General features: G+C 68.3%; 47 protein-coding genes, 1 tRNA gene and 4 pseudogenes (1 of these 52 running past the window's edge). 21 read left to right on the forward strand and 31 right to left on the reverse strand.

All coding sequences use genetic code 11. The features are described 5' to 3' along the window. From NQ152_RS11355 to NQ152_RS11365, 3 genes are all read right to left on the reverse strand, one after another. The coding region (locus NQ152_RS11355; RefSeq protein WP_257524100.1) for an ATP-dependent helicase at window positions 1-1,793 on the reverse strand (1,793 nt) is incomplete at its 3' end. A gap of 168 nt (window positions 1,794-1,961) precedes the next feature. Then, a complete protein-coding gene (locus NQ152_RS11360) occupies window positions 1,962-2,636 on the reverse strand; it encodes a response regulator transcription factor (RefSeq protein WP_257524044.1) in 675 nt (224 codons plus the stop codon). After that, window positions 2,629-3,822: an ATP-binding protein gene (locus tag NQ152_RS11365; RefSeq protein WP_257524045.1), complete on the reverse strand. Its 1,194-nt coding sequence runs from the start codon at window positions 3,820-3,822 to the stop codon at window positions 2,629-2,631. Before NQ152_RS11365 ends, NQ152_RS11360 begins: the two co-directional genes overlap by 8 nt. 114 nt (window positions 3,823-3,936) lie before the next feature. Here NQ152_RS11365 and NQ152_RS11370 point away from each other — a divergent pair, with 114 nt between their 5' ends. From NQ152_RS11370 to NQ152_RS11380, 3 genes are read left to right on the forward strand one after another with little or no spacing between them, the layout of a single operon-like run. Further along, entirely contained in the window at window positions 3,937-5,514 is a 1,578-nt protein-coding gene (locus tag NQ152_RS11370) for a PspC domain-containing protein (RefSeq protein ID WP_257524046.1), read from the forward strand. Between the two features lie 11 nt (window positions 5,515-5,525). Next, window positions 5,526-5,897, forward strand: coding sequence for a hypothetical protein (locus NQ152_RS11375; protein ID WP_257524047.1), 372 nt, complete (start codon window positions 5,526-5,528; stop codon window positions 5,895-5,897). Then, complete coding sequence (locus NQ152_RS11380; RefSeq protein ID WP_257524048.1) at window positions 5,882-6,292, forward strand: YccF domain-containing protein; 411 nt, start codon at window positions 5,882-5,884, stop codon at window positions 6,290-6,292. Before NQ152_RS11375 ends, NQ152_RS11380 begins: the two co-directional genes overlap by 16 nt. Here NQ152_RS11380 and NQ152_RS11385 read toward each other — a convergent pair. From NQ152_RS11385 to NQ152_RS11395, 3 genes are all read right to left on the reverse strand, one after another. Then, entirely contained in the window at window positions 6,289-7,284 is a 996-nt protein-coding gene (locus NQ152_RS11385) for a hypothetical protein (RefSeq protein WP_257524049.1), read from the reverse strand. The genes NQ152_RS11380 and NQ152_RS11385 overlap by 4 nt on opposite strands. Window positions 7,285-7,345: 61 nt before the next feature. Beyond that, entirely contained in the window at window positions 7,346-8,149 is an 804-nt protein-coding gene (locus tag NQ152_RS11390) for an ABC transporter permease (RefSeq protein ID WP_257524050.1), read from the reverse strand. Further along, on the reverse strand, window positions 8,146-9,219 hold the full coding sequence (locus NQ152_RS11395; protein WP_257524051.1) for an ATP-binding cassette domain-containing protein: 1,074 nt from the start codon (window positions 9,217-9,219) through the stop codon (window positions 8,146-8,148). Before NQ152_RS11395 ends, NQ152_RS11390 begins: the two co-directional genes overlap by 4 nt. A gap of 61 nt (window positions 9,220-9,280) precedes the next feature. On the opposite strand from NQ152_RS11395, the gene NQ152_RS11400 reads away from it, so the two are divergent. Together NQ152_RS11400 and NQ152_RS11405 are read left to right on the forward strand one after the other, a co-directional pair. After that, window positions 9,281-10,267, forward strand: a complete 987-nt coding sequence (locus NQ152_RS11400) for a YafY family protein (protein ID WP_257524052.1) — start codon at window positions 9,281-9,283, stop codon at window positions 10,265-10,267. Between the two features lie 125 nt (window positions 10,268-10,392). Then, a tRNA-Met gene (locus NQ152_RS11405) sits at window positions 10,393-10,468 on the forward strand. Here NQ152_RS11405 and NQ152_RS17365 read toward each other — a convergent pair. From NQ152_RS17365 to NQ152_RS11445, 8 genes are all read right to left on the reverse strand, one after another. Next, window positions 10,424-11,080 (reverse strand): asparaginase domain-containing protein, encoded by a 657-nt coding sequence (locus tag NQ152_RS17365; RefSeq protein WP_374113590.1) that lies wholly within the window; start codon window positions 11,078-11,080, stop codon window positions 10,424-10,426. The two genes, NQ152_RS11405 and NQ152_RS17365, sit on opposite strands and share 45 nt — an antisense overlap. Before the next feature lie 67 nt (window positions 11,081-11,147). Beyond that, the gene (locus NQ152_RS11415; protein WP_257524054.1) at window positions 11,148-11,822 is read right to left on the reverse strand and encodes a response regulator; all 675 of its coding nucleotides are present in this window, start codon (window positions 11,820-11,822) and stop codon (window positions 11,148-11,150) included. Then, entirely contained in the window at window positions 11,819-14,359 is a 2,541-nt protein-coding gene (locus tag NQ152_RS11420) for an ATP-binding protein (RefSeq protein ID WP_257524055.1), read from the reverse strand. Before NQ152_RS11420 ends, NQ152_RS11415 begins: the two co-directional genes overlap by 4 nt. Window positions 14,360-14,415: 56 nt before the next feature. After that, window positions 14,416-15,033, reverse strand: coding sequence for a potassium-transporting ATPase subunit KdpC (kdpC, locus tag NQ152_RS11425; protein WP_257524056.1), 618 nt, complete (start codon window positions 15,031-15,033; stop codon window positions 14,416-14,418). 24 nt (window positions 15,034-15,057) lie between these two features. Beyond that, on the reverse strand, window positions 15,058-17,214 hold the full coding sequence (gene kdpB, locus NQ152_RS11430; RefSeq protein WP_257524057.1) for a potassium-transporting ATPase subunit KdpB: 2,157 nt from the start codon (window positions 17,212-17,214) through the stop codon (window positions 15,058-15,060). A gap of 2 nt (window positions 17,215-17,216) precedes the next feature. Continuing rightward, on the reverse strand, window positions 17,217-18,899 hold the full coding sequence (kdpA, locus tag NQ152_RS11435) for a potassium-transporting ATPase subunit KdpA (protein ID WP_257524058.1): 1,683 nt from the start codon (window positions 18,897-18,899) through the stop codon (window positions 17,217-17,219). Between the two features lies 1 nt (window position 18,900). After that, entirely contained in the window at window positions 18,901-18,990 is a 90-nt protein-coding gene (locus tag NQ152_RS11440; protein WP_257524059.1) for a potassium-transporting ATPase subunit F, read from the reverse strand. Further along, a complete protein-coding gene (locus NQ152_RS11445) occupies window positions 18,987-19,136 on the reverse strand; it encodes a hypothetical protein (RefSeq protein ID WP_257524060.1) in 150 nt (49 codons plus the stop codon). Before NQ152_RS11445 ends, NQ152_RS11440 begins: the two co-directional genes overlap by 4 nt. A gap of 460 nt (window positions 19,137-19,596) precedes the next feature. Here NQ152_RS11445 and NQ152_RS11450 point away from each other — a divergent pair, with 460 nt between their 5' ends. Together NQ152_RS11450 and NQ152_RS11455 are read left to right on the forward strand one after the other, a co-directional pair. Beyond that, window positions 19,597-20,097, forward strand: coding sequence for a DUF6611 family protein (locus tag NQ152_RS11450; RefSeq protein ID WP_306815896.1), 501 nt, complete (start codon window positions 19,597-19,599; stop codon window positions 20,095-20,097). 169 nt (window positions 20,098-20,266) lie between these two features. Beyond that, on the forward strand, window positions 20,267-20,524 hold the full coding sequence (locus NQ152_RS11455) for a hypothetical protein (protein ID WP_257524062.1): 258 nt from the start codon (window positions 20,267-20,269) through the stop codon (window positions 20,522-20,524). 166 nt (window positions 20,525-20,690) lie between these two features. On the opposite strand, the gene NQ152_RS11460 is transcribed toward NQ152_RS11455, so the two are convergent. The 3 genes from NQ152_RS11460 to NQ152_RS11470 all read right to left on the reverse strand — a co-directional run bounded on the left by NQ152_RS11460 (window position 20,691) and on the right by NQ152_RS11470 (window position 23,452). Further along, window positions 20,691-21,269, reverse strand: a complete 579-nt coding sequence (locus tag NQ152_RS11460; protein ID WP_257524063.1) for a hypothetical protein — start codon at window positions 21,267-21,269, stop codon at window positions 20,691-20,693. A 122-nt stretch (window positions 21,270-21,391) separates the two neighbouring features. Further along, the gene (locus NQ152_RS11465) at window positions 21,392-22,981 is read right to left on the reverse strand and encodes an ATP-binding protein (protein ID WP_257524064.1); all 1,590 of its coding nucleotides are present in this window, start codon (window positions 22,979-22,981) and stop codon (window positions 21,392-21,394) included. A 177-nt stretch (window positions 22,982-23,158) separates the two neighbouring features. Further along, window positions 23,159-23,452 carry a hypothetical protein gene (locus tag NQ152_RS11470; protein WP_257524065.1) on the reverse strand — a complete coding sequence of 98 codons (294 nt, stop codon included), beginning with the start codon at window positions 23,450-23,452 and terminating at the stop codon, window positions 23,159-23,161. A gap of 142 nt (window positions 23,453-23,594) precedes the next feature. On the opposite strand from NQ152_RS11470, the pseudogene NQ152_RS11475 reads away from it, so the two are divergent. After that, a pseudogene (locus NQ152_RS11475) lies at window positions 23,595-24,616 on the forward strand (IS256 family transposase). Between the two features lie 83 nt (window positions 24,617-24,699). Here the strand turns inward: NQ152_RS11475 and NQ152_RS11480 are convergent. Next, a complete protein-coding gene (locus NQ152_RS11480; protein WP_257524101.1) occupies window positions 24,700-26,628 on the reverse strand; it encodes an amino acid transporter in 1,929 nt (642 codons plus the stop codon). Window positions 26,629-27,906: 1,278 nt separating this feature from the next. On the opposite strand from NQ152_RS11480, the gene NQ152_RS11485 reads away from it, so the two are divergent. Beyond that, on the forward strand, window positions 27,907-28,902 hold the full coding sequence (locus NQ152_RS11485; protein WP_257524066.1) for a magnesium and cobalt transport protein CorA: 996 nt from the start codon (window positions 27,907-27,909) through the stop codon (window positions 28,900-28,902). Between the two features lie 753 nt (window positions 28,903-29,655). Further along, window positions 29,656-29,973, forward strand: a pseudogene (locus NQ152_RS11490) (hypothetical protein); the annotation flags it as partial. A 382-nt stretch (window positions 29,974-30,355) separates the two neighbouring features. On the opposite strand, the gene NQ152_RS11495 reads toward NQ152_RS11490, so the two are convergent. Then, window positions 30,356-31,072, reverse strand: coding sequence for a TetR/AcrR family transcriptional regulator C-terminal domain-containing protein (locus tag NQ152_RS11495; RefSeq protein WP_257501652.1), 717 nt, complete (start codon window positions 31,070-31,072; stop codon window positions 30,356-30,358). 130 nt (window positions 31,073-31,202) lie between these two features. On the opposite strand from NQ152_RS11495, the gene NQ152_RS11500 reads away from it, so the two are divergent. Then, on the forward strand, window positions 31,203-31,898 hold the full coding sequence (locus NQ152_RS11500; RefSeq protein ID WP_257501651.1) for a hypothetical protein: 696 nt from the start codon (window positions 31,203-31,205) through the stop codon (window positions 31,896-31,898). A 72-nt stretch (window positions 31,899-31,970) separates the two neighbouring features. Beyond that, the gene (locus NQ152_RS11505) at window positions 31,971-32,759 is read left to right on the forward strand and encodes a PRC and DUF2382 domain-containing protein (protein ID WP_257524067.1); all 789 of its coding nucleotides are present in this window, start codon (window positions 31,971-31,973) and stop codon (window positions 32,757-32,759) included. A 145-nt stretch (window positions 32,760-32,904) separates the two neighbouring features. On the opposite strand, the gene NQ152_RS11510 is transcribed toward NQ152_RS11505, so the two are convergent. Then, the gene (locus tag NQ152_RS11510; RefSeq protein WP_257501649.1) at window positions 32,905-33,363 is read right to left on the reverse strand and encodes a VOC family protein; all 459 of its coding nucleotides are present in this window, start codon (window positions 33,361-33,363) and stop codon (window positions 32,905-32,907) included. Between the two features lie 99 nt (window positions 33,364-33,462). Between NQ152_RS11510 and NQ152_RS11515 the strand changes: the two genes are divergently transcribed. Further along, complete coding sequence (locus NQ152_RS11515) at window positions 33,463-34,434, forward strand: YafY family protein (RefSeq protein ID WP_257524068.1); 972 nt, start codon at window positions 33,463-33,465, stop codon at window positions 34,432-34,434. Between the two features lie 435 nt (window positions 34,435-34,869). After that, window positions 34,870-35,946, forward strand: a complete 1,077-nt coding sequence (locus NQ152_RS11520) for a ScyD/ScyE family protein (protein ID WP_257501647.1) — start codon at window positions 34,870-34,872, stop codon at window positions 35,944-35,946. A gap of 80 nt (window positions 35,947-36,026) precedes the next feature. On the opposite strand, the gene NQ152_RS17370 is transcribed toward NQ152_RS11520, so the two are convergent. Beyond that, a complete protein-coding gene (locus tag NQ152_RS17370; RefSeq protein ID WP_350338525.1) occupies window positions 36,027-36,146 on the reverse strand; it encodes an SDR family oxidoreductase in 120 nt (39 codons plus the stop codon). A 201-nt stretch (window positions 36,147-36,347) separates the two neighbouring features. Between NQ152_RS17370 and NQ152_RS17375 the strand changes: the two are divergent. Beyond that, window positions 36,348-36,893 (forward strand): annotated as a pseudogene (locus tag NQ152_RS17375) (phosphotransferase family protein); the annotation flags it as partial. Between the two features lie 293 nt (window positions 36,894-37,186). Here the strand turns inward: NQ152_RS17375 and ctaD are convergent. Continuing rightward, window positions 37,187-38,947 (reverse strand): cytochrome c oxidase subunit I, encoded by a 1,761-nt coding sequence (ctaD, locus tag NQ152_RS11530; RefSeq protein ID WP_257524070.1) that lies wholly within the window; start codon window positions 38,945-38,947, stop codon window positions 37,187-37,189. Window positions 38,948-39,154: 207 nt separating this feature from the next. On the opposite strand from ctaD, the gene NQ152_RS11535 reads away from it, so the two are divergent. After that, window positions 39,155-41,662 carry a phosphoketolase gene (locus NQ152_RS11535; protein ID WP_257524071.1) on the forward strand — a complete coding sequence of 836 codons (2,508 nt, stop codon included), beginning with the start codon at window positions 39,155-39,157 and terminating at the stop codon, window positions 41,660-41,662. A gap of 21 nt (window positions 41,663-41,683) precedes the next feature. Here NQ152_RS11535 and NQ152_RS11540 read toward each other — a convergent pair whose 3' ends face one another. Then, window positions 41,684-42,331 (reverse strand): hypothetical protein, encoded by a 648-nt coding sequence (locus tag NQ152_RS11540; RefSeq protein ID WP_257524072.1) that lies wholly within the window; start codon window positions 42,329-42,331, stop codon window positions 41,684-41,686. Between the two features lie 82 nt (window positions 42,332-42,413). On the opposite strand from NQ152_RS11540, the gene NQ152_RS11545 reads away from it, so the two are divergent. Next, window positions 42,414-44,168, forward strand: a complete 1,755-nt coding sequence (locus tag NQ152_RS11545; RefSeq protein ID WP_257524073.1) for an alkaline phosphatase family protein — start codon at window positions 42,414-42,416, stop codon at window positions 44,166-44,168. 22 nt (window positions 44,169-44,190) lie between these two features. On the opposite strand, the gene NQ152_RS11550 is transcribed toward NQ152_RS11545, so the two are convergent. Then, the gene (locus NQ152_RS11550; protein ID WP_257524074.1) at window positions 44,191-45,201 is read right to left on the reverse strand and encodes a glycerophosphodiester phosphodiesterase family protein; all 1,011 of its coding nucleotides are present in this window, start codon (window positions 45,199-45,201) and stop codon (window positions 44,191-44,193) included. A gap of 154 nt (window positions 45,202-45,355) precedes the next feature. Here NQ152_RS11550 and NQ152_RS11555 point away from each other — a divergent pair, with 154 nt between their 5' ends. The 4 genes from NQ152_RS11555 (at window position 45,356) to ligD (ending at window position 50,280) form a co-directional block, all read left to right on the forward strand. Beyond that, complete coding sequence (locus NQ152_RS11555) at window positions 45,356-46,273, forward strand: Bax inhibitor-1/YccA family protein (protein WP_257501684.1); 918 nt, start codon at window positions 45,356-45,358, stop codon at window positions 46,271-46,273. 159 nt (window positions 46,274-46,432) lie between these two features. Beyond that, entirely contained in the window at window positions 46,433-48,553 is a 2,121-nt protein-coding gene (locus NQ152_RS11560) for an alpha/beta hydrolase (protein ID WP_257524075.1), read from the forward strand. 72 nt (window positions 48,554-48,625) lie between these two features. Beyond that, window positions 48,626-48,958, forward strand: a complete 333-nt coding sequence (locus tag NQ152_RS11565; RefSeq protein ID WP_257524076.1) for a helix-turn-helix domain-containing protein — start codon at window positions 48,626-48,628, stop codon at window positions 48,956-48,958. Window positions 48,959-49,062: 104 nt separating this feature from the next. Beyond that, window positions 49,063-50,280 carry a non-homologous end-joining DNA ligase gene (gene ligD / locus NQ152_RS11570; protein WP_306815904.1) on the forward strand — a complete coding sequence of 406 codons (1,218 nt, stop codon included), beginning with the start codon at window positions 49,063-49,065 and terminating at the stop codon, window positions 50,278-50,280. Between the two features lie 564 nt (window positions 50,281-50,844). Here ligD and NQ152_RS11575 read toward each other — a convergent pair. The 7 genes and pseudogenes from NQ152_RS11575 to NQ152_RS11605 form a co-directional block, all read right to left on the reverse strand. Next, a pseudogene (locus NQ152_RS11575) lies at window positions 50,845-51,368 on the reverse strand (ClpP family protease). Between the two features lie 59 nt (window positions 51,369-51,427). Next, window positions 51,428-52,057: a ClpP family protease gene (locus tag NQ152_RS11580; protein ID WP_257524078.1), complete on the reverse strand. Its 630-nt coding sequence runs from the start codon at window positions 52,055-52,057 to the stop codon at window positions 51,428-51,430. Between the two features lie 258 nt (window positions 52,058-52,315). After that, a complete protein-coding gene (locus tag NQ152_RS11585; protein ID WP_257524079.1) occupies window positions 52,316-53,761 on the reverse strand; it encodes a glycosyltransferase in 1,446 nt (481 codons plus the stop codon). 135 nt (window positions 53,762-53,896) lie between these two features. Continuing rightward, window positions 53,897-55,504 (reverse strand): glutamine-hydrolyzing GMP synthase, encoded by a 1,608-nt coding sequence (gene guaA / locus NQ152_RS11590; RefSeq protein ID WP_306815897.1) that lies wholly within the window; start codon window positions 55,502-55,504, stop codon window positions 53,897-53,899. Then, entirely contained in the window at window positions 55,501-56,028 is a 528-nt protein-coding gene (locus tag NQ152_RS11595) for a DUF3817 domain-containing protein (RefSeq protein WP_257524080.1), read from the reverse strand. Before NQ152_RS11595 ends, guaA begins: the two co-directional genes overlap by 4 nt. 10 nt (window positions 56,029-56,038) lie before the next feature. Beyond that, a complete protein-coding gene (locus NQ152_RS11600; protein WP_257501635.1) occupies window positions 56,039-56,905 on the reverse strand; it encodes an SURF1 family protein in 867 nt (288 codons plus the stop codon). Further along, on the reverse strand, window positions 56,902-57,671 hold the 3' portion of the coding sequence (locus tag NQ152_RS11605) for a GuaB3 family IMP dehydrogenase-related protein (protein WP_257501682.1). The gene runs 349 nt beyond the window's last position; the window shows 770 of its 1,119 coding nt (coding positions 350-1,119); its start codon lies off the right edge, out of view; its stop codon occupies window positions 56,902-56,904. The genes NQ152_RS11600 and NQ152_RS11605 overlap by 4 nt, the downstream gene beginning before the upstream one ends.

Below are 57,671 nucleotides of genomic sequence, written 5' to 3' on the forward strand. Positions count from 1 at the left end.
CGGCGCCGCCCGCGCCCCCCCCCCCGGGCGCGCCCGCCCCCCCGCGGGGGGGGGGGGGCCCCCCCCCCCCCCCCCCCCACGGCCACCAGCTCGTCGAGGTTCTCGACCCGCGCCTCGTCCTGCGGGTCCCGGCTCGCGCGCAGGGCGTCGGTGTATCCGGTCTTGGCCAGCAGCAGCTGCAGTCCATCGGCGACCGCCGTGGGTGGCGCGAGCTCACCGGATGCGGGGAGCATCAGGGCCGTCGCCTCGGCCAACACGGCGTCCAGGTGTGCGATCGCGGCCTGGATCTTGGGACCGACGCCCAGTGCGGACGAGTTCGCCAGGGCATCGCGGAAGGTGATCTGCTCGTTCGCGGCGTACCGCGAGATCGCCTCCACCGTCACATCGCCGATCCCCCGCCGTGGGCGGTTGATGATGCGACGCAGCGCCATCTCGTCAGCCGGATTGGAGACCGCGACCAGATAGGCCAGCGCGTCCTTGATCTCGGCGCGCTCGTAGAACTTGGTGCCGCCCATGATCTTGTACGGCACGGCGGAGCGGATGAAGATCTCCTCCAGCGCCCGGCTCTGCGAGTTCGTCCGGTAGAACACGGCGATCTGCGAGTAGTCGATGCCGCCGCGGCGGAGTGCCTCGATCTCGTCGGCGACGAACTGCGCCTCGTCGTGCTGCGAGTAGCCGGTGAAGCCGACGATCTTCTCGCCGGCTCCGACGTCGGTCCACAGCTTCTTGTCCTTGCGGTCGAAGTTGTTGCCGATGACCGCGTTCGCAGCGGTCAGAATGTTCTGCGTGGACCGGTAGTTCTGCTCGAGCAGCACGACCTTGGCACCCGGGTAGTCGCGCTCGAATTCGCTGATGTTGCGGATGTCCGCGCCGCGGAACGCGTAGATGGACTGGTCGGAGTCGCCCACGACGGTGAGGGATGCCGGTGCCCGGTCGGGGTCCTGCGCCGGGTCCGGTTCGAAGATCATCATGCCGCCGGCGGCGGCGACGGGCGGCGCGTCGGAGCCGATCGGGCGGGTCAGCTCGTGGATCAGCGCGTACTGCGCGTGGTTGGTGTCCTGGTACTCGTCGACGAGGATGTGCCGGAAGCGGCGCCGGTAGGTGTCCGCGACGTGCGGGAAGGCCCGGAACAGATACACCGTCTGGCCGATCAGATCGTCGAAGTCGAACGCGTTGGCACGCTGCAGCGCGCGCTGATAGTCGGAGAAGACGTCGACGAACTTGCGTTCGGCCGGATCGCTCATGTTCGCCGAGCGCGCGTAGGACTCGGCATCCGACAGCTCGTTCTTGAGCTTGGAGATGCGACTCTGCGTGCCGGCGGGGGTCAGTCCGAAAGCATCCGCTTCGTGTTCCTTGACGAGCCGTTTGATCAGAGCCCGCGAATCGCCGGAGTCGTAGATGGTGAACGATTTGGTGAACCCGAACTGTTCGGCTTCACGACGAAGGATCCGCACGCAGGCGGAGTGGAACGTGGAGATCCACATCCCCTGGGCGCGGTCGCCGACCAGCTGAGCCACGCGCTCCCGCATCTCGCCCGCGGCTTTGTTCGTGAAGGTGATCGCGAGGATCTGGCTCGGCCATGCCTCTTTGGTGCGCAGCAGGCTCGCGACCCGGCGCGTGAGCACACTGGTCTTGCCCGAGCCGGCACCGGCGATGATCAGCAGAGCGGGACCGCGGTAGATGACCGCTTCGCGCTGCGGCGCGTTCAAACCGACCAGCAGGTCCTCGTCGGGACGGGCACCGGCCTGAGCAGCGCCCGCCTGCGGGCCGCGTTCGCCGCCGACGATGATCATGGGAGCGGATGCCGCGCCGGGCGCGGTGGAGGTGGCGTCGGTCATGTCCCACCAAGTCTAGTTCGCCGAGGCGACACCGGCCGAGATCCCCCGGTCCCGGAGCGGTCGCGGAGCCTCGGCGCGCGACCGCTCCGGCTTGCCGCACCGGAGGCTCCGAGACCGCGAGCGCTACAGCAGCCGACGCTCCGACGCCCACGCCGTCAGCTCGTACCGCGAGGACAGCTGCAGCTTGCGCAGCACGGCCGAAACGTGCGTCTCGACGGTCTTGGTGGAGATGAACAGCTCGGAAGCGACCTCTTTGTAGGCGTAGCCGCGGGCGATCAGGCGCATGACCTCCTGTTCGCGCGAGGAGAGCCGATCCAGCTCGTCGTCGGGGGCGGCCGTCTCGCCGGCGACGGCGCCGAAGGCATCCAGCACGAAGCCGGCCAGGCGCGGGGAGAAGACCGCGTCGCCACCCGCGACGGCGTGCACCGCCCGACTCACCTCGATGCCCGAAGAGCCCTTCGTGATGTAGCCGCGGGCCCCGGCGCGGATCACGCGTACGACGTCTTCGGCGGCATCCGAGACGCTGAGCGCGATGAAGCGCGTCTGCGGCGCGAGCGGCGCCGCACGGCGCAGCACCGCCTCGCCGCCGCTGGCATCGGGGATGCCGGCGTCGGCCGCACCGGGAAGGTGCACGTCGAGCAGCACGACGTCGGGCTGCAGCTCCGCGATCGCCTGCACCGCGGTCGCGACGTCCGCCGCCTCGCCGACCACTTCGACGGACGGGTCGAGGTCGGCGCGCAGGCCGGAGCGGAAGATGGAATGGTCGTCGACGATCACGACGCGCAGCGGTTCACCCACGTCGGGCCTCCTCATGGACGGAATGCAGATGCACCTCGGTGCCCACGCCGCCCGCGCCCGGCTTCACGGTCGCCGAGCCGCCGGTGCGGCGGAGCCGGCCGATGATGGACTCGCGCACGCCGAGCCGGTCGCCGGGCACCGCGGCGAGCGAGAAGCCCGGCCCGCGATCGCGCACGTACACGTCCACGCCTGACGCGGAGCCCTCGATGTAGACCGAGACCTCGCCGCCGGCGTGGCGCGCCGCGTTCAGCATCGCCTCACGGGCCGCAGCGGCGACGTCGCCGCTGGCCCGCTCCGTGGACAGGCCGGCCGAGACGACCTCGATGCGCACGGGATAGTCCAGTTCGAGCGCGGCCGCGTAGTCGCGCAGATCGGTGGGCAGGTCGCTGTCGGCCGGGCTGTCGCCGTCGTACAGCCACGACCGCAGCTCGCGCTCCTGGGCGCGGGCGAGCCGGGCGACCTCGCTCGAAGCCCCGGAACGGTTCTGGATCAGCGCGAGGGTCTGCAGCACCGAGTCGTGCAGGTGAGCGGCCATCTCGGCGCGCTGCTCCTCGCGGATGCGTCGAACCCGCTCACCGGACAGCTCCCGCCACTTCGCGATGAGCGTCGAGGAGTAGACGATCGCCACGCCCGCGAGGATCGCGACGGCGAGCAGGAACGATGCCAGGCCGGTCTGCTGCATGATCGATGCCTGCATCATGACGAGGGCGACCAGGATCCCCGTCACCACAACCCGCACCGCCAGCTCATGACGGGGACCGCGCGCGGGGTCCGCGCGATCGGCGAAGGTCGCCCAGAGTCCCCCGGCGACGGCGAGCACCGCAGTGACGGCGACCCATGCGAACCAGCCCCGCGCCGACGACATCGAAACGCCGCCGGAGAGGTGACCGGCCAGGACGGCGAGGGTGCCGATCAGCCCCAGCCCGGAAAGGGCGGTGAGGATCCACGCGACCGGAACGCTCCGCGACGGCGCGGCATCCCCCTCGTCCCACGGAGTGAGCACCCAGATCCACGCGTACAGCAGGGCTCCCGCTCCCCACAGCAGCGTGAGGAGCACGAAGATCGCGCGGACAGCCGGCGCGGACCAGCCGAGGTGCGCCGCAAGACCGGCGGACGTACCGGACACGGCGCACTCTCGCGGCCGGCGCAGCGCCGGGCGCGTGGCGGTCGCGCGCACCGAGGACATGCCGCCATCCAATCATCCCCGGGCGCGCGTCCTCCTCCCCGGACGCGAAGATCAGGGTCCGCTCAGGGGATCACCCCATGGCGGCCGTGGGGCGCGGCATCCGAGGATCGATGCATGACCGATTCTTCCGCTGCGCCGGATGCCGCGCCCCTCGCCGACCCCGGACCCCCGCCGCCTGCTCCGGGCGGACGTTCGGGCGCAGGGGACCGTTTCTTCTCTTGGGTGAGCGGACTCGGCCTCGCCCGTGCCGACGGCTGGATCGGCGGCGTCTGCGCCGGGATCGCGGCGCGACTGGGCATCGACCCGGTCATCGTGCGCGGCATATTCGTCATCGCCGCCCTGTTCGGGCTGCCGGTCTTCCTCGTCTACGCTGCCGCGTGGGCGCTCCTGCCCGATGTCCTCGGCCGTATCCACCTGCGTGAACTGCTGCAGCGGCGTTTCGACCCGGCGATGGTCGGGATCGGCCCGATGCTCCTGGTCGGGCTCTTTCCGGTGGTGCCGTGGTTCTTCGCCGCAGCACTCCCGTTCGGCTTCGTGCTGCCCGGCGCCTGGTTCGACCTGACGCCGTGGGGCGTCCTGTCCACGCTCGTCTTCATCGCGCTGCTGGGCGGCGTCGTCTTCCTCATCGCACGCGCGTCATCGCGCCGTGCCCCGATGTCCGGGGTGTCATCTGCGGCGGATCCGAGAATGGCTTCTGCGGCTCCGCCGACCCCCGGCTCCCCCGCCGCGCCGATGGAGGATTCGGGTCCTCTCGAGCCGGCGGCGGACCCGGCCGGAGTGGTCGGCTTCGCGCCGCCTGCTCCGGCCGGAACAGCTCCCCTGCCGCCGTCCGCCGACGCGACCGGGGACGAGCTCGCCGCCTGGCGCACCCAGCATGAGGCGTGGAGGGCGCAGGACGACGCGTGGCGCCGACAGCAGCACGATGCCGAACGCGCAGCACGCGATCAGGCCCGCGTCGAGCGCGCCGCGGCCGGCGCCGCGTTCGCTGCCGAGGCGGCCGAACGCCGCCGGATCCGCCGCGCGAGCAACCCCCGGACGAGCTTCGGCTTCGTCGTGCTCGTCATCGGTGCCGCTCTGGTCGCGGGAGCCGTCACCGCGCTCTGGCATGCATCGCTCGAGCCCGGCGAGACCGGGACCTCGGTCGCGTGCGGACTGCTGGCAGCGGCCCTCGTGGTCGGCGTCGCGATGATCGTCGCGGGAGCGATACGCCGCCGCAGCGGCTTCCTCGCCTTCGTCGCGGTCGCTGTGCTGATCGCCGGGACCATCACCGGCGCGGGCAACCTCACGCGCGGGATCCTGTTCGGAGGCGCCTACGTCAACAACATCGACACCGACATCACCCGCTTCACGCAGATGTGGGGTCACCTGAACATCGACATCGCGCCGACCGGTGAGGCTCCCGCCCCGATCGTGGTCGACAAGCGCGGCGGCAGCACCGACATCTGGGTCGGACAGGACGTGCTCCTGGACCTTCGCGTCACCGGCGCAGCCGACGTCGAGTGGGCTCGTGTGGACGCGGACACGGGCGAGTACCTCGATCAGGGCACCTGGCGGGGGAAATCGGATGCCGCGGGGGAACGCTCCGTCCGCGAGCGCATCGACACCCGCGAGAACGCCGAGTCCGGCACACCGCAATCGGTCGTGCTGGATCAGCGCGGCGGCACCGTCTACGTGACCATCAACGAGCACTGAACGGACCTGCCATGACCAGCGACCTGACTCCCCCGAGCCCTTACGCCGACCCCGCCTTCCTCCCCGAGCCGGCGCCGCCTGCCGAAGCCACACCGCTCGCGCGCCCGCGCATCCGGTGGGCGGGCATCGTGTGGGGCGCGTTTTTCGCCGCGATCGCGATCGTGATGCTGTGGACCCTCACCGACCCGATGCGGCGCGGCGCCATCCGCGACTGGATTCTGGCGCTGTCGCCGACGAGCGTCACCCCCGGGACTGTGGTCGGCGTTTCGCTGCTGGTGCTGGGCGTGCTCCTGCTCGTCGGCGGCGGCGTGGCGGTCCTTCGTCGCGCGCAGGTTCGCGCAACGGGCGACGCTGACAGGATGGATGAGTGCGCACGCTTCTGAACATCATCTGGCTGATCCTGGCGGGCTTCTGGCTGTTCCTCGGCTACGTCCTGGCCGGCGTGCTCCTGTGCATCCCGATCATCACGATCCCCTGGGCGATCGCCTCGTTCCGCACCGCCAACTACGCCGTGTGGCCGTTCGGCCGCACGATCGTGGCCAAACCGAGCGCCGGCGTCGGATCGTTCCTCGGGAATGTGATCTGGGTGATCTTCGCGGGCTGGTGGCTCGCGCTCGCGCACATCGTGTCGGGCATCGCACTGTGCATCACGATCATCGGCATCCCCCTCGGCATCGCCGATTTCAAGATGGTGCCGATCTCGCTCATGCCGCTGGGCAAGGACATCGTCTCCACCCGGAGCGGAGCCTTCGACCAGACGCTGAGCTCGCGCGGCTAGTTGGTCAGACCCACGGACGCCTCCGGCGACGCGGGTGCGTCCCGGTCGCGGCGGCGGTAGGGCAGCGCCAGGACCACACCCACGACCGTCACGAGCAGCCCCGCACCGACCGCCCACCACACGGCGGCGGCCGGGATCTCGGAGTAGACGGTGATGCCCAGGATGCGCGCCACGCCCGAAGGCAGCAGCCGCAGCTCGTCGTTCCACGCGGTGAGCATCGCCTGCGCACCGGTGCTCGCCACGACGACGGCCGCGAGGAACACGGCCGCGCCGATGCCGGCGAGAATGGTCCCGGTCGCCCGGCGGCGCCCGATCTGACCGGCCAGGGCCCACCCGGCGGCGATGAACGACCAGACGAACAGTGCGAACGCGATGGCGATGTAGACGGTGCTCCGCGGCGAATCGGTCCAGTACGCCACCCAGTGTCCACCCGGCCCGTCCACGGACAGGGCCACGAGCGTCACGATGCAGCGGAGCACGACCACCCCGCCGACCGCCGCGATCACCGGCCACGGCGAGCGGCGGCCGATGACCAGGCGAAGGACGACGACGAACCCGATCCATGCGGCCAGCACCAGCGTCAGATGCGTCCCCCAGCGGAACGACGACTGCACGGCGCGGGTGGCGATCAGCAGCGCCGCGGGGACGATCAGCAGGAGCCAGCGGTCCAGCGGCAGCATCCCCAGGGTGGACTCGCGGGCACGCCAGGGACGGGTGGCACCCAGCCACGACGCCCGCGCCGCGGCGGCTCCGGGGCGGCGGACGAGCGAGGTCCGCGAGGCGACCGCCCCGATGACGATCCACAGCGCCGAGAGCAGGAGCAGGCCGCGCGCGATCCAGGCCATCGCGGGGTCGCGCTCGACGACGGTCACCGGAAGGTCCCCGGGAACGCCGACCACGTCCGTCACGAGGATCCCGATCCCGGCACCGAGCGCCACCAGCAGGACGAACGTGACGACGGCGAGGATGCTGCGTCGCCCCGTGATCGTCATGGTTTTACGCTAGCGGGTCGGCGCGTCGCCGCCGACCCGGTAGCTGCGCGCGATGCGGCGGCTAGCTGCTCCTGCGGATCGCTCGGATCCCGGCCCACAGGCCGAGCGCCGCGAGCGCGACCGCGGCGACCCAGCCCCACAGGACGGTGATGTCCCCGAGGTCGCCGGCGAACAGTGCCCGCTCGGCCTGGACCACCCAGTTCACCGGATTCACCGTGGCGACCGCGCGCATCCAGGGCGGCGCGTCCTCGAGCGGGAGCAGCATTCCGGACAGGATCAGCAGCGGGAAGATCAGAGTCTGCTGCACGCCCCAGAACAGCCACTCGCGGTCCTTGGTCTTCAACGCGAGGGTGTACGAAAGCGCGCCGAGACCGACTCCGAACACGGCCAGCAGCGCGAGCCCGATGAGCATGCCGGGCACATTGATCGCGAACCCGAAGGGCCAGGCGATCAAGACGATGATCAGCGACTGGATCACGATGGGCGCGATCTCCTTGAGCGCGCGACCCACGAGCAGGGACGCCCGCGCCAAGGGCGCCACCAGCGTGCGCTCGTGCGAGCCGGTCATCATCTCGTACTGCAGGTTCGATCCGGTCGCGCCGGTGCCGAACAGCACGATCATCACGAGCACGCCCGGGACGAACCACTGCAGGGTGGCGCCGACCGGCTCGCCGGACGAGCCGACCAGCAGCGGCGCGAACAAGCCGAGGAACACGAGCGGCTGCACGAGGCTGAAGATGAGCGTGAACGGATCCCGGGCGACCGGCTTCAGTTCCCGGGTCAGGACGTGCCAGGTATCCCGCGCGACGTTCGCCCGGACGGCGGTGTCGGTGCGGGGGTGGTCCTGCGGGATCCGGATGGTCATCGCTGTGCTCCTGTCGAAACGGATGAGACGGCGCTCGCGCTGTGCGACGCCTCCTGGTCTGCGTGCTCCACCGCATCGGCGTCCTCGTCCGTCGGCTCGCCCTCCCCCGCCTCGCGCAGCGTCCTGCCGGTGAGGGCGAGGAACACGTCGTCGAGGGTCGGTGGGACACCCGTCGCGCTGATGACGCCGATGCCCGCGGCATCCAGCGCCCGCACGGCGGAAGGAAGGAGCCTGTCGCCGGCGGGGGCGGTGAGCACGATGGTTGCCTCGCCGTCTCGGCGAACATCGCGCTCGGTCAGTCCCTGCACGATCCCGGCGGCACGGTCCGCCTCCGCCGGGGAGCCGAAGCCGAAGGTCAGCAGGTCCCCGGCCAGGTTCGCCTTCAGGGCGGTCGCCGTGTCGTCGGCGATGACGCGTCCCCTGTCCATCACCATCACCCGCTCCGCGTAGCGGTCCGCCTCCTCGAGGTAGTGCGTCGTGAGGAACACCGTCGTGCCGTGCTGGGCGCGCAGGTCCAGGATGTGCTGCCAGAGGTTCGCCCGACTCTGCGGATCGAGCCCGGTGGAGGGTTCGTCGAGGAACAGCAGGGGTGGCGCGTGCATGAGTCCGAGGGCGATGTCCAGGCGTCGCTTCTGACCGCCGCTGAGCTGCTGCACGGAGCGGGTGGCGAAGCTTCCCAGGTCGAGGGAGTGGATGAGCTCCTCGCCACGTCTGGCCGACGCCGAGCGGGTCATGCCGTAGAACGCCCCCTGGCTGAGCAGCTCGTCGCGCACTCGCTGCGAGAAGCTGCCGCTGGTGAGCTGACCCACGTAGCCGATGCGCGCGCGCACCTCGGCGGGGCGGCGCAGGATGTCGTGTCCCACGACGCGTGCTGTTCCCGACGTCGGCGGGATCAGGGTGGTGAGCATGCGCAGACTCGTGGACTTGCCGGCGCCGTTGGGCCCGAGAAAGGCGACGAGTTCACCACGATCGACACGGAAGGTCAGGTCGGTCACGGCGTCGACGGTCTTCTTCTTCGCGGCGAAGCGCTTGGTCAGGCCCTGGGCTTGGATGATCGGTTCCTTCGTCATGGAGCGAAGGTAAGACCGATCCAGGACACATCCGGTCCGCGATATCGGGCAATCTTGTCGCATGTCCGACACGACCGCCCGAGCGCTCACCCTGCTGAACCTGCTGCAGACGCACCGCCACTGGCCCGGGGCAGAACTCGCCCAGCGCATGGGCGTCACCGAGCGCACGGTCCGGCGCGACGTCGAGCGCCTCCGCGAACTGGGCTACCGCATCGAGTCCACACCGGGCGTCGCGGGCGGCTACCGCCTCGAGGCGGGCAGCGCCGTGCCGCCGCTGCTCCTGAACGACGAGGAGGCGGTAGCCATGGCGATCGGGCTGCGGGTGGCCGCCGCGCAGCGCCTGGTCGGCGGGCCAGAAACCACACTCACCGCCCTGGCCAAGCTGGAGCAGGTGCTGCCTGCCCCGCTGCGCAGACGTGTCACGGCCCTGGCGGATGCCGTCCAGCCGGCCGGCATCCGCACCGGCGAAGCCGTCTCCACGGAGGTGCTGGGCGAGCTCGCGCTGGCCTGCCGCGATCACGAACGGGTGCGCTTCACCTACACCGCGGCATCCGGGGAGGTCTCGCACCGCCGGGTGGAACCGCACACGCTGGCCCCCGCAGACCGGCACTGGTATCTGCTGTGCTGGGACGTGGAGCGCGAGGACTGGCGGACTTTCCGTGTGGACCGCGTGAGCGACATCGCCCACACGCGCGTGCTGTTCCCTACGCGGGAGCTGACCCCCGAGCAGATCGAGGAGTTCATCCTGGTCGCCCGCTCGTGGGTGCGCACCGCCGTCGAGACGGAGCTTGTGATGGATCTGCCGATCGAGGCGATGCGCGAGGCCTTCGGCCAGTGGAGCCAGGGCGCCACCGCGGAAGGTGGCGATCGCACGCGGTGGCCGGTCGGCGGTCAGGACTTCCGCGAGACGATGTACGGCATGGCGTGGATCCCCGCCGGAGTCGAGTACACCACCGATCTCGCCGAGCCGGCCCGCTCCGAACTGCGCGAGACGCTCGGGCGCATGCTGCGGGCGCTGGACGCCGCACCTCCGCCCCGCTCCGGCTGAGACACGGGGTCGGCGGGTGCGTGCGGGCGCTGAGGACCGCCCCACCCCGTCACGCTGCGTCGTAAAGGGAAACGTTCCGTCGCATCCGCACCGCGGCCGCGCGGGCGTCGATAACGTGGGGCCATCGCGGCGATCCGGGTGGACCCGGGCCCTGGTTCATACCCGGTGGCGTTGCGGGTTCGACTCCCGCCGTCGCGTCCACTTCCGAGGGGCCGCGATCCCAGTGTTTCCCAGGGATCGCGGCTCTCCGCGTATGCGGCGAAAGTGGTTTTGCCCACATTTTGGCCCACATTTTTCGAGACGTGAGGCACTGTGATGTCTCAGGACATCGAGCGGGTCGATGCGACTGCTCGTCGTATGACGCAGATCGAGCCTGCGGTCGTACCAAACACGACCGTACGGATCGATGTCTCCCAGCGCGCCGTGATCGCGCGGCTGAAAGGTGTGGAGGCTGTGATTCGAGCTCTTTGTCACCTCGCGCGCGCCCAGGATCACGTTATCCATCGCGACGAACACGCCGCGTCCGACCGATTGCGGGGCCGCCGCGACCCGGATCGCGCCCAGCAGGTTCTGCTGGGAATCCGACCCGAGGGCCGTCGGAGGCCGCTGGGCACCGACGAGCACGATCGTCCGCTCGGTGGGGACGGTCAGGTGCAGAAAGTACGCCGTCTCCTCCAGCGTCGCCGTACCATGGGTGATGGCGACGCCCGAGACCGTGGGGTCTTCGAGGATTCGAAACCTTCTCGACGAAGCGCCCGCCGTCGTTGATGTGACCGGCCGCGTCCGCGTACGGAGTGCACGCGCGCGCTGCAGCGTTTCGCCTCAGACCTGACGCGCGCTCACCCGGCCGGCGCGACGCGTTGATCGAGTGAGGGCCGCGTCAGTCGGTGATCAGCCGGTAGCCCATTCCTTGTTCGGTGAGCAGATGTCGCGGGTGTGACGGCTCCGCTTCGAGCTTCCTCCGCAGCTGCGACATATACAGGCGCAGGTACCCCGAGTCGGACACCTGCTCGCTTTCCCAGATTCCCTTCAGAAGCGTTTGGCGGGTTACCAGCGACCCGGGGTTTTTCGCGAGGAACTCGAGCATCCGCCACTCCGTACGGGTGAGGTGCACGAGTGCGCCGGCCCGGGTCACCGTCTTCGCGGAGAGGTCGATCTGGATGTCCCCGAAGGTGACGAGGGGGCTTGTGGAGTGGGTGGTGGCGCGCCGGGCGAGGGCGCGGATGCGTGCGAGGAGTTCGTCGATCTGGAAGGGTTTGGTGATGTAGTCATCGGCGCCGGCGTCGAGCGCTTCGACTTTGTCGGCCCCGCCGTTGCGCCCGGATACGACGATGATGGGGGCGGTAGTCCAGCCGCGGAGCGCTTCGATCACCCGGACCCCGTCCAGGCGTGGCATTCCTAGATCCAGCAGGACCAACTCTGGGTGGGTATCCGCGGCGATGGTGACCGCCGCTGCCCCGTCCTGGGCGCTGAAGACGTCGTGGCCGTGCGCGGTGAGCGTGACCCGCAATGCCCGGACCAGTTGCGGGTCGTCATCCGCGATCAGGATTTTCATCGGTCCGGACCTCCCAGATTGTTGGTTGACGTGTGGCCGCGTACAGGTGCCGTGACCGGTATCGCGATGACCATGGTCAGGCCGCCGCCTGGAGTGTCTTCGGGATCCAAGGTCCCCCCCATGCTTTCGGTGAATCCTTTCGATAGTGCTAGCCCTAAACCGAGCCCGGTGGTGTTGTCGGTGTCGCCGAGGCGTTGGAATGGCGCAAACACTTCTGCGCGGCGCTCCGGAGCGATCCCGGTCCCATGGTCGATGACGCGGATTTCCGCGGTCCCGCCCAGCTGGCTCGTCGCGATCCGGACATGTGATCCGGCGGGCGTGTGGCGCTGCGCGTTGGCGAGAACGTTGACTAACACCCGTTGCAGCAGCACGGGGTCGGCGCTAATCTCCGGCAGGTCCGGGTCTAGGGCGAGCTCCACGTCGTTCGGGCCGAGCCGCAGTTCGTCGACGGCGGCCAGGACGACCCCCGCGGCGTGCACGGGGCGGAGGGCGACCGCGAGGACCCCGGCCTCGACACGACTGACATCGAGCAGGTCGGTGACCAGTCCCGTCAGCGTCGTGAGGCTTTCTTCGGCGGTGGCAAGCAGCTCCTGCCGGTCCTGGTCGGAGAGGCGACCGTCGGCGGCTCGTAGCCCGCCGACGGCGGCGACGGCGGCGGCCAGCGGGCGGCGTAGGTCGTGGCTGACAGCTGAAAGCAGGGCGCTTCGGGCCTGGTCTGTCGCGGCGAGGGCGTCCGCCACCCGCGTGGTTTCAGCCAGGGCGCCGTGTTCGAGCGCGGCAGCCAGTTGCGCGAGGATGACATCCAGCAGCCGACGTTCGGTGGCGTCCAGGTCGCCGCCGTGTAGTTCGAGCGTCGCCCGTGGCGGTGAGTCCGTACCGACGGGGAGGATGACAGCGCGACCGTCGCGGACAGGTTCCCCGTCGGAGGCGAGGACGGTTCCTCCGGCCGCGATCAGGCGTACGCCGGCAAGACCGAACGCTTCGCGCGTCCGGGTGACAAGGGCGGGAACGGCGCCTTGCCCGCGCAGGACGCTGCCGGCGACGGTGGCCAGCAGTTCGGACTCTGCCGAAGCGCGTGTTGCAGCTCTGGCGCGTCGGGCAGCTTGGTCCACGACGACGCTGACCAGTATCGCGATTACCACGTACAACACCAGCGCCAATGCGTGGGTGGGATCAGCGATCGTGACGGCGTATATCGGATCGATGAACAGGAAGTCGAGGGTGAGCCCGGATAGAACGGCGGCGAACACTGCCGGCCAGATCCCGCCGACAAGGGCCACGACAACCACCAGGAGTTGATAGGCGAGGACATCGGTGGTGATCGAGTCTTCGCGGTTGGTCGCAAACAACAACCAGGACAACAGTGGTCCCCCGCTCAGCGCCACCGCGAACCCGAGGACGCGGCGCTTCACGCTCAGGGCAGGGCCGGTCAGGCGCGGCAGGTGAAGCCGCCCGCCGGCGGCCGCGTGGGTGACGATGTGTACGTCGATGTCACCGGATTCCCGGATGACTGTCGCGCCGATACCGGGCCCGCTGATCGCGGCAGCCAGGCGCCCGCGGCGACTGACACCGATGACGAGCTGTGAGGCGTTCACCGATCGCGCGAAGTCGACGAGGGCATGCGCGGTGTCGTCGCCGACGACCTGGTGATAGCTGCCGCCGAGAGAGTCCACCAGAGCACGTTGTGCGGCTAAAGCGCCCGGGGCGGTGTCGCGCAGGCCGTCTTGGTTGGACACGTGCACCGCGAGCAGCTCTCCCCCCGAGGATCGGGCTGCGATGCGCGCGCCGCGGCGCAGCAGCGTCTCTCCCTCCGGACCGCCGGTCAGGGCGACCACGACCCGTTCCCGTGCCTGCCAAGACCCGGTGATGCCGTGCTCGGTGCGGTAGGACGTGAGGGCGGAATCGACCTCGTCAGCTAACCAGAGCAGCGCCAGCTCGCGCAGGGCGGTGAGGTTCCCAAGCCGGAAGTAGTTGGATAGTGCCGCGTCAATCCGTTCTGCTGGATACACCACGCCGGCCGAAAGCCGGTCGCGGAGGGACTGCGGGGCAAGGTCCACCACCTCGACCTGGTCAGCACGACGGACGACGGCGTCGGGGACGGTCTCACGCTGCGTGACACCAGTGATCTTTCCTACGACGTCGTTGAGGGATTCGATGTGCTGAACGTTGACGGTGGTGATCACATCGATCCCCGCCTCCAGCAGCTCGTCCACGTCTTGCCATCGTTTGGGATGCCGAGATCCGGGGGTGTTGGTGTGGGCGAGTTCATCCACCAGAGCGAGCGACGGGCGCCGGTGAAGGACCGCGTCGACGTCCATCTCGTCCAACTCGACACCCCGATGCTCGATGAGCCGTCGCGGGATGACGGGTAGCCCTTCCGCTTGAGCGACAGTCGCAGCCCGCCCGTGGGTCTCGACAACGGCGATCACGACATCACGTCCATCCGCCTGGAGCCGGCGTCCTTCCTCGAGCATCTCGTACGTCTTACCCACTCCGGGCGCGGCGCCCAGCAGCACTCTCAGTTGCCCGCGCTTCATCGCAATCCCTGTCCCCTGCCGCCATCATCCCCGCATTATCGATGCACGTGTGGCAATCATCGCGTTTCGCCGAGTGCGTCCAGCGCCAGGTTCAGCTGGAGCACGTTCACCCTCTGCTGGCCGAGGTAACCAAGGTCGCGGGATTGCACGTGCTCTTCGATGAGGGTCCTGAGCTCCTGTTCGTCAAGCCCTCGCTCGCTGGCGATGCGCGGAACTTGCAGGAGTGCGTATTCGGGGCTGATGTCAGGGTCAAGGCCTGACCCCGACGCGGTGACGGCATCGGCCGGAATCTCCTGCAGCGTTAATCCGTCCAGTTCACTGATTCTTGCCTGACGTTCTGCGACGGCGGCGACCAGGTCGTCGTTGTTGGGTCCCAGGTTGGAGCCGCTGGACGCGCCGCCGTCGTACCCATCGCCGGCCGCGGAGGGACGGGACTGGAAGTACTGCGGCAACGGGGCGCCATCCGCGTCGGTGAACGACTGACCGATCAGTGCGGACCCCACCATCGTCCCGTCGTCAGTGCGCACGGGTGACCCGTTGGCCTGGAAGGGGAACGCAAGTTGCCCGATGGCAGTGACCAGCAGCATGTAGCCGACGCCGAGTACGAGGGTGAAGACGAGCATCGCGCGGACGGCGACGCCGGTGGTGCGCAGGGTGGCGCGCGTGGTGGACATTGCAAAGTCTCCTTGGGACGGGGCTTAGAAGCCCGGAATGAGGCTGACGACGAGGTCGATGAGCTTGATGCCGATGAACGGGGCGATCACGCCGCCGATCCCGTACAGCAGCAGGTTGCGGCTGAGAATCGAGGAGGCGCCCATGGCGCGGTACCTCACCCCGCGGAGCGCAATCGGGATCAACACCACGATCACGATCGCGTTGAAGATGATGGCGCTGGTCACCGCGGATGCCGGCGACGACAGTCCCATCACGTTCAACGCCGCGAGGCCGGGGAAGATCCCCATGAATATTGCCGGGATGATCGCGAAGTACTTCGCGATGTCGTTCGCCAGCGAGAACGTGGTGAGGGCGCCACGGGTGATCAGCAGCTGTTTGCCGATGCGCACAATGTCGATGAGCTTCGTCGGGTCGGAGTCGAGGTCAACCATGTTGCCGGCCTCTTTGGCCGCCGAGGTGCCGGTGTTCATTGCGACGCCGACATCCGCCTGCGCGAGCGCGGGGGCGTCGTTCGTGCCGTCACCGGTCATCGCGACGAGGTTGCCACCCTCTTGCTCCTTGCGGATCAGCGCAAGCTTGTCTTCCGGGGTGGCCTCGGCGAGGTAGTCGTCAACGCCCGCCTCGGCGGCGATCGCCTTCGCCGTCAACGGGTTGTCGCCGGTGATCATCACCGTGCGGATGCCCATCGCCCGCAATTCACTGAATCGTTCGCGGAGGCCGTCCTTGACGATGTCCTTGAGGTGGATCACCCCGAGTACCGTGCCTTGGGCTCCGGCGGAGAAGGTTGCCACGACCAGCGGGGTGCCACCAGACTCAGCAATCGCATTTGTCTCGCTGACCAACTGTGCACGGTCCTCGGTGGACACTGCGGCGCCCTCGGCCTCCAGCCAGGCCAGGATCGCGGACCCGGCCCCCTTGCGCACCCGGCTGCCATCGGGCAGATCCAGTCCGCTCATCCGGGTCTGCGCCGTGAACGGGACCGACTCGGCATCCTTCGGCATCTCCGCCGCAACGCCTTGGGCCGCCGCGAGCTCCACCACCGACGTGCCCTCCGGGGTCGGGTCAGCCAACGAGGACAGCGAGGCAGCGCGGGCGAGATCAGCCGCCGGGATTCCGGGCATCGGCACGAATGCGGACGCGCGGCGGTTGCCGTAGGTGATCGTCCCGGTCTTGTCGAGCAGCAGCGTGGTGACATCGCCGGCGGCCTCGACCGCACGACCCGACATCGCCAGCACATTACGCTGCACGAGCCGGTCCATCCCGGCGATACCGATCGCGGACAGCAGCGCGCCGATCGTTGTCGGGATCAGGCAGACCAGCAGCGCCACCAGCACCGGGATGGACGCCGGGGACGCCGCGTAGGACGCAATCGGGTTCAGCACGAGAACCACCACGACGAACACGATCGACAGGCTTGCCAGGAGGATGTTCAATGCGATCTCATTCGGGGTGCGCTGCCGGGACGCACCCTCCACCAGGGCGATCATCCGATCAACGAACGTCTCGCCCGGCATGGACGTGATCTGCACCACGACCCGGTCAGACAGCACCCTGGTGCCGCCGGTCACCGCGGAGCGGTCCCCCCCGGATTCGCGGATGACCGGTGCGGATTCGCCCGTGATCGCCGACTCGTCGACCGTGGCGATGCCGTGCACGATGTCCCCGTCGCCGGGGATCAGCTGTCCGGCCTCGACCAGCACGACATCACCCTGGCGCAGGTCTGCGGATGCGACCTCCTGGGTCTGCGCGCCCGCCGCCGACGGGTCCCGCTTCGGGTCGTAGGAGATGACACGGCGCGCAAGGGTTGCTGTGCGGGTTTTGCGGAGGGTGGCGGCCTGCGCCTTGCCGCGACCTTCCGCGACCGCCTCGGCGACGTTCGCAAAGAAGACCGTCAGCCACAACCAGATCGCGATGCCCCAGGTGAACCCGAACGGCACCGGTGTGCCGCCGGACTCCTCTGGACCGCCGAGGAATGGTTCTGCGATCGCGATCAGGGTGGTTAGCGCTGCACCCACCCAAACCAAGAACATGACGGGGTTTCGCCACTGCGCGGCCGGGTTGAGTTTGCGCGCCGCCGAGGGCAGCGCCTCGACGATCTGGGCGGCGCTGAATGCGCGCTTCGGGGTGCGCGGAGAGAGTGCCGTCTCCTGTTTGGGACGAGTGAGGGATGTGGTGGACATGGTTAGACGAGTCCTTCAGCGAGAGGTCCGAGAACGAGGACCGGGAAGTAGGTGAGTGCGGTGAGGATGATCGCGACGCCCGCGAGGAGACCGGCGAACTGCGGGCGGCCTGTCGGCAGCGTGCCGGCGGTGCTGGGAACCTTGTCCTGCGCCGCAAGGGAGCCAGCCAGGGCCAGGACGAACACGATGGGGATGAGCCGGCCGAGCAGCATCGCAACACCGAGCGCGGTGTTGAACCACGGCGTGTTCGCCGTCAGCCCGGCGAAAGCGGACCCGTTGTTGTTCGCCGCGGAGGTGAACGCGTACAGCACTTCACTGAGGCCGTGCACACCTGGGTTCCAAATCGATGTGGATTCCACATCACTGCGGATCGCAGGAATGGCGAAGCTCAGCGCCGTGAACGCGAGCACCAATGTCGGGGTAACCAGGATGTAAAGGCTGGCGAGTTTGATCTCCCGCGGCCCGATCTTCTTCCCCAGATACTCCGGCGTGCGGCCGATCAGCAGACCACCGACGAACACCGCGATGACCGCCAGGATCAGCATCCCGTACAGGCCCGAACCCACCCCGCCCGGCGCGATCTCACCGAGCATCATGTTCAGCATCGGCAGCATCCCACCCAGCGGCGTGTAGCTGTCGAGCATCGAGTTGACCGCACCGGTCGAGGTGAGGGTCGAGGTGCCGTTGAACAGCGTCGACCCGGCGATCCCGAACCGGACCTCCTTGCCTTCCATCGCTCCGCCGGCCATCTGTGGCGCAATGCCGCCGGCAGAGGCCTCCAGCCAGGTCCCGACGATGACAGAAACGAGGAAGATCCCGGCCATCACACCGAGGATGGTGTATCCCTGCCGGTTGTCTCCGATGATCTTGCCGAACGCGCGCGGCATCGCGAACGGGATCACCAGCATGAGGAGAACCTCGAAGAGATTCGTCCACGGCGTCGGGTTTTCGAACGGGTGCGCCGAGTTGACGTTGAAGAAACCGCCACCGTTTGTGCCGAGCATTTTGATCGCCTCTTGGGATGCGACCGGGCCGCCGGGGATCGACTGGGTGGCACCCGCAAGGGTGCTGGCGTCGGTGAAGCCGTTGAAGTTCTGCACGACGCCGCCGATGATCAGCGCGACCGCGGCGACCACGGAGAGCGGCAGCAGCAGCCGATAGGTGCCGCGGACCAGGTCGACCCAGAAGTTGCCGATCGTCCCCGAACGCCGGTACGCGAACCCCCGGACCAGAGCGATCGCAACGGCGATACCGACCGCGGCTGAGACGAAGTTCTGTACCGCCAGCGCGGCGAACTGTGCCGTATAGCCGAGGGTGAGCTCAGGCGAATAGGACTGCCAGTTCGTGTTCGCCACGAACGAGATCGCAGTGTTGAACGACAGGTGCTCGCTCGGAGCCGGCAGCCCGAGCGCGTAGGGCAGAAACTGCTGCAGCCGCTGCAATCCGTAAACGAACAGGATGCCGATCAAGGAGAACAGCAGCACCCCCCGCAGGTACGCCTGCCAGGTCTGCTCCGACTTCGGGTCAACCGCGATCAGTCGGTAGGTGCCGCGTTCGACGGCGAGGTGCTTATGGGTGGTGTAGATCCGTGCGATGTAATCGCCCAGCGGACGATACAAAAGCGCCAGGACCAGGACCAGGGTGGCGATTTGGAGGACCGCGAACCAGATCTGTGCAGCGCCCATTTCAGAACCTCTCCGGACGCACGAGCGCGATCACGAGGTAGACGATGGCCGCGACGGCGAGGACTGCGGCTAGAACAGAGAAGAAGATCACAGCTTCTCCACCCCCTTCGCGACCAGGCCCACGAGCGCGACCAGTGCGATCGCAGCGGCGATGAAGACGACATCGAGCACGGGAGCTCCTTGCTGAACGGGTGACCGCGCGACTGCTGCGACGCGGGCGTCGAGGATGCACGACACGACTTCGGATTCAACTCCCCTTCACCGGCGCCGTCTGCCATCCTCACGGAAGCCATGCGGGTTTGGGCGCGCATCCTTACGACTCGCGACGCGGCCCCACCCGCCGCCCACATACCGTGGCTGCCCTCACGGCGGGCGCCCAAGGCATCGGACCCACCGGCACCGACGGCTGCGACGATCGGAACACGATGGCGGCATCGCTGAACTGGGGGCACGTCGGGCGCCACCTAACAGCCCGTAGTTGCGCCGACGTGCGAATCGCGTAGGGATTTGCCGGGTTCACCGCATGGCTTTCGTTAGGTTTGCCCGACGGCGCCCACGCGCGCGGATGCTGGGACGGTGACCAATTCCGACGCTGCTCAGCTCAACTCTCCCCCCACGACCGACTGGTCCGACGCCCCGGAGCGCGCCGTCGTGAACTGCAACTGACCGACGACAGCAATGCCTCCCACCGCCCCCGTTGACCGGATCGCACGATGGGCACACGCGCGACATCATCACAACGAGACGAGCATGCTTCGCGTGCGGGGTCGAGCGGGATGCCGCCGTGGTCTACCAGCTCAGCGTCAACCCACCCCATCTCGACCCTGCCGCACGCCGACGTCTGGCTACCTGGCAGGCGTGGCCGCGCCCCGGGGCGGTCGGCGGGATCGGCATCGGCATTATGCTCGCCGAGCTCACCTCCAGCACCACCGGGTTCCTCGCCGGCGCGGTCTTCTACATCCTCGGTACGGTCGTTCTCGCGTCCCGCGCCAGGCCCCAACGGCGTGAAGTACGCCGTCTACGCGCGATCGACATCGGCCCGACCGCGACGGACGCGCAGTTGGCGCAGTGCGCGCGGCTGCTGCGTCTGGCGCAGACGCTTCGGGACGCCGGCCGTGCTCGCGACGCTGACCCCGCCACCGTCGCGCAGCACCTGATTATCTGGGATCGGGCGTACACGGAGATGGGGCGATCATGACCCACCTCGGGGAGCAGGCCGGCCGATGAACACTTTCAGCCGCTCGCGTCGACACCACAGACTGGCATGATGCCCATCGTCGACAACGCCGTGTATGTGACCGGCCGCCGCATCGAAAACCCCAGCAACCCTTGAAGAGACCTTCGAGTACACGCGTGCTCGCGGCGGGATGGCCTGGATTGCCGTATTCCGCCCAACACCGGAAGAAGTCCAACAAGTGGCGGACAGTTCTCCCTCCTCCCTCCTGGCACTGGAAGATACCCTATCCGGTCACCAGCGCTCGAAACTCGAACGCTACGGCGAGAATCTCTTCGTTGTACTGCGTCCCGAACTGCACTGGGCCATCGGATACCCCATGGCACTCGCCCTTATGGCCGCCACCAGCGTCACCCTCTACGTGGTCTTCCGGAAAAAGCGCTGGCTCTGACAGCCGGGCTCGGGACGGTCGACCCAAGACCGCCGATGGTGGCCTCGCCGTCGTCCCGGGTCAGGGATCTCACCGTCTTCGTCGCGCAAGATGCGCGTGACGGGCATGGAGGGCATTTCGGTCACCGTCTTCTCCTTCTCGGCCGGATGAGTCAAGGCGGCGTCGGTCACCGTGACTCCGTCCGCCCCCGCGAGCCGTCGGCGAGGCGCTCGACGCTGGCCACGACGAGTTCGGCGACAGATCCCGCCCTTTCGACGGTGAGGCCGCGCTCGTCCGCCTCAAGCGGGTCGAGTACGTCGAGTTGCGATTCGAGCAGACTCGGCGGCATGAAGTGGCCAGAACGCGCGTGGAGCCGAGCCTGGAGCGCGGCCGCGACGGACAGGTGCACGAACTGCAGTGCGGGCACCCCGGCGGGCACCTTCCAGCTCGGCGAGCGTCCCGGGTTTGCAGGGATTCGGGCGGACGGAAATGCTGCCCGCAGTTGTCCGGCAACGAACGCGTGGTCACCATGCCCACGGGTGTGATAAACGGCGGTCAGTGATTCGTCGTGCGCGCGAACGCAGTCGATGTGGCAGGCGCTCTGGCGGGCCGTTAGGAACGCGTCCACTAGGATCGCGTCACGCTGCCCCCAGATAAGCGTCGACGTGTTCGCCATCCAGCGCCACTCGTCCTTCCCATCCGGCACATCTCGGATCGTGCCCTCCCTTCGATCGGTCATCACGTCGAACTTCAGATCGTTCGTCACGATCTCGTCGCCTCCAGTGCCGTGTAGTCGCCCCAGGTTCTCGTCATCTCCCTCCAGCCATCCCCGCCCTGATCTTCGAGCCGAGGTCGGCGCTTGGAATCGACTTCCCTTCGAGGGGCCGATCACGGGTCGTCGTCGATCAGAAGCACGGGTTCTACAGCCCGGATTGACTCGACCGGCGCGGACGGTAAAGAGATCTGGATCGTTAGGCCACCGCCATCTGTGTCGAGTGCACAGACTGCTCCGCCCATCAACTCGACAAATCTGCGCGACAGGTAGAGACCGAGACCGAGACCGGATGCCTTGGTGGATTCTGCGCGCCAGAACTGAGCGAACATGCTCTCGCGATCCGCTTCGGTAACCCCCGGACCGCGATCGACGATCGAAAGTGTCGAGCGCCCATCGTGCTCGGTCCAGTTGACACACACCGGTTGCCCCGCTGGCGAGTGACGATGAGCGTTGCTCAACACATTCACGACAGCACGTTCTAGGAGAACGGCGTCGCCACAGGAATATGCTCCGTCGCGCGGGAAATCGATGCGGACGTCGGATGGCCCCAGCGCGAGCTCCTCCAACGCAGCCAGCGTGATCTCCACGAGATCGACCCGTTCGCGAACAACTTGGATAGAACCGTCGACGACCCGCGTCAGGTCCAGCAATTGATCGACCAGTCGTCCGATGGTGCACACGCCGTGCGTCGCGATGTCCGCGAGTTCGATGCGGGAGTCGATGCTCGAGTCGGCCGGGAAAGCCGCGAGCTGCGACAATGCGATCGCGGCTGTCGATATCGGCTGGCGAAGATCGTGCGCCAGGCATCGGAGCAAATCAGCCGCGGACAGATCCCCCTGGGATTCGACTGTCGCTGCGAAGGGCCAAGAGTCATCGGTTGCTCCCCCGAGGTGCGTGCCTTGCTCATAGGTCTCGGCGTCGCTTGGCGCGTCAGACTCCATGAGACGAGATACGTGTACACCCTCACGCTCAATTCTGCCGTGCGCCGAGGGCGACGCCGTAGCTGTCGCCCGGACACAAACATTCAAATCCGGGATGACTCGTCGGCGACTCATCGAAGTCTCGGAACCATTGCAATGCAATCGATAGTGGAGCTCCCGCATTCCGTCTGGCTCGATCATGGTGAGGGCAGCGGCGATCGTTTTGGATGCCGCGAAGTTGGTGCTGTCGGCGATCTGGATCGCGCCGCGGATACTCTGATGCACAGGTGCGGTTTGTGAGAGTCGGAATACCACCGCTTCCGTTCCACCCCATTGCACGCCGGCCGCGAGCTTGTCAGCCTCCAGGTCGCCCGGGACAGTTCCGGGAATGATCCGCGAGAGTCCGGCGGGAAAGTACCATAGGTCCCCGGCGACGACATCCTCGACGCTGGGCAGGCCTGCCCGGCTCAGCGTTGTCAAGCGGCATCCCCCGCGAGTCATCAGCGCCCACTCAGCCGTCCGGCACCAGTACAACTCTCGAATGCCTCCCGCCGCCAGGTACATGTTCACGTCGGCAATCTCGTTGGAGATCGCGAAGTCAGACGGCGTCGGTTCACGCGCCCAGCCGCCGTTCTGCACACGTCGCGGCGAGATGCTGAAGGAGGACCAGAAGAACGCTTGCGTGCTGATGTCGGTCGCCGGCGCAACGATCGCGCTAGGAAGTTGCCCGGCGAGAACGGGATTCTGAGGCCCAGTCATCGTCATGCTGGCGGCATTGCCCACTGTGCTCTCGCCTCCCTCCTGCGGGAGATCCGGGTACCAAACTCGGGGGTGTCGTGATATGAGACCTGAGGTTCTGTCGATTCCATGTTCTTTGTCCTCGCCGATGCCAGTTGAGTCGGCCGCTGTCGCGTCTGGCTTTCCTCGTCACCACAGGTGACCATTCCGGCGCCTGGCTCTCTAGAGACGTTTGACTTGATTGCAGGTGCATTTCCCGCGCCAGTCGATCAGCGGCTGCCGGGTCGCGGTGCGCTCCTCGGTCACGATCACCGGGAACACCACCCGCGGCAGGCACCGCAGCTTCTCTGCAGCGAACATTGCCTTTGCCGTGGTGTTGCCTCCACTGTCTTCACGGCGCCGGTCGTCCTGCCCGAGTGCGCACGCCTGGACGGAGGCTCGGCCTTGCTCGAGGGTGAGCTCATGGGGAAGGGTCCGCCACCAGCGTCGCGCGGCGGTGGGCATCTTCTCGACCACGCCCCTCCGGTTCCCCGATCTCGGCCGTCAGACCACCGGCTGGACCCCCTGGTGTTTTATCGGGAGCTCTGGTGGACCGCCCGCGGTGACGTCCCCTGGGTTGGTGTAGTTTCCCGGCTCGAGTGTCACGTCGAGAACCGATGTGAATGACCGAGTCCGGGTCGCGACCGAGTCGCTCTATCAGGAGTTGATTGACGCGGAGGCGGCCGCGTTCACCGGTGCTGCGCCGTTCGAGCGCACCCCGGATCGTGTTGCGCAACGCAACGGGACACGGCTGCGCACGCTCACCACCACCGCGGGTGAGCTCGAGCTGCGGATCCCTAAGCTGCGGCAGGGATCGTTCTTCCCGTCGCTGCTGGAACGGCGCCGCCGGTTCGATCAAGCACTGTTCGCGGTCGTGATCGAGGCCTGTGTCCACGGCGTCTCGACGAGGAAGGTCGATGATCTCGTCAAAGCGCTGGGCGCGGACACCGGGATCAGCAAGTCGGAGGTGTCGCGGATCTGCGCGAACCTCGACGAGGACGTCGCGGCGTCCCGGGACCGACCGCTCGCGGACACCACCTACCCGTACGTGTTCCCCGACGCGACGTACTGCAAAGCCCGGGTTGGCCGGCGGGTGGTCTCCCAAGCGGTGGTCGTCGCGGTCGGTGTCGCCACCGACGGCCGGCGGGAAGTCGGGTTCGAGGTCGGTGACACCGAGTCGCAGCCGTTCTGGACCACGTTCCTGCGCTCGTTGAAGGCCCGTGGGTTTGGCGGGGTGACGCTGGTGATCTCCGACGCTCACACCGGTCTGATCCCGCGATCGAGACCGTGTTCCAGGGCTCGTCGTGGCAGCGGTGTCGGGTTCACTTCATGCGGAACGTGCTCGCAAACGTCCGGCTGCTCACCAGGTCGCATCCGAAGATCGCTGAGATGCTCGCATTGGCGTCAGATCTGGTCCACGAAACCCGCTGGAGCGGGTGAACAAAGGAGATCAAACGCCGTACCGACGTGGTCGGCACGTTCCCCAACGCCGCGGCGCTGTTGCGCCTGGCCGGACCCGTGCTGATCGAGCAACACGACGAATGGCACGGCGCGGACCGCCGCTACTTCAGCGAGCACGCCATGAAGCTGCTCACCACCGAAACCGAGGAGGTGGCGATCCCGGAACTGGCCGCGGCATAATCACAACAGCTGACCTGGCACCCGTCGTCTGAAGAAGCGGAGCTCCTCCGAGGTGCATTCCACGTTGCCTTGTTCGTGCGGGCCTAGCTGACGTGGATGGTTGGACGTCGTTTGGCGTCCCGTTCCGCTTCGCGAAGCACTTCGCGGGTCACTGGGGCCACCTCTCCGGATCCGAAGAACAGGTACTTGGCCATGTTGGAGACGGGGTTGCCTTCGGTCCATTCGAAGTACGCGCCAGGAATGACGCCCGTTCGGTCGCGGATCTCTAACAGCACTGCGGCGAGAGTGTTCGGGATGTTTCCGCTTCGCACCGTCAGCACCCGGTAACCGAATCTGTCGTGCCCTTCGACGAGGAGCTCTTCCTCGAATTCAGAGGAGTCCGTCGGATGGACTTCGAGGAAGATGATTGGCGAGTCCGCAGGAATGTGGGAGTAGCGTCGCTCGGCATTGTTTTTCTGTTCATACTCATCGGGGCTGCCATGATCAGGTTCGTGGGCGATGATGCGGATTTCGCCGCGCTCCGCGTCCTCGTCGACGAACCGCAGGGCGGTCTGGTCGAAGGTGACGGTGATGGCGCGGATTTGGAAGGACCGGCCGATCCGGGAGACGGCGGAGATCACCAGGATGCCGAGGATGAACAGCACGGCGATCCGGATCCCGTCCGGGCGTTCGATCACGTTCAGCACAGTCGTGTACAGGAACACCAGCGCGATCGCGGCGAAGCCGACCGTGCGTTTGCGTTGCTTCTTGCGCAGCGCGGACATCGTGACCGCGACTGAGGCGGACGTGATCAGGACCAGCACTCCAGTGGCGTATGCGCCGCCCTGCGCGTCCACGTTCGCGTTGAAGACGATGGTGATCAGGAACGCGATGGCGGTGAATACGAGGACCAACGGCCGCACTGCACGGGCCCACTGCGGGGCCATGCCGTATCGGGGCAAGTAACGGGGAACCAGATTCAGCAGGCCGGCCATTGCAGAGGCGCCCGCGAACCACAGGATGCAGATTGTGCTGATGTCGTACACGGTTCCGAATCCGTCGCCCAGGTATGCGTGGGCGAGGTAGGCCAACGCGCGCCCGTTCGCGCTGCCGCCTTCCTGGAACTCCTGCTGTGGGATCAGGAGCACGGTGACGATGCTGGAGCTGATCAGGAACGTGCTCATGATGATCGCGGCGGTCGTCAGCAGTCGGCCCGCGCCCTGAATCCTCCCCGCGGGCTTCTCCGGGGTATCAGTCGGGGCGCCGACGATCTGCGGCATCACCGCGACACCGGTCTCGAACCCTGACAGGCCGAGGGCCAACTTCGGAAACACCAGGAGAGCGATGCCGATCATTAGCCACGGACTGGAGTATTGCGTGTTCAGCGCCGCCCACCAGTCGGTGACGACGAGCGGATTGTCACCGAGGTGCGCGAAGGAGACCAGGATCACGATCGCGTTCATAGCCAGGAAGACGGCAACGAGGACGACGGCGATCCCGATTGCCTCGCGGAACCCCTTCAGGAACACCAGCCCGAGCAGGGTAATCAGAATCAGCGTGAGCGGCACCTCGCTACCGCGGAACCACTCCGGCGCGAACGGGTTTTCCACCGCGTGGGCGGTGGCATCCGCCGCGGACAGGGTGATGGTGATCATGAAGTCCGTCGCGGCGAATCCGAGAAGGACGAGCACGAACACCTTTCCCGCCCACCAGGGCAGCAGGTGTTCAAGCATCGCGATCGATCCGGACCCGTTGAAACTCTCCCGCGCCACCCGCCGGTACACCGGCAGCGCCCCGAAAAGGGTGAGCAAGACGAGGACGACGGTCGCCAGGGGTGAGAGTAGCCCGGCGGCGAGGGCGGCGATCGCCGGCTGATATCCGAGGGTGGAGAAGTAGTCCACGCCGGTCAGGCACATCACCTGCCACCAGGAGTGCGCCCGCTCCGTAGGACGGGCGTGAGGACCCTGGTGAGTTCCCTTGCTGTCGACAAGGCCCTCCAGCAGCCACCGCCGCGCCCGTTGCGCCCCGGTCATGGTGTCGTCGGGTGGAAAGCGCTCCAGAGACGATTCAGACATGCGGCTCAGATCCTCACACGAAATAGCGGGGTCGAATCAGCCCGGCGTCGGCTGGAACGAGTATGGCACCCCACACAGCGGCTCTCCTTGCAGTCGCGATGATCGGGATGCCCACGCGGGGTCTTGCGATGCATGGGTCTTGTTAGGGCACCCGACGAGATGGCCGGCCGGGATTAGAACTGATCCATGACACGAACAAGCCTCTTCCGACCGGACCCCTCTACCGCTCGGCACCATCACGAGTCGCAAGTCCTGAGATGACTCTTACCGCGATCCTGCCGAGTCTGCGCCGGAGCATCCCTGACCCGTTCCGTGCCAGCGCATGGCCCGAGTACACCGAGATGACGACCAGCGACGTGATCATCGCTGGAGTCTCGCTGCGACGTCTGGTCGAACTCTGCGAGAGCCCGTGTGCGCACCGCCGACGCTCCGGTCCCCGGCTCGCACACCAACGCGGCCCTGCGGCGGGACGCGTCCGTGGTCGTGGTGACCGTCAGCGGCGTGTTCGACAGCGACGACGGGGAACGCGTCATCCTGATCGACGCGGGCATGGCGAACGTCCGCGCGGTGTGGGACGAGACCCGACCCTCGGCCGAATCTCCACCGCATCGTCACGACCGGTCCTCATTTTTGCCGTCGCCCCGACGACATTCTGATCCGCGGGGCATCACTCGTCGCAGCCGCGCGCGACGGACAGGCTCGTTTGTGCGAATCGGCGAGGCTGCCACACCAGGTGACGCGTCAGCCGGGCGGCAGGCCCTCGCGACGATTGTGATCACGCGCGTCATGCACGTCGATCACCTTGCCGTACTGCAACGTCCGGATACCTGGGTCGATGCCGACCTAAGCACATGCGAACCACTCTTCGCAGGCGCTCGCATCATCGGCCGCCGCGCCACCGACCGCCGCAGGCGAGTGCGGGTCCTTGCCGAGGTCGGTTCCACCACCCCACAGAGACGCGAAACTGCCCGCAGACGTCCAAGCCGGCGACTTGATCGCGGTTCCTTGCCGCGGCACCGTTTCGCGCGGGCAGGTCACCTTCCGCCACCTCTCACGATCCACCGGCGCTACGGACAAGCAGGAGGCCCCCGACGAGGAACTCGCCTTACGGCGTCTGCGGGAAGTGAACAGGCGACCCACGCTTCTATTGCCTCCCGGTCCCCGCGGAAGCCCGTGCCTCGTATGCGATCCGTCAGGACTCCGCTGACAGCATCCGCGGCGGCCCACAATGGCAGAATGCCTATCGTCGATAACGCCGTGTACGTCTCTGGTCGCCGAATCGAGAATCCTGCCAGTCTGGAGGACACCTTCGAGTACATGAGTGAACGAGGCGGGATGGCCTGGATCGGCCTGTTCCGCCCCACGCGGGAAGAGATCCAACAGGTCGCCGCGGAGTTCTCCCTGCACCCGCTCGCCATCGAAGACGCCCTGTCTGGGCATCAGCGGGCGAAGCTGGAACGCTACGGCGACATTCTGTTTACCGTCCTGCGCCCCGCCCGCTACATCGACGAGACCGAGACGGTCGAGTTCGGTGAGTTGCACGTGTTCGTCGGCCCGAACTTCGTCGTGACAATCCGACACGCCGAATCCCCGAACCTCGCCGGTGTCCGCCAGCGGCTGGAAGGGGAGCCGGACCTCCTCGCGCTCGGTCCCGAGGCAGTCCTCTACGCGATCCTTGATGAGGTCATCGACAAGTACCAGCCCGTCACCCTCGGGGTGGAGAACGACATCGACGAGATCGAAGACGCGCTGTTCGGCGGCAACGCGTCCCTCTCGCAACGCATCTACCAGCTCTCCCGCGAAGTCATCGGGCTGCAGCGCGCGACACAGTCACTGCCCGAGATGCTGGATCGCCTCCTGCGAGGTGCGGAGAAGTATGAGGTCGACATCGAGCTGCAACGGTCCCTGCGGGACGTGCAGGACCATGCGCTGCGGATCACTGACCGGGTCGCGACGTTCCGGTCGCTGTTGGAGAACGCGCTGACCGTGAACGCGACGCTGGTGAGCGAACGGCAGACTGACACGGCGCTGGTGCAGAGCGAGCAGGTGAAGAAGATTTCGGGCTGGGCGGCGATCCTGTTCGGCCCCACCCTGGTCGGCACCATCTACGGGATGAACTTCACCTATATGCCCGAGCTGGACTGGATGCTTGGCTACCCCATGGCGCTCATCCTGATGGCCGCCACCAGCGTCACCCTGTACGTCGTGTTCCGCAAGAAGCACTGGCTCTGACGGAAACGTCCGCCGGTAGCTGCTCCTCTACACGCGGATTCGGGCCGAGTAAGTCTCCGGCTGAGCCGTGGGTCCACGGCGAAGCTGGTCGATCCTGCTCCGTGACAAGCGCATCCGACGTCTCGTCGTCGACGAACAGCGTCGTGTCGGCAAGAGCGATGTGTTTCACCCGCACAGCATCACCGAGCGACGGGAACGCGCAGGACGGCCTTGACAACGCCATACCGCTGCACCCCAATCGGCATTGAGTCATGGTACGACCGCCGTCGTCATGCTGGCTCTGGCCGCGGTCGCCGCAGGTTGAGCTTGTCGGGGAAGTTCCGGTTTTCGCCTGCCACGAGGGGCGGCCAGGTCAAGCCCCGACCCAGTTCCCGAGCCCACGCGTACCTCTGTCTTATCGGTCTGTTGCGCCGAAGGAGGATCCGCATGATCGACCTGGCCGTCTCCATCCGTCCGATCACCACGTCGCTAGGACGACCACCTCGTCGTTAGGACGACGGAGGCGCGCACCTCCCCCGACCTGGACCGCCACGCTGGCCGACGTTCGCCGCGCACGGGCTCATCGTTCCAGCCTCCTTTGACGTGCATCGTCGGCAGCGACCAGCGGTCTCGGCTGGTCGCTCGCTACCCCGGCGGCAGGTGACGCCTGCAGGAGGAGCGTCCACCGCAAAGCCGGGAGACTCCGGGACGAGCGGATTGACGTACGCCGAACCTCTGTGGCCAAAACGTCGGGTCCGGCCTATCGTGTCCGGTGTGGGCACCCTTTACTACGGCGGATCGGCTACCGCCATCACGGTTGAGGACCGCGCTCTCGCGCACCTGAAAGTCGTTGTGGCGACGAAGCTGCGTCGTCAGGAGAGCTTCACGCTGTCGTGGGTGCACCCTGCGGATCAGCCGCGCGGGCGGTCGACGATCTGGTTGCAGCCGTCCATCCCGCTGCGCTTCGTGTTCGATGACCCGGAACCGACGACCTTGAATCCGCAGTGGGTTCAGGAGCTGGCCAGCTCAGCGAACTCCTCGGGCGGTATCACGCTGACAGCGGAGCACTTCGACACCGACGGTGACCCCGATCACGAAGCGGAAACGGAGTCGTTGTCCGTGGGCAAGGTGCGGATCGACGACCTCGCGATCGACAACCTCACCATCGCCGGCCCCCCTGTCGGCCAAGACACCAACCCTCCCGCCGTTCGTCGCTCCGAAACCGAGGATCACCGCCAAGACTGAGTCGACCTCAGATCTGCACTTGTCGGGCGACGATCTGTTCGGCGACATCGCGGATTCGGGTGCGGTTTCTGCGGGCGTGATCGTAACCGGCTGCTGCAGCCACCACCCCGACGGAAGGCCCGTGAGCCGAACCTGCGTTCCCAGCCCACCTTTGTTGCCCGGCAACCGGTCGCGGTCCTGGTGGCGCCCGCGGTCGATCCCGGCGGAGACGTCATGCTGCTTGCGCGTACTACTGCGATATCTCTCGTTCGAGGCGGTCCAGGAGAGCTTCGAGCGAAACCTCGAACTCTTCGTCGCTGCGGTCTTTGCTGAGCAGGGCTCGCAGGCGTCGGACCTCTGGCGCGGTGTCCAAGGGGACCTGCCCATCACCCTCGGGTATGGTCGCGCCGCCTTCGTCGAGGGGCTCCTCAACGGGACCGGTTTCAGCGCCTCGCGTCGCGGACTCCAGGAGTAGATGACCGAGCAGAAAACTGCTGAACGATCGGTACGCGTCCACTGCCTGCGCGTCAGTGAATCCGTGGCTGATGAGCGCACTGAGGAAGGTGTTGACGACCTCGATGCTGCGCAGCGGGGGTCGTAGCCAAGGTGCTGCCGGATGGCGTGTGGCAACGAGGGGGAACGCCTTCGGGTGTTCGATTGCGATGCGTCGCACCTCATGGGCGACGGTTTGCAGGAAGCCCTGCCAGTGCTCCGCTAGCTCGTCGTCCAGCCTCGACGTCAGGTCTCCCATCAGCAGCGCGACGACGCCTTCCAGCAGATCCTCCTTGCCCTGCACGTGCCGATACAGGGACATGGCTTCCACGCCCAAGTCCTGCCCCAAAGACCGCATCGACAAACCGTGCGCCCCCGAGCGGTCGATCTGATCCAGGGCCGCCTGGACGATCAGGTCACGACTGAGTCGGCGCGTCGAGCTGCCCGCCGACTTCTTGCTCGCGGACGGCGTCATACTCCACTCTCCTGCCTGACACAAGTCCCACCGTGCCGGTTCATCCCTGCCGTTACGCTCACGCTAGTCATGCTTACGGTGTAAGCAACGACCGTGTTGGTTCGCATCACGTCCTATCGAGGAGGCAATCATGGCCCGCAACAGTTCCAATCATGTCGACGGTGCGGCGGCGCACGCTGTGACGACAGACAACGACGCGACGAAGGAGTCGCTGATCGGCACCGAACGTCGCGGACGCCCGGCGAACGTGTCGTGGGGGTCGATCTTCGCCGGCGTGGTGACATTTCTGGCCGTGACCGTGCTGCTCTCACTAGTGACCGCAGGAATCGGCCTTGGTGGCTCCGGCGTCGGGGCGGGCATCTGGAGTGTTGTCGCGCTCGCTCTGGCCCTCGCCGCAGCAGGTTACGTCGCCGGCGCGCTTGCCGTCCGAAGCGGACTGCTGCATGGATTCCTGACGTGGGCCACCTCGCTCGTGGTCGCTCTCGCGTTGACGGTGTGGCTCAGCGCCAGCCTGCTTGGCGCCGTTGGGGGAGTGGTCAGCTCCGCTACGCAAGCGCTGTCCGGAACCGACGTGACCCAGGTCGCGGAGGACATTCAGGGCAACGTCGATGAGGAGGAGGCGCAGGATCAAGCCGATGAGGCACTCGAGGACGCGCAGCAGACAGCCGAGGATGCCGCGGACACCGCCCAAGCGGGCGCATGGTGGGGATTCGCCGGCCTGCTCCTCGGCGCCGTGATCGCCGCCCTAGGAGGCATGCTCGGCGTGCGCACCGTGGTCAATCGTGACGGCCGGGACGAGGTCGTGGCCGTACGCAACACCCGCTAGCCGGCGCGTCACCGCCAATGCAGACAGCCGTTTCATCCCTCGCCACACGACAACGAAGGAAGCAGGAGAACAATGATCAACGCACACACGCTAAACAGCCTCATCGGCAGCGATGTGATCGGCTCGGACGGTCACAAGATCGGCACCGTCGGTCAGGTCTATGTGGACACGGAAACGGGCGCCCCATCCTGGGTATCGGTTCGTACCGGGTTGTTCGGGATGTCAGAGACGTTCGTTCCCGTCGACGAGGCGGACCAGGCCGGCGCGGAGCTTCGCGTGCCCTATACGAAAGACTTCGTGAAGGACGCTCCGCGCATCGACGCTGATGGCTCTCTCGAGCACTCTCAGGAGGATGAGCTCTACGCCTACTACGGGAACGGCTCCACCGGTGCTGTCGGCACGACCGTCGGTCACGACCAAGAGGCCGCAGCCGACACCACCGTCGGCTACGACACCTCCGGCCCCACCACCGATGACGCGATGACGCGTTCCGAGGAGCGGCTGCGCGTCGGCACCGAGAAGGTGGAGACCGGCCGGGCGCGCCTGCGCAAGTACGTGGTCACCGAGAACGAAACCGTCACCGTGCCGGTCACGCGCGAAGAGGTGCGTATCGAGCGTGAGCCGATTACCGAAGCGAATGTCGGCGACGCGACGAGGGGTCCGGACATCAGCGAGGAGGAGCACGAGGTGGTCCTGACCGAGGAGCGCCCCGTCGTCGCGAAGGAGACCGTACCGGTCGAACGCGTCCGTCTCGATAAGGCGACAGTGACGGAGGAGCAGACGGTCACCGAGCAGGTGCGCAAGGAAGAGATCGACTACGACGACGGTGCGATCCGTCCGGATCGCACCGACCGCACCTGATCGCTCACCACGACCCGGGCGGGCAGCCTCGAAGACCCCGGAGGCTGCCCGCCCGCTCCACCGTCGCGGCACCGGAGTCGCGCGGAAACAACTGGTTCGCGGTCTTCGGCGCCGTCGTGGTGATTTGCAGCCGAACGGAGCCCGTCTACCGCGGGGCGGCGACGTCGAGGATCCAGGTCACGCCGAACCTGTCGCGGAGCATGCCGAAGCCCGGACTCCATGCGGACGCCGCGAGCGGCTCGACGATGGAGGCGCCGACCGAGAGCGCGGCCCAATATCGCCCGACCTCGTCGAGGGTCTCTCCGCGCACCGAGACGAAAAAGGGCTGGTCCGTGATGGTGGTGCCGTTCTCACGACGGGTGGAGCCGGCCGCCGCGGCCGAGCCCTCTGATCGGCCGGGGATGTCGTAGGCCATGATCCGGAAGCCGTCAGCGGTCTCGATCTGGCCGAAGACGACCTTCTCGGCGCCGGGACGTTCCTGGGGCATGCCGAAGTCGCCGTAGGTGGCGATCGTGGCCTCGCCGCCGAAGACGGACCGGTAGAACTCGAGCGCCGCGCGGGCGTCGCCGCGGAAGTTCAGGTGGGTGGTGGTCGTGATGCTCATGTCTGCTCCTCGTGAGACGTGGCCGAGTTCTCCCGGCAGCAACCAGCCTCACAGCTGTATAGGTCAGCTACTGTCCTATACAGAAACTACGATCGAGGGATGACGGCCACCTCCCGATTGCTCAGCCTCCTCTCGCTGCTGCAGACCCGGCGCGACTGGCCGGGGTCGCTCCTCGCCGCGCGCCTGGAGGTCAGCCCTCGCACGGTGCGCCGCGACGTGGACCGGCTGCGGGAGATGGGGTACCGCATCCAGGCCACGATGGGGCCGGACGGCGGTTACCGGCTCGACGCCGGCAGCGAGCTGCCGCCGCTGCTGTTCGACGACGACCAGGCCATCGCACTCGCGGTCGCCCTGCAGGCTGGGACAGTGACCGGGGCCGGGATCGAAGAAGCAGCCCTCCGGGCGCTGACCACCGTGCGGCAGGTGATGCCATCACGGCTCCGGCACCGTCTGAATGCGCTGGATTTCACGGCCATCCCGCGTCGCCCGGGCGACGCGGCGTCCGACCCGGTATCGCCGGAGGTCCTCGTCGCCGTCTCGACCGCCGCGCGTGCTCACGAGGTGCTGCGCTTCGACTACGCCAGCCACCGCACCGCCGCCTCGGCACCGCCGCGACGGGTCGAGCCGCATCACCTGGTGACCTCGCACGGCCGCTGGTATCTGGTCGCCTGGGACCTCGACCGCGATGATTGGCGCCTCTTCCGCGCCGACCGGATCGCGCCGCGCACCCCGACCGGGCCTCGTTTCGTCCCCCGCGAGGTGCCCGGGGGTGATGTCGGCGGATACGTCTCGGCCCGCTTCACCGGCTCCAGCGGCGCCGAACGGTGGCCGTGCACGGGAAAGGTCATCCTCCACCGACCTGCCGGTGACGTGCTCCCGTTCGCCGGCGACGGCATCGTCGAGGATCTGGGGCCCGACCGGTGCACCCTGGAAGCCGGCTCCTGGTCATGGGTCGCCCTCGCCGCGACCCTCAACCGCTTCGACACCGACATCGAGGTCCTCCACCCGCGGGAACTCACAGACGCCTTCGCGCAGCTCGCAGCTCGCAACACCGCAACGGCAACCGCGTAGCCGTCCCGGCCTGCGGCGGTCGGTCGGGGCGATGCGGCGGGACGCGGGTACGTCACCCGGGACGTCTCGCCCGGAATCCGGGTTTCAGGCCGCCGGCGGTGGTGGTTACGTGCGAGTGCGCAGGATGGCTCGCACTCCCTGCCCGGGCGCGCAGATCGTCGGTGGCGAGGTTCCTCAGCGGTGCAAGCCCGCCTTGCGTCTGGACGCCGAGGAGCTCTCGGACCGTCTTGCGGGCCAGCGCCGTGGTTCAGCCCGAACGCGGTCGTCGGTGGTGGTCTTGACCACGGGGAAAGGCTGGAGGAGCCTATTGGCAGCTGCGATGACGATGGGGCACGCAACGGTGTTCCGGGAGGTCATGGCGGCCACCCCAGCCGGTCGCACGACGAGTGACGCCCGCCGAGCGACCGACGCGAAAGGTCGACCGGAGGAACACTCATGACGACGAGGAGGACGCTGCGCGCGGGTACCGCGGTCGCAGCTCTGGCAGTCTCAATGCTGTTCGCCCCCACGGTGGCGAGCGCGACCACGCAGTCCGACGAGGAGAGGACAGGCGGCGGCCCCGTCGTGTCGCTCATCGCATCGGGGATGCAGGGCACCATCGGCAGCACCATCGGCCCAGACGGAGCGCTTTACGTCGCCGAAGGCAAGGCCGGCCAGATAACACGCGTCGATGTGCGCACCGGCGAGAAGACCGCGTACGCGACCGGTCTGCCCATCACGGTGCTTCCGCTCGGCGGTGCGATCGACATCGCATTCGTCGGCCGCACGGCCTACGTCCTCGTCACCACGGTCGGTGATGACGTCCCCGGCGACACGACCAACGACGTCGACGGCATCTACCGGGTCGACGACGCCGACAGCTTCACCGTGATCGCGGACATCGGCGAATGGTCCAAGCAGAACCCGCCACCACCGGACATCGACTTCTTCCTCGCGCGTGGAGTCCAATACGCGATGCAGCCCATCTGGGGCGGATTCCTCGTCACCGATGGCCACCACAACCGGGTCGTCAAGGTGTCGATGTCCGGGGAGATCACCACGGTCGAGCAGTTCGCCAACATCGTGCCCACCGGAATCACCGCGCTGGGACCGTTGGTGTTCATGGCCGAGGCCGGTCCGGTGCCGCACGATCCGTCGACCGGAAAGGTCGTCGCATTCGGGCTTTGGAACCCGGAGCCTCGGGATGTGGCATCCGGCTACAGCCTCATTACCGATGTCGCACTCGGTGCCTGCGGCCTCTACGCGGTGTCCCAGGGCGACTCCCCCGGCGTGGTGCCGGAAGGGTCGCCGGCACTGCCGGACAGCGGAGAGCTGCTGAAGGTCAACCACGACGGCACGTTCTCCGTCGTCGCCGACGGACTCGATCTGCCCACGTCGGTCGCCTTCGCGCGCGACACCGCCTACGTGCTCACTCTCAACGGCGAGGTCTGGAAGGTCGACGACGTCTCGAGCGCCGGCCAGCGCCATCGCTGGGCAGGCTGCTTCGGCAACGGCTATTTCGGAGCCTGGTGATCGCATCCACCCGATGTGACCGGAGTCGGCCGAGGAGCACACTCGTGCTCTTCGGCCGACCCGAATCCGATGTGCGGTGATCAGCGACTGGAGTAGCCGCCGTCGATCGGCAGCGCGACGCCCGAGATCATGGCGGCCCCGTCGTTGAGCAGGAAGACGATGGCGGCGGCGATATCGTCCTCGGTCGCCCAGCGGTGCAGGGCATCGCCTCCAGGAAAGGCCCTTCGATCTCAGGACGACCCCAGTACCACGCCGACATCGACGTCATCACCGCCGTCGGATTCACGCTGTTGACGCGGCTGCTGGGTGACCGCCATCCCGCTCTCACGACGGGTGTACCGCCGTCGCCGCAGCGTTCACGGTCGCACGCCCGCAGACGCCGCGCGGGTGCGGCTGGCAGGATGGCCGCGTGCGGCAGGGAGCGGCTGGCAGGATGGCCGCGTGCGGCAGGGAGCGGCTGGCAGGATGGCCGCGTGCGGCAGGGAGCGGCGGGCCACGTACGGCTGGTGCAGCGGGAGGGCAGGACCCTCGTCCAGAAGCGCCTGGCGGATGTGGAACGCCATGACACCGAAGTGCTCGCCCTGCGCGCCCTCGCCGGCACCGGCCTTCCGGTTCCCCAGGTCGTCGAGGTGCGGCCCGGTTCCATCCTGATGACGCACATGCCCGGGAATCGCCTGGACACGGGCGATGCGGACACGCGACGCGACCGCCTCCGGGCCTCGGCTGCGCTGATGCGTCGACTGCATGCGCTGCGGCCGCCCGCCGGACTGCCGCCCGCGCCGGACGACGAGCTGATCATCCGCCCGTATCGGGATGCCGGCGGCCCCCCGCTTCCGCTCGCCGTTGCGCCTGCGGCGGGCAGGGTGTTCTGCCACGGCGACTGGACGGACGGGAACCTGCTCGCCGTGAACGGCACCATCACAGCCATCGTCGACTGGGAGGCCGCTCACCTCGGAGACCCGATCCGCGAGCTCTCGCGCGCAGCCTGGGCGGCTGGGGCGGAAGGACGCGCGGTCCTTGGATGTCATGGTCGCGGCGTACGCCGCCCGACCTGCCGTCCGTGCGGGCTTGGACGCCGATCCACGCGGTCGAACTCTGGCTCGGGTTCGCCCAGGCGTGCCCTCCCGCCTACCTCGCGCAGCTCACGACCGAGCTGCGGGATTGGCCTTGCCCCTGACCGGACCGGTCCCGTCCTCCGGCCGGGCGTCCTGCGAGGAGGCGGCCGAGCTGTTCAGGAGCATCATTTCGTCTGGTCATCACCGGCGTCCACGACCGGCGTGGATGGGGCGTCCTTCGCGGGTCCGACGCCGACGGGGATGCCGGCTTCGGGGTGGTTGGCATCGAACGCGGGTCGCTCGCTGCGGATCCGCGGGATCGAAGTGAAGTTATGCCGCGGCGGCGGGCACGAGGTCGCCCACTCCAGCGACGCGCCATACCCCCACGGGTCGTTCACGGTCACCTTCGGCGCCTTGCGCGCAGTGATCCAGACGTTGAACAGGAACGGGATCATCGACGCACCCAGGATCATTGCCCCGACCGTGGAGAGCTGATTCAGCCAGGTGAAATTGTCCTGTTCCGAGTAGTCCGCGTAGCGGCGCGGCATGCCGTCCACGCCCAGCCAGTGCTGGATCAGGAAGGTCATGTGGAAGCCGATGAACAGCATCCAGAAGTGCACGTAGCCGATGCGCTCGTTCAGCATCTTGCCCGTGAACTTCGGCCACCAGAAGTAGAACCCGGCGAACATCGCGAACACCACGGTGCCGAACACCACGTAGTGGAAGTGCGCGACCACGAAGTAGGTGTCGGAGATGTGGAAGTCCAGCGGAGGGGAGGCCAGGATGACGCCGGTCAGACCGCCGAACACGAACGAGACCAAAAAGCCCAGCGAGAACAGCATCGGGGTTTCGAAAGTCACCGAACCGCGCCACATCGTGCCGATCCAGTTGAAGATCTTCACCCCGGTGGGCACCGCGATCAGCATCGTCATCAGAGCGAAGAACGGCAGCAGCACCGCCCCGGTGACGTACATGTGGTGCGCCCACACCGCCACGGACAGCGCCGCGATCGCGATCGTGGCGTACACCAGGGTCTTGTACCCGAAGATCGGCTTGCGACTGAACACCGGGAAGATCTCCGAGACGATGCCGAAGAACGGCAGCGCGATGATGTACACCTCGGGATGCCCGAAGAACCAGAACAGGTGCTGCCACAACAGCACACCACCGTTCGCCGGGTCGTAGATGTGCGCCCCCAGGACCCGGTCAGCCGCGGCCGCCAGGATCGCCGCCGCCAGGACGGGGAAGGCCATCAGGATCAGGATGCTGGTGACCAGCGTGTTCCAGGTGAAGATCGGCATCCGCCACATCGTCATGCCCGGTGCGCGCATCGTGATGATCGTGGTGATGAAGTTCACCGCACCCAGGATCGTGCCGAACCCGCTCATGCCCAGGCCGAGCATCCAGAGATTTCCGCCCACCCCTGGTGAGAACGTGGCGCTGGCCAGCGGTTGATACGCCGTCCAGCCGAAGGCGGCGGCACCCTGCGGGGTCAGGAACCCGGAGACGGCGATGATCGAGCCGAACAGGAACAGCCAGAACGCGAACGCGTTCAGACGGGGGAACGCGACATCAGGGGCACCGATCTGCAGCGGCATGATCACATTCGCGAAACCGGCGAAGAGCGGGGTCGCGAACATCAGCAGCATGATCGTGCCGTGCATCGTGAACAGCTGGTTGTACTGCTCCTTGGTCGGCACGATCTGCATGCCCGGCTCGAACAGCTCGGCGCGGATGATCAGCGCCATCACGCCGCCGAGCATGAAGAACAGCACCGACGCGATCAGGTACATGTACCCGATCGTCTTGTGGTCCGTGGAAGTGATCCACTTGACGACGATGTTGCCCTTCTGCTCCGTGCGCGTTGCGCTCAGCAGGGCAGCCTGACGAGGAGGAATCGTCGTCGGGCGGGCTCCCTTCACCGCTGTCCCGGTGGAATCGGTCATGATCGCTCCCTCCTTCGCGCGCAGCCACCGTCACCGAGGTTCTGAGCGTCCTCGATCCGGACGAACCCGCGCACCTGCATGCGGCGCCTCGCGCCACTGTACGCCGCGCCCGCAGGCGGCAGAAGAGGCCTTGACATGCGGCAACACCCCCTCCCCCGCGGCCTACCACCCTGCCAGGATGATGCCCAGCGAGGAGATGAGGACGCGATGACGCAGACGCCGAGCATCGAGGATCACGGAACCGAGGCATTTCCGCACCGGGAACCGGAACGGCTCACCGAAGACGCTCGCGCGCAGATCGACGCGTGGTGGCGGACGGCGAACTACCTGTCTGTGGGGCAGATCTACCTGCTGGATAATCCGCTGCTGCGCGAACCGCTCGCGCCGGAGCACATCAAGCCCCGACTGCTCGGGCACTGGGGCACCACCCCCGGGCTCAACTTCCTCTACGCCCACCTGAACCGGGCGATCTGCAGCCGGGGGCTGAACACCATCTACATCACCGGTCCCGGACACGGCGGTCCCGGGATGGTGGCCAACGCATACCTCGACGGCACCTATTCAGAGCTGTACCCGCAGATCGGGCGGAATGAATCGGGTGTGCGGGCGCTGTTCCGGCAGTTCTCCTTCCCCGGCGGGATCCCCAGCCACGCCGCCCCGGAGACGCCCGGGTCGATCCACGAGGGTGGCGAGCTCGGCTATGCGCTCTCGCACGCATACGGTGCCGCCTTCGACAATCCCGACCTGCTGGTCGCCGCGGTCGTCGGAGACGGTGAAGCCGAGACCGGGCCGCTGGCCACCAGCTGGCATTCGAACAAGTTCCTGGACCCGGTCGGGGACGGCGTGGTGCTGCCGATCCTGCACCTCAACGGCTACAAGATCGCAAATCCGACGGTGCTCGCCCGCATCCCCGAGGAGGAGCTGCTCGCCCTGATGCGCGGCTACGGTCACACGCCGCATCTGGTGTCCGGCGGCTTCGACGGCGAAGACCCGGCGGCCGTCCACCGCCGGTTCGCCGAGACGCTCGACACCGTTCTGAACGAGATCGCGGCGATCAAGGCGGCGGCGGAGGCCGGGACGCTGCCGGGCCGACCGGCGTGGCCCATGATCATCCTGCGCACTCCGAAGGGGTGGACCTGCCCGCGCGAGATCGACGGCCTGCCGGCCGAGGACAGCTGGCGTTCGCACCAGGTTCCGCTCGCCAATGCACGCGACACCGCCGCGCACCTGAAGGTCCTGGAGGACTGGCTGCGCTCGTACCGGCCGGATGAGCTCTTCGACGATTCCGGAGCAGTGGTGCCCCTGGCCACGGCGCTGGCGCCGGAGGGGACGCTGCGGATGAGCGCGAATCCGGCCGCCAACGGCGGAGTGCTCAAGCGCGATCTCGTGCTGCCGGACTTCCGGGCCTTCGCCGTGGACGTGCCCGCTCCCGGGGGCACCGTGAATGAGGCCACGCGCGTGCTCGGACAGTGGCTCGCCGAGGTCATCCGCCGCAATCCGGACAACTTCCGCATCTTCGGCCCGGACGAGACGGCGTCCAATCGCCTGGGCGCCGTGTACGCGGTGACGGACAAGCAGTGGAATGCGCAGCTGCTGCCGCAGGACGAGCACCTGGCCCGGATCGGCAGGGTCATGGAGATGCTCAGCGAGCATCAGTGCCAGGGCTGGCTGGAGGGCTACCTGCTGACCGGACGGCACGGACTGTTCAACACGTACGAGGCGTTCGTGCACATCGTCGACTCGATGCTCAACCAGCATGCCAAGTGGTTGAAGGTGAGCAAGGAGATCCCGTGGCGGCGTCCGATCGCCTCGTTGAACTATCTGCTGTCCTCGCACGTGTGGCGGCAGGACCACAACGGGCTCTCGCACCAGGACCCCGGGTTCATCGACCACGTCGTGAACAAGAAGCCGGACGTGGTGCGCGTCTACCTGCCCTTCGACGCCAACACGCTGCTGTCCACGTACGACCACTGCCTGCGCAGCACCGACTATGTGAACGTCGTCGTCGCCGGGAAGCAGCCCACCTTCAACTGGCTGAGCATGGACCAGGCGATCGCGCACATGACCCGGGGACTCGGGATCTTCGAGTGGGCGGGGACCGAGACCGCCGGCGCGGAGCCGGATGTCGTGCTCGCCTGCGCCGGCGACGTGCCCACACTCGAGACGCTGGCCGCGGCATCCCTGCTCCGGTCCGAGATCCCGGATCTGAAGGTGAGGGTCGTCAACGTCGTCGACCTGATGCGGCTGGTCAGTGAGGGAGAGCACCCGCACGGGCTGCCGGACCGGGAGTACGACGCGATCTTCACGACGGATCGGCCGGTGATCTTCGCCTACCACGGCTATCCATGGCTGATCCACCGACTGACCTACCGTCGCGCCGGCCACCCTCACCTGCACGTGCGCGGCTATAAGGAGGAGGGCACGACGACCACGCCCTTCGACATGGTGATGCTCAACGACATCGACCGCTATCGCCTGGTGATCGACGTTCTGGACCGCGTTCCGGGGCTGGCCGGGCGGTATGCGGGGCTGCGCCAGCGGATGCAGGACGCGCGGGTCGAGGCGCGCCTGTACACCCGTGAGCACGGTGAGGACATCCCGGCCGTCGCGGAGTGGACGTGGAGCGGCAGCGCGGAAGGGTTCGCGCGCGAGGCGAACACCGGGGTGGGACAGGTCAGCACCGACGCGGACACCGGTGGGGACAACGACCTCTGATGCTCCGCGCCGGCGGAGGCATCACCCTCGCCGGCTGGAGAGTTCCCGCCCCTCGTCCACGGAGTCCTCGACGCTGGGCTGGGACCGGCCCCGCACGAGGCGGTCGATGAGCGCGGCCAGCCACGCTCCGCCGATCCCCAAGACGATCACCGTGCCCTCGCTGACGAGGATGTACGCACCCGTCGTCGCGGATGCCTGCACCAGCAGGACGCTGACCAGCGGGGGGATCAGGGCCAGGAGCAGCACGAGGAACGCCAGGGGATGCCGCCCCCGGACGAGCAGCCATCCGCCCAGGGCGACCACCAGCGTGATCAGACCCTGATTGACGACGAAGGTCCAGAACGCGACGGGATGGTCGATGTTGCCGACTCCGCGCTCGATCCCGATGGTCGCCCACAGCAGCAGCACGACGCAAGCGAGGGTGACCGCACCCAGCCGGCGAGCGCCGGATGCCGGCATGAGAATGAATGCGGCCAGGTAGATGCCGAGGATCAGGACGAACTCCGCGAAGTCCACGGCCGGCACGTCGGTGCCCAGGACCCCGGCGTAGTTCGCCGCCTGGATGAACGCGCTGAAGTCCGTGGCGATGTTCAGGAATCCGGCGAAGAGCACGCCGACGAGGGCCGCTCCGTACCGAGCGTTCCGATCGAATCGCACCTCGGGAACCATGGGACGACCCTACTGGGCCGACACACTCCGCCCGCACCGACGTGGATAGACTGACGGCCGGATTGCGCGCAGGGGGATGGTTGTGAACGCAAGCACGCAGGATCACGGACGCGCCGACCGACCGCGCGACTCGGCACGGCGGGACTTCCTGCGGCGCGCGGGCATCGGCGCGGCCGGCATCGCGATCGGCGGGTCCGCCGGAGCCGCGTTCACGGCGGCGGCGACCGCGCATCCCCCGGAGTTCGCCCCGCTGCCCACGCGCACCACGCCCGGTTTCGACCATGTCGTGGTCGTCATGTTCGAGAACCGCAGTTTCGACAACATGCTCGGATGGCTGTACACCGCCGATGAGAAGTCCTCGGACGAATTCGACGGGCTCGCCCAGGGCAGCTACTCGAATATCGGGCCCGACGGCGAAGCGGTTCCGGCATATGTCTACGAGGGCTCAACCGACACGGTCATGCAGTCCCCTCAGCCCGACCCCGGCGAGACCTATCCGCACGTGAACACGCAGCTGTTCGGGGTCGTCGACCCGCAGACCAACGAGGACATCCGCACTCACGGCCTGATGCCACCGTTCAACACGCCGCCGGTGGCGGCCACTGCCGACATGTCCGGCTTCGTCCAGGATTTCGCGATCAACTTCTCGCGCGACAAGGGCCGTGCGCCCACGGCTGAGGAGTACCGCGTGGCGATGGGATCGTTCAGCCCCGCCATGATGCCGGTGCTGTCCACCCTCGCCCGCGAGTTCGCCGTCTACGACGCCTGGCATGCGGCCGTGCCGTCGCAGACGTTCTGCAACCGTCTGTTCTTCCACGCGTCCACGTCCAACGGCTATGTCACCAATCAGGGTGGCGACGGCTACTACAAGTGGATCAACGGTCCGGCGGCTCCTACGATCTTCAACCGGCTCGAGGATGCCGGCATCCCCTGGCGCATCTACTACGACGGCTCGCAGCTGGTCTCGCTCACCGGGCTGCTGCACTCGCCCGTGCTGCAGCCCTACTGGAAGACCAATTTCCGCGAGATGGGCCAGTTCGCCGAGGATGCGAAGAACGGCGACCTGCCCGCGTACAGCTTCATCGAGCCGCGCATGGTGTTCAACCACAACGACATGCACCCGCCGTGGGGCGCGAAGGTGCACGAAGACACCGTCGATGTCGACGGCCAGAAGGTCCCCGTCTACAACAGCGCCCTCTCCGACGTGCGCGCGGGCGACCGGCTCGTGCAGGACGTCTACGACGCGATCCGCACGAGCGCGTCGGCGCAGGGCTCGAACGCGATGAACACCGCTCTCGTGATCACCTTCGACGAGCACGGCGGCACCTACGACCATGTGCCCCCGCCTGCCGCCACCCCGCCGGACCGGTCGGGGCCGGGCGAGATGGGGTTCACATTCGACCGATTGGGCGTGCGGGTCCCGGCGATCGTGGTGAGCGCGTACACCGCGGCGAACACCGTGATCCACGACGAGATGCACCACGGCTCGGTCATCAACACGCTCTGCCGCCAGCACGGCCTGGCACCGCTGACGCTGCGGGATCAGAGCGCGAACCCGATCTTCAACTCCGTCAACCTCACCGAGCCGCGCCAGCCCTACACGTGGCCGCAGCCGCAGGCGCTGTACGCGGGGCGCAATCCCGAGGAGGACGACGCGGCCGCCGCGGCGAAGAAGCACAAGGACCGGCCGCTCACCTCCCCCGCCCAGGGGCTGACCGGACTGCTGCTGGCCCGCTTCAATCCCGGCAGCAAGGCTCCCGCGACGTATGCCGAGGCGTATGACGCGGTGGTCCGGTTCGGCAAGGGCCTGTTCGGCACCTACGACCACCCGAAGTGACCGACCGGCGGGTCGGTACGGCTCAGCGCCGGAAGAACTCCACACCGAGGTCGGCGTGATCGACGAACACGCCGTCGACGCCGGCATCCCGCAGCACCGCCCACTCCCCCTCGTAATCTCCGAATGCCGCCGGACCACCGCGCCCCCGATAGTGCGCCGCCAGGAACGCATTCTCCGGCCGGCATGTCCAGGTGAAGACTCGCAGGCCGCGCGTGTGCGCGTCGGCGACGAGAGAGGAGGGCCCGGTCGCGCGCCCGAGCTTGCCGGATGCGAGGATCATCCGTTTGTCCACGCTGATCCCGTCCATCTCGCCGGCCAGGCCGTCCAGACCGGCCGGTCGCGCGGTCTGCTTGTAGGTGGGTGCGGCCTTGCCCAGAACGGCGACGAGATCGAAGGGACGCCCCGTCGCCTCGAGCAGATAGATGTACGAGGCCCGGATGCCGCGTTCCCTCACCTGGCGCAGCACCGTGGATTCGAAGGCCTCGATGGTGAGCGGCAGCTCGCCCTGGGCCCAGCCCGCGTCGGTGAGTTCCGCCTCGACCAGCGCGGCGACGCTCCAGCCCACAGCGTCGAAGTAGGTCGCGTGCTTGATCTCCAGGACCACGCCGATCTCGCGCCGGTGCTCCAGCGACGCGGCGCGCACCAGATCCAGAACGTCGCGCAGCCGAAGAACCGGCTGCTGGTCATCGAAGGCCGCGCTGGCGGGCCGCAGCTGTGGCAGCCTCTCCCGGCAGCGCAGCGTCGCGATCTCGTCCCATGTGAAGTCCTCGGTGAACCATCCGGTCACCTCGACGTGGTCCACCGCCTTGGTCGTGCGCCGGTCGGCGAACTCAGGCCGGTCGGCGACGTCGGTGGTGCCGGAGATCTCGTTCTCGTGCCGCACGACCAGGACGCCGTCCTTGGAGACGACCACGTCCGGCTCCACCGCATCCACGCCCATCGCCAGCGCAAGATCGTACGACGATCGGGAATGCTCCGGCCGGTAGCCGGGCGCTCCGCGATGGCCGATGACGAGTGGATGGGTCCGAGGCACCGATTCAGGCTACCCGCGGGCTCCGAGCGCGGGCGCGGGGAGCACTGCTCATAGTCCTCTCACAGCGCAGCACCGGCGTCCTGGTGCGGTCATCCGATAACGTAGTGGTACAGCACCGTGCTGAGACAACCTCGTGACTTGGAGTGTGAGAGCAGTGGCCCTCAACAACCCCGCGTTCAACAATCCGGCCTTCCAGGATTCCAAGGCTGTGAACAGCTACCCGGGCGGCGCGCAGGCCGCGACCCTGGGCGGGCAGACGCAGTTCGCCACCGCGCAGCGCGCCGGCACCGATGCCGCCGCGCAGGCGCACCTGGAGGGCATGTACGCCGCCCCGCCCGCCGGTGCCATCGAGACGGACCGGATGACCGTCGAGGACACCGTGATGAAGACCCTGGGTCTCTTCGGGATCCTCGTCGTCACAGCCGTCGTCGGCTGGGTCTGGACCATGGCCGGAGTGACCGCCGCCAACCCGAGCCCCTCCATCGCACCGTGGCTGATCGGCGCGCTGGGCGGTTTCGTCCTGTCGATGGTGGTCATCTTCACCTCGCGGAAGAAGATCCGTCCGGGACTGATCATGGCTTACGCAGCCCTGGAAGGACTGTTCGTCGGCGGCATCTCCGCGTTCTTCGAGTTCATCTTTCCGGGCATCGTCCTGCAGGCGACCATCGCTACCCTCGCCGTCGTCGGCGTGACGCTGGCCCTCTTCGCGAGCGGCAAGATCCGCGCGTCGAAGAAGGCAACCAAGATCTTCCTCATCGCGATGGTCGGCTACCTCGTGTTCTCGCTGGTCAACCTGGGCCTCATGTTCTTCGGCGCCACCGACAGCGCGTTCGGCCTGCGCAGCGAGCCGAGCTTCCTCTTCGGCATCCCGTGGGGCGTCCTCATCGGCGTCTTCGTCGTCATCATGGCGGCGTACTCTCTCGTGCTCGACTTCGACTCGATCCAGCAGGGTGTCCGCAACGGCGCTCCCCGCAAGTTCGGATGGCTCGGCGGCTTCGGCATCATGGTGACGGTCGTCTGGCTGTACGTCGAGATCCTGCGAATCATCGCCATCCTCCGCGGCTCGAATTAGACACGAGCCGGGTCATGCGCGCAGCGCGTTGACACGGCTGCGTGTCTATACCGAGTAGCGCAACGAGGGCCGTCCGGAAGGGCGGCCCTCGTTCGTTGCGCGCCACGCCGCACCGGCGCTTCGCTCTCGGCTGCCTGAGATCGCCGCTATCGTGACCATATGATCGCGCCGCGCGCGCTCGCCGCCCCGTCGACGTCCGACGCGCCCGCCCCTCCGGCAGCGGATGCGTCCGCCTCGCGTGCCCACAGGCGCCGGCATCCACTCGCCCTTCTCGGCGCAGCGCTCGTTGCCGCCGGCAGCGTCCTTCTCACCGGCGGACTGCCGACGCCGGCCGCAGCGAGCGATCCGCCCCTCCGTCCGTCGAGTCTGATCGCCGATGAGCTGGAGGAGACCGGATGTCCGGTCGACGTTCCGGTCGAGGACGACCGTCGCGTCACGTGCGGCGTCCTGACCGTGCCGGAGAGCCGCGCACCGGGGAGCGACCCGGCCAAGACTGTGCAGCTGCCGGTCGCCGTGATCGCCAGCAGATCCGATGATCCGGAAGAGGACCCCCTCGTCTTCCCCACCACGGGCGCGCCCGGAGCGGGCAGCCTCGACTCGCTGTCGTATGTCCTCGATCACGCGGACTGGGCGTCGCAGAACCGGGACATCATCGTCATCGAGCAGCGCGGCGACGCGCTGGCCGAACCCACCCTGGACTGTCCCGAGCTGGACACCTCCCACTTCGTGAGGGACGGCGTCGTGCTCAGCGGCGAGAAAGAGGCCACGGTCCGCCTGGCACAGCTGCAGAAGTGCCATGACCGTCTGATCGAGGAGGGACGAAATCTCGCGGCGTACACCAGCGCGGAAAGCGCTGCCGACCTGACCGACCTTCGCAGCGCCCTCGGATACGACGAGTGGAACCTGTACGGTCTGTCCTACGGCACGCGGATCGCGCTGACCGTGATGCGCGACCGGCCACAGGGCCTGCGTGCGGTGATCCTGGACGGAGTCGTCCCGCCGCAGGTGCGCGAGTACGAGCAGATGCCCGCCGGCTTCCGCACCGCCCTCGACACGCTCGCCGCCGACTGCGCGGCCGACGCGGACTGCGCCAGGCTGTATCCCGATCTCGAGGCGTCGCTGGCCACCGTGCTGGACCGCGCCGAGAAGTCACCCCTCACCGTGACCGTCAAGAGCCCCGAGGACCGGTCGCCGGCACGCCTCACCGTAGACGACACCGATCTCGTCAGCGACGTGTTCGACGCGTTCCAGGACGCGGAGGTCGTGCGCATCCTCCCGTTCCTCATCGACCGGCTGGCACACGGCGACACCGACGCGGCGGCCCCGCTCGCCCAGCGGAGCATCGACGCGCGCGGCCGGATCACCGAGGGCCTGCAGCTGTCGATCGACTGCGCCGAGGAAGCGCCGTTCAACGACGACGCGGCGATCCTGGCAGCACGCGAAGCGGACCCGATCCTGTCGCACTTCGCCCCGTTCGACGGCTTCCGCGAGGACTGCGCAGTGTGGGCGGTCCCGGCCGCGTCCGCGATCGAGACGGACCCGGTCGTCAGCGGCATTCCCACCCTCCTGACCAACGGGGCGTACGACCCGCACACCCCGCGCGCGTGGAGCGAAGCGGCAGCGAGCACCCTTTCCGCGCACTATCTCTACGAGTTCCCCGGCATGGGCCACGGCGCCGTGTGGGCGAACCGGGTCGATGACTGCGCCGCGACGATCGCGGGGCGGTTCCTGGACGATCCGACCGTCGAACCGGACTCCACCTGCATCGCGGACATGACCGCTCCGGACTTCCTCACCGCCACCGACATCCACGCCACATCGGCCCTCTACCGCTTGGAATCGGACGTCATCCATGACCGCGACCCGATCACGATCGGCGTCGGGGTCGCATCGGTGCTCGTCTTGGCTGCGACGCTGATCTACGCCGCGGTGTACGGGCTGCTCTGGCTGCGCCGCCGGCGCGGCGACGCCCCCGGCGGGACGGTGCTGGCGGCCGCGGCATCCGCCGGCCTGAATCTCCTCTACGTCGCCGGGCTCGCGCTCGTGATGGCGAACACCGAGCCGATCATCCTCGCGATCGGGCTCCCGGCCGGGGCCTGGCCGCTGCTGCTGCTGCCGTTCGCGGCGATCTGCGCCGCGGTGCTGCTGATCGTGCTGCTCGTGCTGGCGTGGATGCGCCGCGAGGGAAGCCTGTTCCACCGCGTCCTCCTGTCGATCTCGGCTGCGGCGTCCGTGGTCTTCGCAGTGTGGCTCACGGCCCGCGGTCTGCTGCTGCTCTGACTCGGCCGCGGGTGGTTCTGCTCAGAGCGGAACCGCTCGGTCACGGCATCCACGAGGTTCTATCGTGAGCCCATGGCCGAGATCATCCGGATGCCGACGAAGCGCCTCCCGCGCGAGCCCGAGCCGCTGTGGCGCGACGCGCTCGGCGAGCAGCTGCGACGGATCCGTCACGACCGGGGCGAGCGGCTCGCGGACACCGCCGAGCGCGCCGGTGTCTCGCCGCAGTACCTGTCCGAGATGGAGCGCGGGCTCAAGGAGCCCTCGAGCGAGATGATCGCCGCCGTTGCCGGAGCCCTCGAAGTCACCCTGGTGGAGCTCACTGCCGCGGTCGTCGACGAACTCCGCGACCGCGCGCCCGGCCACGCGGCTGTCGGCGTGCGCACCGCGCTGGTGCTGGTGGCCTGACCCGCAGCGGGTTCGGTGCGAACAGGTCTGCCCCCGTCAAGGCCTGGCCGCGGCATCCCCCCGTCGCTAGCGTGGGCCTGGTGAGCCCCGCGCGCAAAGAGCAGATGATCGACGTCGACGGCCGGGAGGTGCGCATCTCCAGCCCCGACAAGGTGGTGTTCCCGCAGCCAGGGCTGACCAAGCTCGATGTCGTGCAGTACTACCTGTCGGTGGCGCCGGGTGCGCTGCGCGGCGCCGGCGGCCGTCCGATGGTGCTGAAGCGGTTCGTCAAAGGCATCGACCAGGAGGCGTTCTTCCAGAAGCGGGTGCCGGAGAACCACCCCGACTTCATCGACACCGCCACCCTGCACTACGCCAGGGGAACGTCGGCCGAGGAGGCGGTGATCCGGGATGCCGCGGGCCTGGCTTGGGTGGTCAACCTCGGCTGCCTGGATCTGAACCCGCACCCGGTCCGCGCCGAGGACCTGGACCATCCCGACGAGCTGCGCGTCGACCTGGATCCGATGCCCGGCGTGGACTGGTCCCAGATCGTCGATGTCGCCATGGTCGCGCGCGAGGTCCTGGACGACTGCGGGCTCGTCGGATGGCCGAAGACGTCCGGCTCGCGCGGGCTGCACATCCTGGTGCGGATCGCACCGGAGTGGGATTTCCGTGACGTGCGGCTGGCGGCCGAGACCCTGGCCCGCGAGGTCGAGAACCGCGCGCCGGGACTTGCGACGGCGCGGTGGTGGAAGGAGGAGCGGGGCGAGAGCGTGTTCGTGGACTTCAATCAGAACGCGAAGGATCGCACCGTCGCGTCCGCGTACTCGATCCGGCCGCTGCCGGACGCACGCGTGTCCACGCCGCTGGACTGGGACGAAGTGCGCGTCCGCCGGCCCGAGGAGTTCACCGCCCTGACCGTGCCCGAGCGCTTCGCGCAGATCGGCGACCCGCACGCCGGGATCGACGATGCAGCGGGTTCGCTGGACCGGCTGCTGGCGCTGGCCGAGGAGCTCGGGCCGGCCGAGAAGCCGCCGCGCGGTGCCGACGGCTCGGGTCGGCGCGCGTCGACGATGCCGCTGATCGAGGTCGCGCGCACCAAGACCAAGCCCGAGGCGCTCGCAGCGCTCGAACAGTGGAGTGCGCGGCATCCGGATGTCGTGGACCGACTGCACCCGGCCGACACCCTGGTGGACGGCATGCGCGGGTCCAGTTCGCTGTGGTACCGCGTGCGGATCAACCTGCAGCATGTCCCCGAGGCCGAGCGGCCGGCGCAGGAGCCGCTGATCGCCGACTACGACCCATGGGCGGGCAAGGAGTGGCCGGTGCCCCGCGAGGACTGATGCTCGAGGTGGCCGTGCGCGACTGCGCGCGCCGCAGTAGCGCATAACTCCTTCAGTTCGCGGCGGCGCTTCCCGCTGACCCCGCGGAACGAGCGCCGAAGTCGCGGTGGCGGGCGCGGAATTGCAGGAGTTGCGCGCCCGCGCCCGAAGACTCGGCCGTCGAACCGCTCCCCCGTGCCCCCCGCTCCCCTGTCACAACACGCCGGGCGGACGCGCAGTTTGCGACAGGCGAGCGCCCACGCGCGCCGTGCGCCGAGGGACCGCGCAGGTTGCGACAGGCGGGCCGCGCCCACGTCGGCGCCGACCGGGGCCCGCGCCATCGCCCCCGCCCGCCGGCATCAGCGCATAACTCCTTCATTTCGCGGCGGCGGTTCCCGCCTGACCCGCGGAAAGCTGCCGGCGTCGCGGTCGGCGTGCCGAAAATGCAGGAGTTATGCGCCCGCGCGCTCGGACGCGACTGTCGGGCTGATCCGTCTCTCAGCTCCCCTGTCACAACACGCCGAGGGACCGCGCAGGTTGCGACAGGGGAACCGCACCCACGTCGCACCCCCCGCGCGGCGGGGGCTACCGCCGGTCCAGCACGCGGTCGGCCAGCCCGTAGGCGACCGCGTCCTGCGCCGTGAACACCCGGTCACGGTCGGTGTCCGCGCGCAGCTTCGCGGGGGCCTGCCCGGAGTGACGCGCGAGGATCTGCTCGACCTCGCCGCGCACGCGCACCAGCTCGTCGGCCTGCAGGATCAGGTCCGGGATCGCGCCGCGGCCCTGGCCCGTGGGCTGATGCAGAACCACGCGCGCGTGCGGCAGGACGGGCGCTTGCCCGTCGTCCCGGCAGCCAGCATGACCGCGCCGACGCCGATCGCCTGTCCGACGCAGGTCGTGGCGATGTCGGGCCGCACGTGCTGCATCGTGTCGTAGACGGCGAGCATCGCGCTGGGGTCGCCGCCTTCGGAGTTGATGTACAGCTGGATGTCGCGGTCCGGGTTATCGGCATCCAGATGCAGCAGCTGCGCGATGAGCGCGTTGGCGACCCCCGCGTCGATCGCGGTTCCGAGATACACGACCCGCTCGGTGAGCAGGTGCGAGTACACATCCATGATGCGGTCACCGCGCGGATGCTGGGACACCACGTTCGGGATCGCGTACCCGCTCATGCCGCCACCTCCGCCGCGCCCACGCCGAGCCCGGCGGGTCGCCGCCGTTGCGGGACGACCTGCGCGAAGTGCGTGACCACTCCGTCGATGAAGCCGTACTCCTGCGCCTGCGCGGCGGTGTACCAGCGGTCGTGCAGCGAGTCCTCGAAGATGCGCGGGACGGGCTGGCCGGTGTCCTCGGCGATCAGCCCCAGGACGGTGTCGCGCATGTGCCGCAGGTCATCGGCCTGCACTTCGACCTCGCCCGCGGAGCCGCCGATGCCGGCCGAGCCCTGATGCATCAGAATCCGCGCGTGCGCGAGCGCGTGGCGCTTTCCCTTCGTTCCGGCCGAGAGCAGGAACTGCCCGGCGCTGCACGCCAGGCCGAGCGCGAGGGTCGCGACGTCGTTGGGGATCAGGCGCATCACGTCGCGGATCGCCAGCATCGAGGGCACCGACCCGCCCGGGGAGTGGATCCACAGAGCGATATCGGATGCCGCGTCCTCGGCTGCCAGCGCCAGCAGCTGTGTCGCGATCAGGGTGCCGTTGTCATCGTCGAGCGGGCCGTCCAGGACGAGCACGCGCTGCTGGAACAGCTCGCGCCGAGCCTCGGCTCCGAACTGCGGGATCTTTGCGTCATCTGCCATGGCACCAGCGTGCGCCACCACCGCCGCCCGTGCGGCGGTTTCCGCCTCCGGCGGATCCGCCCTCAGCGGGTCGGCGGGCCCGGTTCGCCTCTGCGTCGTCCGCTCGTTCCCCGCGCCCCGGTCTCGGCATCCACCCCTGTTCACTTGCCCTGGATGTACGTCAAACCTCTCTGTGCGCGTACATGTACGACCACCGAACGGGGGGGCGGCCGTACATGTACGGCCACCGAACGGGGGGCGGGAGACGGCGACGCCGGGTCAGCCGGCGACCCGCCGCGACGGGCGGGCCAGCACGTCCTGCACGGCCTGGGCGAGCGCAGCCATCGCATGCGCGGGATGGACGGTCCGGCCTGCCGCGACGGCCTCGGCGGTCAGGCGCGCACGCAGCTCCACGTTCGTGAGGACCTCAACCAGCGCGGCGGCCAGAGCGTCCTCGTCTCCGTCGGGCACCAGCATCCCGCCGCCCTGGGCGAGCAGATCGCGCGGGCCGTACCGCACGTCGAACGCCACGACCGGGCAGCCGTGCACGAGAGCTTCGGCGATCGAGAGCCCCTGACCCTCGAACGCGGATGTCGACAGGAACACGGACGCCTCGTCCAGGGCGCGCCCCGGGTCGTCGGTGAGGCCGCGCAGCACAACGTGGGCGTCCAGGCCCAGCTCGTCGATCAGCTGCTGCAGCCGGTCGCGCTCCGGCCCGTCTCCATAGATGTCCAGCGTCGCATCGGGGAGGGCGCGGCGCACGGCCGCGAGCGCGCGGATCGCGGCATCGATCCGCTTGCCGGGGGCCAGGCGATTGAGCATCAGGATGCGGCCGGGCACACGATCGGCGAGCGGAGTGACGGATGCCGCGGGCGGGACCGCGTTGGGCACCACGACGTGCACGGGCGAGGTGCCGAACCGGTCCTCCACGTCGTCGCGCTGCGCCGCCGTCGGCCACAGCACCGCGTCGAAGCGCTCCGCGAGCCCGAACCACCGGGACCACAGCTCGTTCAGCGGCGCGTCCGGGGTGAACGGGGGCTCCAGATGGATCGTGTGGATCGCGTGGACGAGCCGCAGCGCGGGATCCTCCCAGCCGGCCAGCAGCTCCCCGAGCTGGCGTGACTCGCACAGCACCACGACGGGGCGATCCGCGCGTCCGGCGCGCAGCTCCGTCACGACGGAATCCAGCCACGCCCGGTAGAGGGCTCCGAACCCGTCGACGACGCCGACGACCCCGCCCCGCCCGTCGTATACCGCGACCGGCGCCGTGGCGACGTGCCAGTCCGGGTCGCCGTCGATCACCGGAAGCCCCACGACCGGTCGGCCCGCGGCATCGGTGACCTGGCGATACGTCAGGGCCGGGTCGGGTTCGCCCGGGTGCGCCGCGCGGCGCAGCCACGGTGCCGCTCCCCCGCGCGGGTCGGCGGCCTCGTCGAACAGGTTCCGCATGCGGCGCGGGTCCACGACCAGGTCGCGGCCGGCGAAGGCGGCGCGGTGCTGCGCGTGCTCGGCGGGAGTGCCGGGGTCCAGTGTCAGCAGCAGCGGACCGAGCCCGCCGTGCACGCCCGCCCCGGCCATCTGCCGCGCGCGCGCCAGCGCGGCCAGCGCATAGCCGCCGTCCCGGTCGGGAATCAGCCGACTGGAGAGGATGAGGTACTCGGCATCCGGGAACTCGGTCTTCGGCGGCACGGACTCGGGCAGCTCGGATTCAGTCGACTCGGTCACGGTCCCCATCCTGCCCGGTATGGCGGCCCGTGTGCGGCGTGAGTTCACCGGGAGGCCCCGCGTCGATTCGGCATGGCGTCCGGCGGGTTCCGGATGGCGTCCGGCGGGTTCCGGTTCAGCGCGCTCCGGCCGTGTCTACTCCCACTCGATCGTCCCCGGGGGCTTGCTCGTGACATCGAGCACGACCCGGTTGACCTCGCGGACCTCATTGGTGATGCGGTTGGAGATGCGGGCCAGCACGTCGTACGGCAGCCGGGTCCAGTCCGCGGTCATCGCGTCCTCGGACGAGACCGGGCGCAGCACGATCGGGTGACCGTAGGTGCGTCCATCGCCCTGCACGCCGACGGAGCGCACGTCGGCCAGCAGCACGACCGGGCACTGCCAGATCTGCGAGTCCAGTCCGGCACGGGTCAGCTCTTCGCGGGCGATCGCGTCGGCGTCACGCAGAATCTCGAGGCGGTCAGCGGTGACCTCACCCACGATGCGGATGCCGAGGCCGGGGCCCGGAAACGGCTGGCGGCCGACGATCACCTCGGGCAGGCCCAATTCGCGTCCGATCGCGCGGACCTCGTCCTTGAACAGCGCCCGGAGCGGCTCGACGAGCTCGAACTGGAGGTCCTCGGGCAGTCCGCCCACGTTGTGGTGGGACTTGATGTTCGCGGTGCCGGACCCGCCGCCGGATTCCACGACGTCCGGGTAGAGGGTCCCCTGCACCAGGAAGCGGATCGGCTCGCCGTCGGCGGCCGCCTCGGCCAGCAGCGTCTTCTCGGCCGCCTCGAACGAGCGGATGAACTCGCGGCCGATGATCTTGCGCTTCTGCTCGGGATCGCTCACGCCGGCCAGCGCGTTCAGGAACTGCTCGCGGGCGTCGACGGTCACCAGGCGGACGCCGGTGGAGGCGACGTAGTCCTGCTCGACCTGCTCGCGCTCATTCTTTCGCAGCAGGCCGTGGTCGACGAAGATGCACACCAACTGGTCGCCGACGGCTTCGTGCACGAGCGCCGCCGCGACGGCGGAATCGACGCCGCCGGACAGACCGCAGATCACACGGCCGGTGCCGATCTGCTCACGGATGCGCGCGACCTGCTCGGCGATGACGTTGCCGCTGTTCCAATCGGCGGCGAGCCCGGCCGCCTTGTGCAGGAAATTCTCGATGACCCGCTGCCCGTGGTCGGTGTGCTTGACCTCGGGGTGCCATTGCACGCCGTACATGCGCCGTGCGTCGCTGCCGAACGCGGCGACCGGGGTCGCTGCGGTCGAGGCGAGCACGTCGAAGCCGTCCGGGGCTTTGGAGACCTGGTCGCCGTGGCTCATCCACACGTTCTGCGCGGACGGCTGCCCCGACAGCAGTACGCCGCCGTCGCCGGAGAGCGCGGCATCCGTCGCCCCGTATTCGCGCAGTCCGGTGTTGGCGACCTCGCCGCCGAGGGCCTGGGCCATCACCTGGAATCCGTAGCAGATGCCGAGCGTGGGCACGCCGAGGTCGAACACCCCCGAATCCAGCGACGGAGCGCCCGGCTCGTACACCGAGGACGGTCCGCCGGAGAGGATGAGCCCGACCGGGTTCTTCGCGGCGATCTCGGCCGCGGTGGCGGTGTGCGGCACGATCTCGCTGTACACGCCGGCCTCGCGGACGCGGCGGGCGATCAGCTGGGCGTACTGCGCGCCGAAGTCGACGACCAGGACGGGCCGCTGTTCGGTCTCCGTCGCGGGCAGGTCGGGAGTCTGGGTCTGCTGGGTCAACGGGAGCCTTCCGCTGCGGTGACGGGGGTGGGGGGTGCTGCTTCGGCGGCCTCTCGGGCGGTGAGGTAGTCGTTCACCTCGCGCGCGACGCGCGCCTCCATGAAGAAGGACAGGGCGGGTATGACCCCGCCCAGTGCGAGCATGATGAAGCGCGGGAACGGCCACCGCATCAGGCTCCAGATGCGGAAGCTGGAGAAGAGGTACACGACGTAGAACCAGCCGTGCGCGACGAGGATGAACAGCGAGATGTTAAACCCGTCGCCGGCCGAGATCATCTCGCAGTCGTTGGTCATCGGCGCGAACAGCGACCACCACTCGCACGTCGGCCCGGCGATCACCGGCGCCAGCCAGAGGAATCCTCCGGAGCCCCCGGCAAAGAGCTCGAGGTGCAGCGGCGTGTACTTCAGGATCATCTCGGCGACCAGCAGGAGCAGGCCGACACCGGTGATGATGGCGCAGATCTCGTAGAACTTCAGGGCTCCGCGGATCGCAGGAAACGTTGCGAGTTTGGGGGCGCGGGGCATGATCCCCAGTCTACCCGCGGGATTCTGGGGGTCCGTCGGGACCGGATGCCGCGGCCGCAGCATCCTCCAGGTCTTCCAGTTCCTTCTCCCAGGCGTCGCGGGCCAGCCGGTACCAGAGGTAGAACGCGAAGCCGGCGAAGACGGCCCACTCGGCGGCGTAGAAGATGTTCAGCCAGTTCACGTCCGAACCCTCTTCCGGAGCGGGAGAGGAGATCGCCTCGAGCGGCCCCTGAGGCACTTCGGCTGCGACGTACTGCCGGTAGACGCTGAGTCCGTCCGCGTCGTGCCACCGCGACAGCAGCGCGGCGGGCGACATCCGGGTCAGCGTGAACGGGTCGGCGCCGCTCGGCGGCAGCGCGGTCCCCTCGTCGGAGATGAGGCGGCCGGTGATGGCGAGTGGGGTCTCGGCGGCGTCCTGCGCCGCGGCATCCCGATTCAGCACTTCCACGGCGGCCTCCGCCTCGGCCAGCGTGGGAGCCCAGCCGATCGCCACCGCGACCGATACCGGCGCCGCGGCGTCGCCGGCCACCCGGAACTGACCGGTGACCCAGTACCCCTCGGCGCCGTCGTTGAAGCGGGAGGCGACGATGATGAAGTCGTCCGGGACCCAGGTGCCGGTAACGGTCACGCGCTGGCCGACGAGGGGCTCGGACAGGTACTGTCCCGGCTCCACCACCTCGGCGATCGGCCGCACCTCCTCGGTCGCGCCGGGCGGGGTCGGATCCATGTCGACGGCGCGGCCGAGCTGCCACTGCCCGAGCCACGCGAACACACCGGCCACGACCAGGCACAGGGCCAGCAGCGCGATCCATTGCGGCCGCAGCAGGACTTCGCGCAGCGTCGGCGGAAAGACCTCGGGCAGGTCGGGGCTGGTCATCCCGCGCTGTACGGGGCGACGACGACCTCGACCCGCTGGAACTCCTTGAGGTCGGAGTATCCCGTCGTGGCCATCGACTTGCGCAGCGCGCCGATCAGGTTCGCGGTGCCGTCGGCCACCGGCGCGGGACCGTACAGCACCGACTCCAGCGTGGTGACCTGCTCGACGCGGACACGGCGTCCGCGCGGCAGCTTCGAGTGCACCGCCTCGGCGCCCCAGTGGTAGCCGCGGCCGGGGGCATCGGTGGCCCGCGAGAGCGCGACGCCGAGCATGACGGCATCCGCGCCCATGGCGAGCGCCTTGACGATGTCGCCCGAGGTGCCCACGCCGCCGTCGGCGATGACGTGCACGTAGCGGCCGCCGGACTCGTCGAGGTAGTCGCGTCGCGCCCCGGCCACGTCCGAGACGGCGGTGGCCATCGGCGCGTGGATGCCGAGGGTGGCGCGGGTGGTGGATGCCGCTCCTCCGCCGAAGCCGACGAGCACGCCCGCGGCGCCGGTGCGCATCAGGTGCAGGGCGGCGGTGTAGGTCGAGGCGCCGCCGACGATGACCGGCACGTCCAGGTCGTAGATGAACTTCTTCAGGTTCAGGGGCGTCTCGACGCTGGAGACGTGCTCGGCCGAGACGGTCGTGCCGCGGATCACGAACAGGTCGACGCCGGCCGCGACGACCGTCTCGTACAGCTGCTGGGTGCGCTGCGGAGTCAGGGCGCCGGCTACGGTGACGCCGCCCGCGCGGATCTCGGCGAGGCGATCGCGCACCAGCT

This window comes from Microbacterium sp. zg.B48, assembly GCF_024623505.1.
In the GTDB taxonomy this organism is placed as follows: domain Bacteria; phylum Actinomycetota; class Actinomycetes; order Actinomycetales; family Microbacteriaceae; genus Microbacterium.

Bases quoted from the DNA above. Each gene is read 5' to 3' on its own strand.
- NQ152_RS11365 (WP_257524045.1), bottom strand. From the start codon at position 3,822: ATGTCCTCGGTGCGCGCGACCGCCACGCGCCCGGCGCTGCGCCGGCCG.
- NQ152_RS11370 (WP_257524046.1), top strand. From the start codon at position 3,937: ATGACCGATTCTTCCGCTGCGCCGGATGCCGCGCCCCTCGCCGACCCC.
- NQ152_RS11375 (WP_257524047.1), top strand. From the start codon at position 5,526: ATGACCAGCGACCTGACTCCCCCGAGCCCTTACGCCGACCCCGCCTTC.
- NQ152_RS11385 (WP_257524049.1), bottom strand. From the start codon at position 7,284: ATGACGATCACGGGGCGACGCAGCATCCTCGCCGTCGTCACGTTCGTC.
- NQ152_RS11390 (WP_257524050.1), bottom strand. From the start codon at position 8,149: ATGACCATCCGGATCCCGCAGGACCACCCCCGCACCGACACCGCCGTC.
- NQ152_RS11395 (WP_257524051.1), bottom strand. From the start codon at position 9,219: ATGACGAAGGAACCGATCATCCAAGCCCAGGGCCTGACCAAGCGCTTC.
- NQ152_RS11400 (WP_257524052.1), top strand. From the start codon at position 9,281: ATGTCCGACACGACCGCCCGAGCGCTCACCCTGCTGAACCTGCTGCAG.
- NQ152_RS11415 (WP_257524054.1), bottom strand. From the start codon at position 11,822: ATGAAAATCCTGATCGCGGATGACGACCCGCAACTGGTCCGGGCATTG.
- NQ152_RS11420 (WP_257524055.1), bottom strand. From the start codon at position 14,359: ATGAAGCGCGGGCAACTGAGAGTGCTGCTGGGCGCCGCGCCCGGAGTG.
- kdpC (WP_257524056.1), bottom strand. From the start codon at position 15,033: ATGTCCACCACGCGCGCCACCCTGCGCACCACCGGCGTCGCCGTCCGC.
- kdpB (WP_257524057.1), bottom strand. From the start codon at position 17,214: ATGTCCACCACATCCCTCACTCGTCCCAAACAGGAGACGGCACTCTCT.
- kdpA (WP_257524058.1), bottom strand. From the start codon at position 18,899: ATGGGCGCTGCACAGATCTGGTTCGCGGTCCTCCAAATCGCCACCCTG.
- NQ152_RS11455 (WP_257524062.1), top strand. From the start codon at position 20,267: ATGGCCTGGATTGCCGTATTCCGCCCAACACCGGAAGAAGTCCAACAA.
- NQ152_RS11480 (WP_257524101.1), bottom strand. From the start codon at position 26,628: ATGACCGGGGCGCAACGGGCGCGGCGGTGGCTGCTGGAGGGCCTTGTC.
- NQ152_RS11485 (WP_257524066.1), top strand. From the start codon at position 27,907: ATGCCTATCGTCGATAACGCCGTGTACGTCTCTGGTCGCCGAATCGAG.
- NQ152_RS11495 (WP_257501652.1), bottom strand. From the start codon at position 31,072: ATGACGCCGTCCGCGAGCAAGAAGTCGGCGGGCAGCTCGACGCGCCGA.
- NQ152_RS11500 (WP_257501651.1), top strand. From the start codon at position 31,203: ATGGCCCGCAACAGTTCCAATCATGTCGACGGTGCGGCGGCGCACGCT.
- NQ152_RS11505 (WP_257524067.1), top strand. From the start codon at position 31,971: ATGATCAACGCACACACGCTAAACAGCCTCATCGGCAGCGATGTGATC.
- NQ152_RS11510 (WP_257501649.1), bottom strand. From the start codon at position 33,363: ATGAGCATCACGACCACCACCCACCTGAACTTCCGCGGCGACGCCCGC.
- NQ152_RS11515 (WP_257524068.1), top strand. From the start codon at position 33,463: ATGACGGCCACCTCCCGATTGCTCAGCCTCCTCTCGCTGCTGCAGACC.
- NQ152_RS11520 (WP_257501647.1), top strand. From the start codon at position 34,870: ATGACGACGAGGAGGACGCTGCGCGCGGGTACCGCGGTCGCAGCTCTG.
- ctaD (WP_257524070.1), bottom strand. From the start codon at position 38,947: ATGACCGATTCCACCGGGACAGCGGTGAAGGGAGCCCGCCCGACGACG.
- NQ152_RS11535 (WP_257524071.1), top strand. From the start codon at position 39,155: ATGACGCAGACGCCGAGCATCGAGGATCACGGAACCGAGGCATTTCCG.
- NQ152_RS11540 (WP_257524072.1), bottom strand. From the start codon at position 42,331: ATGGTTCCCGAGGTGCGATTCGATCGGAACGCTCGGTACGGAGCGGCC.
- NQ152_RS11560 (WP_257524075.1), top strand. From the start codon at position 46,433: ATGATCGCGCCGCGCGCGCTCGCCGCCCCGTCGACGTCCGACGCGCCC.
- NQ152_RS11565 (WP_257524076.1), top strand. From the start codon at position 48,626: ATGGCCGAGATCATCCGGATGCCGACGAAGCGCCTCCCGCGCGAGCCC.
- ligD (WP_306815904.1), top strand. From the start codon at position 49,063: ATGATCGACGTCGACGGCCGGGAGGTGCGCATCTCCAGCCCCGACAAG.
- NQ152_RS11580 (WP_257524078.1), bottom strand. From the start codon at position 52,057: ATGGCAGATGACGCAAAGATCCCGCAGTTCGGAGCCGAGGCTCGGCGC.
- NQ152_RS11595 (WP_257524080.1), bottom strand. From the start codon at position 56,028: ATGCCCCGCGCCCCCAAACTCGCAACGTTTCCTGCGATCCGCGGAGCC.
- NQ152_RS11600 (WP_257501635.1), bottom strand. From the start codon at position 56,905: ATGACCAGCCCCGACCTGCCCGAGGTCTTTCCGCCGACGCTGCGCGAA.